Below are 55,983 nucleotides of genomic sequence, written 5' to 3'. Positions count from 1 at the left end.
TCCTCCTGATCGATCAGGACCGAATGGCGCTGCGAGAAGGTGCCGCGTTCCGAATCCTGTCCGGACAGGCGGACGTGGTGGTTCTCGTTGAGCAGTGAGCAGAACGCCAGCGCCTCGCCGGTCGCCCAGTCGATGCCGTTGCCGCTCTCGATCGCCTTGGCGCGGTTATCGAGGAAGCGCTGAATGGTGCGGTGGACGCGGAAACCGTCCGGCACCTTGGTGATCTTGCGGCCGATGTCCTTCAGAACAGGCAGATCGACGCCGGTGACGCCGCGACGCGCGTCCTCTTCCTGGTCGGCGATCTTGAAGCCCGCCCACTTGCCGTCGAGCCAGTCGGCCTTGTTCGGCTTGTAGGAGGTGCCGGCCTCGAATTCGGCATCGAGCCGGGCGCGCCAATCCGCCTTCAGCTTGTCGACCTCGCCCTCGGTGACCACGCCTTCGGCGATCAGGCGCTTGGAGTAGAGCGTCAGCGTCGAGGGATGGGCCGCGATCCGCTTGTACATCACCGGCTGGGTGAAGGCCGGCTCGTCGCCCTCATTGTGGCCGTAGCGGCGATAGCACCACATGTCGATGACGACGGGCTTGTGGAACTTCTGCCGGAATTCGGTCGCGACCTTGGCCGCGAACACGACGGCTTCCGGATCGTCGCCGTTGACGTGGAAGATCGGCGCATCGATCATCTTCGCCACGTCCGACGGGTACGGCGAGGAGCGCGAGTAGCGCGGATAGGTGGTGAAGCCGATCTGGTTGTTGACGATGAAGTGCACGGAGCCGCCGGTGCGGTAGCCCTTCAGATCGGACAGGCCGAAGCACTCGGCGACCACGCCCTGGCCGGCGAATGCCGCGTCGCCGTGCATCAGGAGCGGCATCACGGAGATGCGCATATCCGGGGGATCGCCGTGCTGATCCTGCTTGGCGCGCACCTTGCCGAGCACGACGGGATCGACGATCTCGAGATGCGAGGGGTTGGCGGTCAGCGACAGATGGATGCGGTTGCCGTCGAACTCACGGTCCGAGGAGGCGCCGAGGTGATACTTCACGTCGCCGGAGCCTTCGACTGCGTCGGGATTGGCCGAGCCGCCCTTGAACTCGTGGAACAGGGCGCGGTGCGCCTTGCCCATCACCTGGGTCAGCACGTTGAGGCGGCCGCGATGCGGCATGCCCAGCACGATTTCCTTTACGCCGAGATTGCCGCCACGCTTGATGATTTGCTCGAGCGCGGGGATCAGGGCTTCGCCGCCGTCGAGGCCGAAGCGCTTGGTGCCGGTGAACTTGGTGTCGCAGAACTTTTCGAAGCCTTCCGCCTCGACCAGCTTCTGCAGGATCGCTCTGCGGCCTTCGCGGGTGAACGAGATCTCCTTGTCGGGTCCCTCGATGCGCTCCTGGATCCAGGCCTTCTGCGCGGCGTTGCTGATATGCATGAACTCGACGCCGAGCGTCTGGCAGTAGGTGCGCTCGCAGATCGCGGTGATCTCGCGGATCGTGCCGTATTCGAGACCGAGCACGTGATCGAGGAAGATCTTGCGGTCGAAATCGGCCTCGCTGAAGCCGTAGGTGCGCGGGTCGAGCTCTTCGCGGTTGCGCTGGGCCTCGATGCCGAGCGGATCGAGCTTGGCGTGGAAGTGGCCGCGCATGCGGTAGGAGCGGATCAGCATCAGGGCGCGGACCGAGTCGCGCGTGGCCTGGAGCAGGTCGGCGGAGGAGATGTCGGCGCCCTTGGCTTGCGCCTTGGCGGCGATCTTGCTGCCGACCGTCTTCTCGACTTCGGCCCAATTGCCGTCGAGCGCGGAGGTCAGATCGTCCTTGGGGGTCAGCGGCCAGTTGTCGCGCTCCCAGGAGGGGCCTTCCGCGTTCTTGCTGATGTCAGCGGGCGCGTCGTTCAGGCTCTTGAAGAACTCCTGCCACTCGGCGTCGACCGAGGACGGGTCCTTCTGGTAGCGGGCGTAGATTTCGTCGATGTAGGTGGCGTTGGTGCCCTGCAAAAAGGATGACAGGGCAAAGGCTGCGTTCGCGTCCTGGCGAGACATACTTGAGTTCCTGGCGATTTCGGTTCGCGCATAACAAACGGCGCTGGCGCCGAGCTCCCCCGACAGGGCTCGACGCGACAGGCACCCTTTACCCTATTTGCTGCGAAACTTCGCCCGGAAAAGCACGAAGAAGTGAATTAGCCTTTCAACTTTTCGGCAAGCGTATGGCCGAGGCGGGCGGGCGACGGGGACACTGTAATCCCTGCCGATTTCATCGCCTCGGTCTTGGAACCGGCGTCGCCCTTGCCGCCCGAGATGATGGCGCCGGCATGGCCCATGCGCCGGCCGGGAGGGGCGGTGACGCCGGCGATGAAGCCAACCATCGGCTTCTTGCGGCCGCGCTTGGCCTCGTCCTTGAGGAACTGGGCGGCGTCCTCCTCGGCGGAACCACCGATCTCACCGATCATGATGATCGATTCGGTCTTGGGGTCGGCGAGCAGCATCTCGAGAACGTCGATGAACTCGGTGCCCTTGACCGGGTCGCCGCCGATGCCGACCGCAGTGGTCTGGCCGAGGCCCTCCTGGGAGGTCTGGAACACGGCTTCATAGGTCAGCGTGCCCGAGCGGGAGACGATGCCGACCGAGCCGGTCTTGAAGATGTTGGCGGGCATGATGCCGATCTTGCACTCGCCGGCGGTCATGACGCCCGGGCAGTTCGGCCCGATCAGGCGCGACTTGGAGCCGATCAGCGAGCGCTTGACGCGGACCATGTCGATAACGGGAATGCCCTCGGTGATACAGACGATCAGCGGGATCTCGGCGTCGATCGCTTCGCAGATCGCGTCCGCCGCGCCCGGCGGCGGCACGTAGATCACCGACGCATCGGCCCCGGTCTTCTCACGCGCCTCGCGCACGGTGTCGAACACCGGCAGGCCCAGATGCGTCGAGCCGCCCTTGCCCGGCGAGGTGCCGCCGACCATCTTGGTGCCGTAGGCGATCGCGGCCTCGGAATGGAAGGTGCCGTTCTTGCCGGTGAAGCCCTGGCAGATGACCTTGGTGTTCTTGTCGATCAGGATGGACATGAGGTCTGCTTTCGCGAAACTAACAGAGTGAGAGGGTCAGTGGATGCGGCGGTAGACGCCGGTGAGCACGTCGGCCCAGCCTTCCGCGTCCGGCGAGAACTGGATCTTCAACGAGTAGGAGTCCTCGTTGATGATCTCGTAGACGTGGCGCGCATTGCCGCGGAGCGAGCCGCGCACCAGCGTCAGGGTCTGGCCGACCCACCCGCCTGAGGCGGGCGAGGGCGGCGTGTAGCCGAGCGAGTCGTACCAGAACAATTTGTAGGTCCGGTCGTCGCGGTCGAAGGTGAAGATGCCGTGAGTGGCGAAGACTTGCTTTCCGTCGCGCATCTGGACCGAGTCCTGGATCAAATAGAACCCGTTCAGATCCATGCGCGCGACGGTGCGCGAGGTCGCCGGCCCGCCCGCCGTCCAGCGCGACGGGAAGACCATCTCCTCACCATCCCATTCGCCGGCGAACGCGGCGAGGCGCGCGTGCTCGGGGAGCGGAGATGATGCGGCGAGATGGTCCTGGGCCATGGCGTCAGCCTCCCTTGACGGCCTTCACGATCTTCTGCGCGGCGTCGTCGAGATTGTCGGCCGGCACCACGTTCAGTCCGGATTCACGGATGATCTTCTTGCCGAGCTCGACATTGGTGCCTTCGAGGCGAACCACCAGCGGCACGCTGAGGCCGACTTCACGAACCGCAGCCGTGACGCCCTCGGCGATCACGTCGCACTTCATGATGCCGCCGAAGATGTTGACCAGGATGCCTTTCACGTTGGGATCGGCGGTGATGATCTTGAAGGCGGCCGCGACCTTCTCCTTGCTGGCGCTGCCGCCGACGTCGAGGAAGTTGGCCGGCGCCATGCCGTAGAGCTTGATGATGTCCATCGTCGCCATGGCAAGGCCCGCGCCGTTGACCATGCAGCCGATGTTGCCGTCGAGGGTGACGTAGTTGAGGTCGTATTTGGACGCCTCGATTTCCTTGGCGTCCTCCTCGGTCTCGTCGCGCAGCGCGAGCACCTCGGGGTGACGGAACAGTGCGTTGTCGTCGAACGACACCTTGGCGTCGAGCACGCGGAGCTGACCCTGCTTGGTCACCACCAGCGGGTTGATCTCCAGCATCGACATGTCCTTGGCGACGAAGGCCGCGTAGAGCTGCGCGGTGAGCTTCTCGGCCTGCTTGGCGAGATCACCGGAGAGCTTCAGCGCGTTCGCAACCGTGCGGCCGTGATGGCCCATGATGCCGGTGGCGGGATCGACCGAGAAGGTGACGATCTTCTCGGGCGTGTTGTGCGCGACGTCCTCGATGTTGACGCCGCCTTCGGTCGAGACGACGAAGGAGACGCGCGAGGTCTCGCGGTCGACCAGGATCGAGAGATAGAACTCCTTGTCGATGTCGGAGCCGTCCTCGATGTAGAGGCGGTTGACCTGCTTGCCGGCGGGGCCGGTCTGCACGGTCACCAGCGTCGCACCCAGCATCTGCTTGGCGAATTCGGAGACTTCTGCGGCCGACTTGGCGATGCGGACGCCGCCCTTGTCGCCGGCCGAGGCTTCCTTGAACTTGCCCTTGCCGCGGCCGCCGGCATGGATCTGGCTCTTCACCACATAGACCGGGCCCGGCAGCGCCTTGGCGGCGGCTTCCGCGTCGCTCGCTTTTAGGACCGGCACGCCCTTGGAGATCGGGACGCCGAACTCACCCAGCAGCGCTTTGGCCTGATATTCATGGATATTCATATGGTCGCTCCCTGAACCCGCGGGCGGTGACCTCTAGGGGCCCACCTCAGTCTTGTGGCTGGCATACCATATACCACAGGAACTGCAACCCGGATTCTTTGACATCGATCTCTGGACTGCCGAACCCGAAGCCCATCCCGACACTGGGCTCCGGAAATGAAACCGCCGAAGACCGGGTTTCGATCTTCGGCGGGATAGGTTGCGCCTTAGCGGCCGAGAAGATCGGGGGCGATCTTCTTGCAGGCATCGACCAGGCCCTGCACCGCGCCGACCGACTTGTCGAAGGCCTCGCGGTCCTTGCCGGCAAGCTCGATCTCGACGACGCGCTCGACGCCCTTGGAGCCGATCACGACGGGCACGCCGACATACATGTCCTTCACGCTGTACTCGCCGTTGAGGTAGGCGGCGCAGGGCAGCACGCGCTTCTTGTCCTTCAGATAGCTCTCGGCCATCGCGATCGCGGAGGCGGCCGGGGCATAGAAGGCGGAGCCGGTCTTGAGCAGGTTGACGATCTCGGCGCCGCCGTTGCGGGTGCGGTCGACGATCTCGTCGAGGCGCGCCTGCGAGGTCCAGCCCATCTTGACGAGGTCGGGCAGCGGGATGCCGGCGACGGTGGAGTACTTCACCAGCGGCACCATGGTGTCGCCATGGCCGCCGAGCACGAAGGCGGTGACGTCTTCAACAGAGACGTTGAACTCGTCGGCCAGGAAGTAGCGGAAGCGGGCCGAATCCAGCACGCCGGCCATGCCGACGACCTTCTTGTGCGGCAGGCCGGAGGCCTTCTGCAGCGCCCAGACCATGGCGTCGAGCGGGTTGGTGATGCAGATGACGAAGGCGTCGGGCGCGTACTTCTTGATGCCGGCACCGACCTGCTCCATGACCTTGAGGTTGATGGAGAGCAGGTCGTCGCGGCTCATGCCGGGCTTGCGCGGCACGCCGGCGGTGACGATGCAGACCTTGGCGTTGTCGAGCGCCTCGTAGGAATTGGCGCCGGAGTAGTGCGCATCGAAGCCGTCGACCGGCGAGGACTGCGCGATGTCGAGCGCCTTGCCCTGCGGCACGCCTTCGGCGATGTCGAACATCACGACGTCGCCCAGTTCTTTCAGGCCGATGAGGTGAGCCAGCGTTCCGCCGATCTGACCGGAGCCAATCAAAGCAATCTTGTCGCGCGCCATGTGAACCTGTCCTTTAGACACGTAAGGAGGGGAAAACTGAGACGGGTGGTTATCCCTTTCGCCTCCCCCGTTCAAGTCGCCCAATGCCCAATTGTCGGGCTTGGCGCGGCCTCGGGCACGCAGCCCTGTCATTCCGGAGCGTGCGGAGCACGAACCCGGAATCCATCGAGCGACAGAGCGCTGAGATGAATGGATTCCGGGCTCGTCGCTTCGCGACGCCCCGGAATGACGGCGGGGAATAGGACTTAAGTCTCCACCAGGCCCTTGGTGGAGCCGCTCGCGGTGGAATCCTTGCGGCCGTGGGCCAGCGCCAGATAGGATTCCGAGCTCATTTCGATCAGGCGCGAGGCGGTCCGCTTGAACTCGTTGGCCTCGTTGCCCTCGGTGGCGAGGTAGAGCGAAATCGGGTTGGCGTCGGCCGAGGCCATCAGTTTCACGGCATTGTCGTAGAGCGCATCGATCAGCGTGATGAAGCGCTTGGCGGCGTTGCGCTGGGAGAGATCCATCACTGGAATATGGTCGACCAGGATGGTGTGATAGTCGTGCGCCAGCCTGAGGTAGTCCGATGCCCCCAGCGGCTTCTCGCAGAGATCGGCGAACGAGAACCGCGCCACGCCATGGGCCGAGCACGGCACGTGCAGGATGCGGCCCTTGATCGAGATGTCGCGCGAGCGGCATTTGGCGCTGCCCGACATCCGATTCCAGGCGCGGTCGAGCGCGGCATCCGCATCGGCGTCCGCCGGCGTCAGCCACATCGGCACCCCCTGCAGCTTCTCCAGGCGGAAGTCGGTGCGCGCATCGAGCCGCGCGACGTCCATGTGGTCGGTGATCTGCTTGATGAAGGGCAGGAACAGCGACCGGTTCAGGCCGCCCTTGTAGAGATCGTCGGGCGCGACGTTGGAGGTCGCGACCACGACAGTGCCGAGCTCGAACAACTTTGCGAACAGGCGTCCGAGGATCATCGCATCGGCGATGTCGGTGACGTGGAATTCGTCGAAGCAGAGCAGCCAACTCTCCTCGAAGATCGCGTTCGCCGTCAGCGCGATGACGTCGCTGTCGGCGATCTCGCCGCGCGCGATGCCCTGGCGATAGTCGTAGATGCGCTCGTGCACGTCGGCCATGAATTCGTGGAAATGCGCGCGCCGCTTGTGCTCCACCGACGTGTGCTGGAAGAACAGGTCCATCAGCATGGTCTTGCCGCGGCCGACCTCGCCATGGATGTAGAGCCCGCGCGGCGTCTCGTCCTTGTCGCCGCTGCCGAACAGGCGGCTGAGCAGGCCCTGCTTGCGCTGCGGGTTGTAGTTCGCAAGCCGCAGGTCCAGCGCCGCATAGGCCTCGGCGACCTCGGCCTGCGCGGCATCGGGCTCGATCGCTCCGGCGGCGATCTGAGCCTGATAGGCTTCGCTGAAGGGGGAACGGGGGGTCGAGAGCATGGCCCTTTACCGCCAGAGACGGACGGAAATTGCAAGCCGTCAATTGGTGCGGGGCGCTATGCGTTCCGCGTCCCGGACGCGCTGCGGCAGCGATAGCGTGTCTTCGCCGCGCTATGGCTGCTGCGCAGGGTCGGGACCCACTATTTCGTTCATCGCCAAATTCTGGAGCGCTGGGCCCCGGCTCTGCGGCCGGGACAACAGAGCGGCGCTACGCACACAGCTCGTAGGCGTCCTCGACGATATACGGGCCGCCGCCGGTGGAGGCGCGCGAGGAGAACAGCACGAAGCGCTCGGCCATGAACGCCTTGCTCGGGAAGTAGCCGCGCAGCGACAGATAGTCGGCGACGTCGCGGTCGGAGGCGTCGTGCAGCCGGGCCAGCGTCACGTGCGGGATGTATTTGCGTCCCTCGGGGTTGAGACCGATCCGCTGCATCATGCGCTCGAGCTCGGCCTGCAATTCCATCAGCGGCTTGCTCGGCGCGATGGTGGCGACCACCGCCCGCGGCTTGCGGCCGCCGAAGCTCGTCAGTCCCTGCACCTTGACCTCGAACGGCTTGCGATCGACGCGAAACAGCATCGAGGCGATCTCGTTGGCGGAGACGCCGTCGATATCGCCGATGAAGCGCAAGGTGACGTGATAATTTTCGGGATCGATCCAGCGGGCGCCGGGAAGGCCACCCCTCAAGTTGGAAAGCGTCTGGCCGATCTCGGCCGGAATTTCCAGACCCGTGAACAAACGCGGCATCGTTCAGCACTCCCGATGCTTGGGTACAGCCCTCGAACAGCGAGGACGATATCCAAATTAGAGCCGGCGACGAATCACCGGTACCCTGATTCCTATCGCAGTTGTGTGACTCTGCGAAGCTTAGGCAGCCTTACCCCGTTAAAACCCTGGGAATTGCGGTGAGCGCTGCCCGCTTTTCAACGCCGATGCTCAGCGATCGTGCCAATGAATGCCTCCACCGTGGGCATGATGTTGCCGACGATGACGTCGACGCCGGCCGCAGTCGGATGAATGCCGTCGCCCTGGTTGAGCTTGGCGTCGGCCGCAACGCCCTCGAGGAAGAAGGGATAGAGCGGCACGTTGAATTTCTTCGCCACATCAGGATAAATCGAATTGAAGCGCGCGTCGTACTCGGCGCCATAGTTCGGCGGCGCCAGCATGCCGCACAGCATCACCGCGATCTTGCGCGCCCTGAGCCGCTGGATGATGTCCGCGAGCGCGGCGCGCGTCACGGCGGGGGCGATGCCGCGCAGGGCGTCGTTGGCGCCGAGCTCGACGATGACGCCATCTGTTCCTTCCGGCCCCGACCAGTCGAGCCGGTCGCGGCCGCCGGAGACGGTATCGCCGGACACCCCGGCATTGATCATCTCGATCGCTATGCCTTTGGACTGCAAGGATTTTTGAAGCTTTTGGGGAAACGCTTCCCGGGCCCCCAGGCCATAACCGGCGCTCAGGGAATCGCCGAGCACGACGAGCTTGACCGGTTTTGTCGCATCCGCCCAAGCCGGCTTCGCCATTGTCATGAAGGCGAGCATCAACACGGCTATGTGCATGAACAATCCGTAACGCCTCTCGACCGCGCTATCGGAGTTGCCATATGACCGGACCATGGACACTCGCATCGACACCTCTTCGCTCGCCGCCAACTCAGCGGACACCATCGCCATCTCCAACGTCAATCTCTCATTGGGCACGGGCGCGGCACGCGTTCACATCCTCAAGGATATCAGCTTGCGGGTCGGCCGTAGCGAGACGATCGGCCTGATCGGCCCGTCAGGCTCGGGCAAATCCACGCTGCTGATGGTGATGGCGGGGCTGGAACGTCCTGATAGCGGAGAGGTGGTGGTATCGGGCACGCCTTTCAATGCCCTCGACGAGGATGCGCTGGCCCGCTTCCGCGGCCGCCAGGTCGGTATCGTCTTCCAGTCCTTTCACCTGATCCCGACCATGACCGCGCTGGAGAACGTCGCGGTGCCGCTCGAGCTTGCCGGCAATCCCGATGCCGCCAGGCGTGCCGCGCACGAGCTGCAATCCGTCGGACTCGGCGACCGCCTGCATCACTATCCGACGCAGCTCTCCGGCGGCGAGCAGCAGCGCGTGGCGCTGGCCCGCGCGCTGGCGCCCGATCCGGCCATCCTCGTGGCGGACGAGCCGACCGGCAATCTCGACGAGGCGACCGGAAAGCAGATCGTCGATCTCCTGTTCAGCAAGCATGCCGAGCGCGGCATGACCCTGGTGCTGGTCACGCATGATGCCTCGCTCGCACATCGCTGCGACCGCGTGATCCGCCTGCGTTCGGGCCGCATCGAAACGCAGTCCGCGCCGGCATGAGCACAGCGGCCGAACCCTTCGCGAAGCCCGGCGGCGTCGCGCTGTCGTTGCGTTATGCGCTGCGCGAATTGCGCGGGGGCCTGCGCGGCTTCTACGTCTTCATCGCCTGCATCGCGCTCGGCGTGATGGCCATCGCCGGCGTCGGCTCGGTGTCGGGGAGCCTCTCCGACGGTCTGGCGCGCGAGGGCCGCACGCTGCTCGGCGGCGACGTCTCGTTCGTGCTGTTCCAGCGCGAGGCCAAGCCCGACGAGGTCGCCTTCCTGCGTTCGCGCGGTGCCGTCTCGACCGCCGCGACCCTGCGCGGCATGGCGCGCGCGGGCGACGGCAAGCTGGCGCTGGTCGAGATGAAGGCGGTCGACGACACCTATCCGATGCTGGGCCAGCTGACGCTGGCACCGCCACTGCCGATGCCCGACCTGCTCGCGGAGCGCGACGGCGCGTTCGGCGCCGCCGCCGATCCGACGCTGCTGGCACGGCTGTCGCTGAAGACCGGCGACCGCGTCACCATCGGCACGGCAACCTTCCAGATCCGCTCGACGGTCGAGGCCGAGCCGGACAAGCTCGCCGGCGGCATCGGCTTCGGTCCGCGCTTCTTGATCAGCGAGGCGGGCTTGCGCGCCACCGGCCTGATCCAGCCCGGCAGCCTGGTGCGCTGGGTCTACCGGGTCAAGCTGCCCGACACGGCCAACAACGAGCGCGCCACCGAGGCCTTCATCGCAGACGCGCGCAGCGCCGCGCCGCAGGCCGGCTGGGAGATCCGCAGCCGCTCCAACGCTTCGCCGCAGCTCGAACGCAACATCAACCGCTTCACGCAGTTCCTGACCCTGGTCGGCCTTGCCGCGCTGCTGGTCGGCGGGGTCGGCGTGGCCAACGCCGTGAAGAGCCATATCGACCGCCGGCTCGAAGTGATCGCGGCCCTCAAGGCCGTCGGCGCCACCGGGCGCGACGTGTTCGGCATCTATCTCGCGCAGGTGCTGCTGCTCGCTTGCATCGGCTCGATGATCGGCCTTGCGCTCGGCGCCGCCATGCCGTTCGCCATCGTCGGCCTGTTCGGCAAGCTGCTGCCGCTGCCGGTGGTGCCGGCCGTGCATGCCGACGAGCTCGCGCTGTCCTTCGTCTATGGTCTCTTGACCGCGCTCGCCTTCGGCCTGTGGCCGCTCGGACGCGTCCACGACGTGCCGGTGGCCGCGCTGTTCCGCGACACCATCAGCTCGGAATGGCACCGGCCGCGCGCGGGCTATCTCGCATTCATGGGCGTCGTGATCGCGCTGCTGATCGCGGTCGTGATCGGACTGGCGTTCGACAAGCGTATCGCGGCGGTGTTCGTGGCCTCCTCGATCGTGGTGTTCGCCCTGCTGCGCGGCATCGCCGCCCTGCTGATGGCGATCGCGCGGCGACTGCCACGGACGCGGCTGCCGATGCTGCGGCTTGCGATCGCCAACATCCACCGGCCGGGCGCGCTGACGCCCTCGGTCGTGCTGTCGCTGGGGCTCGGGCTCGCCGTGCTCGTCACCATCACCCAAATCGACGGCAATCTGCGACGGCAGTTCCTCGCAGCCCTTCCCGACCAGGCCCCATCGTTCTTCTTCATCGACATTCCGAGCGCACAGGCCGAGCAGTTCGACCTCTATCTGCGCCGGATCGCGCCCGGCGCGAAGGTCGAGGACGTGCCGATGCTGCGCGGACGCATCGTCGCCGCGCGCGGGGTGCGTGCCGAGGAGCTCAAGCCGACCACCGATTCCGAATGGGTGCTGCAGAGCGACCGCGGCCTGACCTATACCAGCGAGCTGCCGAAGGGCTCCAAGGTGGTCGAGGGCGAGTGGTGGAGCGCCGATTATTCCGGCCCGACGCTGGTCTCGATGGAGAAGAAGATCGCCGACGGATTAGGCCTCAAGCTCGGCGACGAGATCGTGGTCAACGTGCTCGGCCGCGACATCCCAGCCAGAATCGGCAATCTGCGCACCATCGACTGGCAGGGCCTCGGCATCAACTTCGTTCTCGTGTTCTCGCCGAACGCCTTCAAGGGCGCGCCCCACACCCACATCGCCACGCTGACGGAAGCGGGCGGAAATGCGGCAGGCGACGGCAAGATCATCAGGGAGGTCGCCGACGCCTATCCGATGGTGACGAGCGTGCGCGTGCGCGAGGTGATGGAGACGGTCGGCTCGGTGGTGACCAATCTGGCGCTGGCGATCCGCGGCGCCAGCGCCGTCACCCTGATCTCGGCCATCCTGGTGCTCGGCGGGGCGCTCGCCGCCGGCCATCGCCACCGGGTCTACGACGCGGTGATCCTGAAGACGCTGGGCGCGACACGGCTGCGGCTGCTCGGCGCCTATGCGCTCGAATACCTCCTGATCGGGCTCGCCACGGCGGTGTTCGGCGTGATCGCTGGCAGCTTGGCTGCCTGGATGATCGTGACGCGGCTGATGACGCTGAGCTTCGTCTGGCAGGCAGCCAGCGCGGCCGGCGTGGTAGCGGCCGCCCTGGTTGTCACGGTCGGGCTCGGCCTCGCCGGCACGCTGCTGGCGTTGAACAAAAAGCCCGCCACGGTGTTGCGGAATTTGTGACAAATGGTAGCGGCCCGCCGCGCGGGTACGAAATCGCACGATTCTTGCGATTAACCACGCTGCCTGTCAGGTTCGCGTCAGGATTGCCGCCGAGGGCGACATTCAGCCGCGCGTGGAAGGTTGCGGCGAATGTGTTAGTTTCCCACATATCGAGTGGGTTCGGAGCCCCGATTGTTAGCCAAAATTTAGTCGGTTGGCAGCGGTATCCGAGATAGAGTTTGACGAACCGGCGGCATGGCGACCCTCATGCCGGACCGGACCAACCAACGGGAATTCGACCATGTCGGACCTAGACCGTAACTACGCTTCTCCTTTCGGCAGGGCCGCCGGGCGTGTTGACGCCGCGACGGTCGATGCCGGCCTGCGCGCCTACATGCTGCGCATCTACAATTACATGAGCATCGGCCTCGCCATCACCGGCCTGGCCGCGCTCGGCGTCTACATGGCTGCCGTGACCGACGTTCCGACCCCGGAAGCCGTCCGGGTCGGCAAGCTGTTCCTGACCCCGTTCGGCTACGCGATGTTCGTCAGCCCCCTGAAATGGCTGTTCATGCTCGCGCCGCTGGCGATGGTGTTCGTGATCTCGGCGGGCATCAACCGTCTCGCCCCCTCGACCGCCCAGATCCTGTTCTGGGTGTTCTCGGCGCTGATGGGCATCTCGCTGTCGTCGATCTTCCTGGTGTTCACGCACACCTCGATCGTGCGGGTGTTCTTCATCACCGCGGCGACCTTCGGTGCGCTGAGCCTCTACGGCTACACCACCAAGCGTGACCTGACCGGGATGGGCTCGTTCCTGTTCATGGGCCTGATCGGCATCATCATCGCGAGCCTGGTGAACCTGTTCCTGGCCAGCTCGATGCTGCAGTTCATCGTGTCGGTGGTCGGCGTGCTGGTGTTCGCGGGCCTCACCGCCTGGGATACCCAGCGGCTGAAGAACGACTACATCTACGGCTACGCTTCGGCCGGCGGTGACATCGCAGAGCGTGCGGCCATCACCGGCGCGCTGTCGCTGTACCTGAACTTCATCAACCTGTTCACGCTGCTGCTGCAGCTCCTCGGCCAGCGCGACTAAGCGCAACGACGAGAGAACGGAAACGAACCCCGGCCGAAAGGCCGGGGTTTTTGCTTTGGGGCCGTGGCCTCTCCTCGTCATTGCGAGGAGCGCTTGCGACGAAGTAATCCAGGGTCCCTCCGCGGATGCATTTCTGGATTGCTTCGCTGCGCTCGCAATGACGGGGGTGGATGCGGCGGACCCCCTTCCGGCAGCCGCGGGAAGGCTCTAATCTTTCCTCATGTCCGCACCTGAAATCAGGCCCACGCTTGAGGCCGACCTCCCCGCCATCACCGCCATCTACCAGCAAGCCGTGCGCGAAGGCACGGCGACGTTCGAGCTGGAGCCGCCCGACCTCTCGGAGATGACACGCCGCTATCGCGCGCTGATCGACGGCGGCTATCCCTATTTCGTCGCCATCCTCGACGGCCGCGTGGCCGGCTATGCCTATGCCGGTGCCTATCGCCCGCGCCCGGCCTACCGCTTCACGGTCGAGAACTCGATCTATCTCGATCCAAGCTTCCATCGCCGCGGCATCGGCGCGTTGCTGCTGGAACGGCTGGGCAAGGAATGCGAGGCGCGCGGCTTCCGCCAGATGATCGCGGTGATCGGCGATTCCGCCAATGCCGGCTCGATCGGCGTGCACACCAAGGGTGGCTTCAAGATGATCGGCACGCATCCCAATGTCGGGCTGAAATTCGGCCGCTGGTTGGACACGGTGATGATGCAGCGCGACCTCGGCGAGGGCGCGAAGACGGTGCCAGGGAGTTAGATTTATTCGTCATTCCGGGGCGATGCGCAGCATCGAACCCGGAATCCAGAAGTTGTTTGCGAGCGCGGATCGAGATTCTCAGGCGCGCAACTGCGCGCCGGAGCTCGCGACTTTGTCGCGCCCCGGAATGACGACCGAAGGTCGTCACACCACCGCCAGCTTGCGGTCGATCACCAGCAGCACGCGCTCGAGCTCGTGGCCACGGCGCAGGATCAGGCCCGTCGCCGAGATCACGCTGTACATGCCCTGCTTGCGGGCCAGGCGCGGGTCCTTCTCGATGCGATAGATCGGCACTTCCGAGGCGCGGCGATAGACCGAGAACACCGCGCGATCCCTGAGGAAGTCGATGGCATAATCGCGCCACTCGCCGTCGGCGACCATGCGGCCGTAGAGATTAAGGATACGGTGCAGCTCGAGCCGGTTGAACGTCACCCGGTTCAGTTGGGCACTCGCAGCGGCGGGGCGCGCCGCCGCGCGCTGCTCGCTCGGATCGGCATCCTCCGACGTCAGACTCATGGGAAGCGCCTCCTCATCGCAACAGCACGATCCGCGTCCGCGAAGACCGTCCCCGGAACCTCGGAACATGACAATTGCATGATTGCGCCAACCGGCCACCGCCGCAAGACCCCCGATGGAACTCGGTGAACTCAACCGGTGGAATCGGCTGCGAATCAGGCCACACGCAGGGGTGGAACTCTGTCGCGACGAACCGTCACGGGATCGTGCTCAAGAATCTTAGTCTCGCCGCTTTTCCGCCTAGCGACTGCCGCCCTGCACTGCGAAAAGGCTTGAGTGCGTTGACCCGGTCCTTTCGGTTCCGGATTCCTCAGCCCCCAGCCCCCCGGGGTCGAACAGGATCGGGTCTGTACGCGCGACAAGGAGGGCCAACGCGAGTTGGTCCTTTTTTGTTTGTGTCGGGCTGTGTCCGGCGCGTCTCTTCTTCGAGAAGCGCGAAGACTGTCTCTCCTCATCCTGAGGGCCGCGCCCTTGCGCGGCGTCTCGAAGGATGAATGGCCAAAGCCGTATCAGCGGGGGCCTTTCATGGTTCTCGCGGCGATGCGAAGCATCGTCCGCTACGCGCACAAGAGCGCGCTCCTCACCATGAGGGTTGAGAGCAAGCGCAACGCTCGAAAAATCAATGCAGCGACGTGTACGCCGCGCCCAGCATCGGGCCCGGCCGCTCGCGGCTGCCGTCCTGAACATAGACCACCGCGCCGTCGACACCCTCGCGCGTGAGGTTCTCGATCGGCACCGTCCAGCTTTCCGGACGCCCGGTCCAGTCGCCGACCTTGAGCAGGTTGCGAACGACGTTGTGGTAGGTGACCTGCTGCCCGCGATTCTCGCCGCGGGTGATTGCGATCGGGACCGACTTGGCGATCGAGCAGATCCAGACCTCGCCATGCGAGACGGCCGGCTCGTTGCTCGCGGCCACCGACACGTTGATCTGCTTGCCCGCGAGCGACATTGTCACCGGCACGCTCATCACGCCCACACCCTTATCGGACTTGCCGATCGCGTTCTCGATGCCGGCACGGTCGCTGCCGATGACATGCGCGGAGCCGTTGACCACGACCTGCGGCGTGTAGACCTCGCGGTCGCCGCGCATGCGCGAATAGGCGCGCTGCCGTGCCGAGAAACGCGAATCCGCCAGCGTGTCCTTCCAGCCGAGATAGTCCCAATAATCGATCGGCATGCTCAGCGCGATGATGGACGGGTCTTTCGAGAGATCGCCGATGATCTGGTCGGCGGGTGGGCAGGACGAGCAACCTTGCGAGGTGAACAGTTCGACCACCGCACGAGGATCGGCTGCAGCGGGACGGATGACGGCGACGATCGCACAGATACCGAGGGCGCCCGACCAGAAGGCACCGGACCAACGTGAAACCAGATGAGAAGCCGTCATTGTTGTCATGTCGAACGCCGCACACCATTGCTCGTGGGAAGGGGATCTTATCGCCGGATAGTCACCGTAGTCTTACGAGGCGCGGCACGCTCGACCGTCCGGGCAAATCGTCCAAAGGGAGATTTTCCGCCGGGCGGGCCCATCTAGAACATGCCGCAAACGCACGAAGGCGGCCTTGTGATAGGCCGCCTTCGTTTAAGCTTCTACTCACTTCGCAGTGAGCCATCGTTCACAAATTCGCGCGCCAAAGCGCCATAGGCGCGCTTTGGGCTGTTGTTTGAGCATGATCTTTCCGGAAAACCGCTGCGCACTTTGCGCTAATGCGGCCCGACGGGTCCGGATCATGCTTTAGGCCGCGAGCTTGCGCAGCACGTAGTGCAGGATACCGCCGTTGCGGTAGTAGTCGAGCTCGTCCAGCGTATCGATGCGGCAGAGCAGCGAAACACGCTGCAACGAACCGTCGCCGGAGACGATCTCCGCGGTCAGCTTCTGGCGCGGCTTGAGGTCGCCGACGAGGCCCCGCAGCGTGACCTTCTCGTCGCCCTTCAGGCCGAGCGACGACCAGGAGGTGCCTTCCTCGAAGGTCAGCGGCAGCACGCCCATGCCGACCAGGTTGGAGCGATGGATGCGCTCAAAGCTCTGGCAGATCACCGCGCGCACGCCGAGCAGGCGCGTGCCCTTGGCAGCCCAGTCGCGCGAAGAGCCGTTGCCGTATTCGGCGCCGGCGAACACCACCAGCGGCACCTGCTCCTGCTGGTACTTCATCGCGGCGTCGTAGATCGACATCTGCTCGCCGTCGGGCCAGTGCTTCGTCAAACCGCCCTCGGGGATGTTTCCATCCGCGCCCTTGAGCATGAAGTTCTTGATGCGGATGTTGGCGAAGGTGCCGCGCATCATCACTTCGTGGTTGCCGCGGCGCGTGCCGTACTGGTTGAAGTCGGCGGGACGCACCTGGTGCTCGCTGAGATACTTGCCCGCGGGCGAGGTGAGCTTGATCGAGCCGGCCGGCGAGATGTGGTCGGTGGTGATCTTGTCGCCGAACATGGCGAGGATCCGCGCCTCGACGATGTCGGTGACCGGCTCGGGCTCCTTCTTCATGCCTTCGAAATAGGGCGGGGTCTGCACGTAGGTCGAAGACATGTTCCAGCGATAAGTCTCGCTCTCGACCGTCTTGATCTTGCGCCAGTTGGTGTCGCCCTTGAACACGTCGGCATACTTCTTCTTGAAGATCGACGCGGTCACGAACTTCTTCATGAAGGCGTTGATCTCCTTGGTCGTCGGCCAGATGTCCTTCAGATAGACCGGCTTGCCGTCCTTGCCCTCGCCGAGCGGCTCGGGGGCGAGGGTCTTGGTGACGCTGCCGGCGAGCGCGTAGGCGACGACCAGCGGCGGCGAGGCGAGGTAGTTCGCCTGCACGTCCGGCGAGACGCGGCCTTCGAAGTTGCGGTTGCCGGAGAGCACGGCGGCCGCGACCACGCCATTGTCGTTGATCGACTTCGAGATCTCCTCAGGCAGCGGGCCCGAATTGCCGATGCAGGTGGTGCAGCCGAAGCCGACCAGATTGAAGCCGACCTTGTCGAGATGGGGCTGCAGACCGGAATTGGCGAGATATTCCGCCACCACCTGGCTGCCCGGGGCGAGCGAGGTCTTCACCCACGGCTTGGCCTTGAGGCCCTTCGCCGCAGCGTTACGCGCCAGGAGGCCGGCGCCGATCAAGACGCTCGGATTCGAGGTGTTGGTGCAGGAGGTGATCGCGGCGATCACGACATCGCCATGGCCGATGTCGAAGTTCTTGCCTTCGACGGGGAAGCGCTTCGCCGGCTCCTCGGCCTTCTTGTATTCGCTGCCGAGCGCAAGCGAGAAGCCGTCCGCCACGGTCGGCAGCGCAATGCGGCCTTCGGGGCGCTTCGGGCCGGCCATCGACGGCACGACGTCGCCGAGGTCGAGGGTCAGTGTTTCCGTAAACACCGGATCGGGCGACTTGGCGGTGCGGAACAGGCCCTGCGCCTTGGCGTAGGCCTGCACCAGCGCGACGCGTGCCGAGGCGCGGCCGGAGGTCTTGAGGTAATCGAGCGCGGCGGCATCGACCGGGAAGAAGCCGCAGGTCGCGCCGTATTCGGGGGCCATGTTGGCGATCGTCGCCTTGTCGGCGACCGAGAGATGGTCGAGGCCGGGGCCGAAGAACTCGACGAACTTGCCGACCACGCCGAGCTTGCGCAACATCTGCGTGACCGTGAGCACGAGATCGGTCGCGGTGACGCCTTCCTTCAGCGCGCCCTTCAGCTTGAAGCCGACGACGTTGGGCAGCAGCATCGACAGCGGCTGGCCGAGCATGCAGGCTTCCGCCTCGATGCCGCCGACGCCCCAGCCGAGCACGGCGAGACCGTTGACCATGGTGGTGTGGGAATCGGTGCCGACCAGCGAATCGGGATAGGCGACCTCGAAGGTGCCGGTCTTCTTGCCGATCGTCATCTTCTCCTTCTTGGTCCAGACCGTCTGGGCAAGATATTCGAGATTGACCTGGTGGCAGATGCCGGTGCCGGGCGGCACGACGGAGAAGTTCGAGAACGCCTTCTGGCCCCACTTCAGGAACTCGTAGCGCTCCTGGTTCTGCTTGTACTCCTCGGTGACGTTCTTGCCGAAGGCCTTGTTGTCGCCGAAGAAGTTCACGATCACGGAGTGGTCGATGACGAGGTCGACCGGCACCAGCGGATTGATCTTTTCGGCGTCGCCGCCGAGCTTCTGCATCGCGTTGCGCATCGCGGCGAGATCGACCACCGCCGGCACGCCGGTGAAGTCCTGCATCAGCACGCGCGCCGGGCGGAACGCGATCTCATGCTCCAGCGACTTCTTGCGCAGCCATTTCGAGACGGCGACGATGTCCTCTTTCTTGACCGAGCGGCCGTCCTCGTTGCGCAGCAGGTTCTCGAGCAGGACCTTCATCGAATAGGGAAGCTTGGAGATTCCCTTCAGACCATTCTTCTCGGCCGTGGGCAGGCTGTAATAGACATAGGTCTTGGCGCCGACCTTGAGGGTCTTTTTGCATTTGAAGCTGTCGAGCGAGGTCATGTAGGAAATCCCAATTGTTAGTTATACCCGGCAGGGTATCTTAACACCGTCAGCGATCAGGCTGGGCCGCTTGCAGGGGCGGGTTGAGTTGCTGCATCAAGTAGTTCCGGGCTTATAGAAGCTTTCTAACCGCGCCGCCACAGCCACAATCGTGCCGCAGCAATCACCAGCCAAAAATTCCCATGCGCTACCCCAAGTTTTCCTGAGGCCCGGCTTTGAGTGACGCGAAACCAGGCGAGATGCGGCTCTCCGGACAGGGGGTCACCTGCGTGCGGGGCGGCCGCCAGGTGTTTGCCGGGCTGGATTTCGCGGCCGTCTCGGGCGAGGCCGTGGCGGTGGTCGGCCGCAACGGCTCGGGCAAGACCTCGCTGCTGCGGCTGATCGCCGGCCTGCTCGTGCCGGCAGGGGGCAAGATCGCGCTCGTGGGCGGCGATGCCGAGCTGACGCTGTCCGAGCAGTGCCACTATCTCGGCCATCGCGATGCCCTGAAGCCGGCCCTCACCGTGGCTGAAAACCTGTGGTTCTGGGCCGATTTCCTGGGCGGCGAGCGCGGTGACGCCGCCGAGACCCTCGCCACCGTGGGCCTCGACCACGCCACCCATCTGCCTGCCGGATTCCTGTCCGCGGGACAGCGCCGCCGGCTCTCGCTGGCCCGGCTGCTGGCCGTCCGCCGCCCGGTCTGGCTGCTGGACGAGCCGACCAATGCGCTGGACGTCGCCGGCCAGGACATGTTCGGCGGCCTGATGCGCGAGCACCTGTCGCGCGGCGGCCTGATCGTCGCGGCCACCCACGCCCCGCTCGGGATCGAATCGCGGGAGCTGCGGATCGGGGGTGCGGTATGATTCCGACCGACCCTCAGCTTTCCGAGCGGCTCGCCCCAGCTCTCACCGTTCCCTCCCCCCTTGTGGGGGAGGGTCAGGGAGGGGGGTGCCACACGGCGCGGCCTATCGACTGTGGCGCTGGGAAAGCGAGCGCTCGATTGCAGGCGCCTTGCCGCAAACGCGCATCTCGCCCGGGGCTCCCCCCCGCCCCTGCCCTCCCCCACAAGGGGGGAGGGAGCGCAGTGTGCCAGGTGCTGTCGGATGCCTTCCCAGCCGCTGGAAGCCCGCCATGACGGCCCTGTCCGCCCTCATCCGCCGGGACATCCGGATCGCGCTCCGCGTCGGCGGCGGGGCGCTGATTGGCGTACTGTTCTTCCTCACCGTGGTGGTGCTGATGCCGTTCGCGGTGGGGCCGGATCTGGCGTTGCTGTCGCGGCTGGGGCCGGCCATCCTCTGGCTCGGCGCGCTGCTGGCGAGCCTGCTCACCCTCGACCGGCTGTTCATGGCCGACCATGAGGACGGCTCGCTCGACCTGATCACGATGAGCCGAACGCCGCTGGAACTGGCCTGCGCCGCCAAGGCGCTGGCACATTGGCTGGCCGCCGGCCTGCCGCTGATTGTCGCAACCCCCGTGCTGGGCCTCCTGCTCAACCTCGACATGGTCGCCACGGCTGCGGTGGCGCTGACATTGCTGGCGGGCACGCCGGCGCTGACCTTCACCGGCATGATCGGCGCGGCGCTGGCCGTGACGCTGCATCGCGGCGGGCTGCTGATGGCGGTCCTGGTGCTGCCGCTGTCGATTCCCGTCCTGATTTTCGGGGTCGCGGCCTCGCAGGCCGTGATCGTCGGCCCCATGACGTTCGGCGCGCCGTTCTCGATCCTGTGCGCGCTGTCGCTGGTCAGCTTCGTGATCGGCCCCTTCGCAGCCGCAGCGAGCCTGCGGCATGGTCTTGACTGACCTTGACCCCGATCAACTTTCGCGACGGACTTTCGTGCTGATTGCCTCAGCGGCCACCGATGATTATCAGGGTACCATGACACTGATCGACCTCGCCAACCCCACGCGGTTCCTCGCGCTGACAGCGCGGGTCCTGCCGTGGCTTGCGGCCGCGACCGTGCTCCTGCTTGCGATCGGCCTCTATCAGGCTGCGCTGGCGCCCGACGACTACCAGCAGGGCGCGACCGTGAAGATCATGTTCATCCACGTGCCCAATGCCTGGCTGTCGATGTTCGTCTGGGGCGTCATGAGCATCGCCTCGCTGGGCACGCTGGTGTGGCGTCATCCGCTCGCCGACGTCGCCGCCAAGGCCGCCGCGCCGATCGGCGCCGCCTTCACCTTCCTCGCGCTGCTCACGGGCTCGCTGTGGGGCCGGCCGATGTGGGGTACCTATTGGGAATGGGATGCGCGGCTGACCTCGGTGCTGATTCTCTTCCTGATGTATCTCGGCCTGATGGCGCTGTGGCGCGCGGTCGACGATCCCTCGCGCGCGGCACGCGCCGCCGCGGTGCTGACCCTGGTCGGGGCGCTCAACCTTCCGATCATCAAATTCTCGGTCGACTGGTGGAACACGCTGCACCAGCCGGCGTCGGTGATGCGCATAGGCGGATCGGCGCTCGACAAATCGTTCCTGATTCCGCTCCTGGTGATGGCGGTCGCGTTCACGCTGCTGTTCGTCACGCTGCATCTGGCTGCGATGCGCAACGAGATCCTGCGCCGCCGCGTCCGCTCGCTGCAAATGATGCAGGCGAGCCGCGTCGCGTTCTCGAGCGAGATGGGCGCCGGCCCGCGCGGACAAAACGCGTCGAACGAAGTCGGGGCCGCATGATGACATCGCTCGGTCCTTATGCATCCTTCATCGTGACCTCCTATGCCGCGGCGGCCCTCGTGGTCGCGATCCTGATCGGCTGGATCGGGCACGACTATCGCAACCAGACGCAGCGCCTGCGCGAGCTGGAAGAGCGCGGCATCACGCGCCGGTCCGGCCGCAGCGCGACGGACATGCGATGAGCGATCAACCTGCCTCCGCAGCGCCGCAGCGCCGCACGTTCCTGATGGTGCTGCCGCTGATCGCCTTCATCGGGCTTGCGCTGCTGTTCTGGTTCCGGCTCGGCAGCGGCGATCCCTCGCGGATTCCCTCCGCGCTGATCGGCCGTCCCGCGCCGCAGACCGCGCTGCCGCCGCTCGAGGGATTGCAGGCTGACAATGCGCAGGTGCCGGGCCTCGACCCCGCCGCGTTCAAGGGCAAGGTGAGCCTGGTCAACGTCTGGGCCTCCTGGTGCGTGCCGTGCCACGACGAGGCGCCGCTCCTGACCGAGCTCGCCAAGGACAAGCGCTTCCAGCTGGTCGGCATCAATTACAAGGACGCGACCGAGAATGCGCGGCGCTTCCTGGGGCGCTACGGCAACCCGTTCGGCCGCGTCGGCGTGGATGCCAACGGCCGCGCCTCGATCGAATGGGGCGTCTACGGCGTGCCTGAAACCTTCATCGTCGGCCGCGAGGGCACCATCGTCTACAAGCTGGTCGGCCCTATCACGCCGAGCAATCTGCAGAATGTACTGTTGCCGCAGATGGAGAAGGCGCTGAAGGCAGAGTCTTAGCCAAGACCGTCAGCGCGAGGAGCTCTTGCGACGAAGCAATCCAGAGTCCCTCCGCAGAGGCATTCTGGATTGCTTCGCTTCGCTCGCAATGACGGCGGAGAGGCCCTCACCCCTTCCGCACATCCCCCGCCTCGGCCTCGCTGGCTTCCAGCGAGACCGGCTCGAGGTGATAGCGCTTGATCAGGGGCATCTGGATCATGCCGAAGATGGCCGTCAGCGGCAGCACGCCGAACACCTTGAAGTTCACCCAGAAGTCCGTGCTCTGGGTCCGCCAGATGATCTCGTTCAGCACCGCCATGCCGGCGAAGAACAGCGCCCAGCGCAGCGTGAGGATGCGCCAGCCCTGCGAGGTCAGATTGAACACCTGGTCGAACATCACGGCGATGAAGGAGCGGCCGAACAACAGGCCGCCGCCGAGGATCGCGGCGAACAGGCCGTAGATGATGGTCGGCTTGACCTTGATGAAGGTCTCGTCGTGCAGCACCAGCGTCAACGTGCCGAACACCAGCACGATCACGCCCGTGACGATTGCCATGATCGGGACGTGGCGCGTCACCACATAGGAGGCGGCCATCGCAGCGACGATCGCCACCATGAAGGCGCCGGTCGCGGCGAACAGATTGAACTTCGCGTTCACGAAGAAGAACACGAGCAGCGGCCCGAGCTCGGTCGCCAGCTTGAACAGCGGATGCGGCTGGGTCTTGTCCATTCTCTCTTCCGTCTCTCCCATCCTTCGAGACGACCGCTTCGCGGTCTCCTTGGGATGAGGACCTCTTATGTGGCACGACCTCATCCTGAGGAGCCGCGCAAGCGGCGTCTCGAAGGATGAAGCTACTCAATTCCGGCGATGGCGCGGGCGAAGTCGCGCGCGGTGAACGGCGCGAGATCGTCGACGCCTTCGCCGACGCCGATGAAATGCACCGGCAGTTTAAATTTCTCCGCGAGCGCCACCAGGATGCCGCCGCGCGCGGTGCCGTCGAGCTTGGTCATCACGAGGCCGGTGACCCCGGCGGTGCGGTGGAACGCCTCGACCTGCGACAGCGCGTTCTGGCCGACAGTAGCATCCAGCACCAGCAACACGGCATGCGGCGCAGTGTCATCCACCTTGCGGATGACGCGCACGACCTTTTCGAGCTCATTCATCAGCTCGGCCTTGTTCTGCAGACGCCCGGCGGTGTCGATCAGCAGCACGTCGATGGCCTGCTCCTTCGCCGCGGTGAGCGCGTTGAAGGCGAGGCTTGCGGAGTCCGAGCCCTGCGCGCCGGCGATGACAGGCGTTTTCGTGCGTTCGCCCCACACCTTCAACTGCTCGATCGCTGCCGCACGAAACGTGTCGCCGGCGGCCAGCATCACCTTGCGGCCTTCGGATGCGAATTTCTGCGAGAGCTTGCCGATCGTGGTGGTCTTGCCGGAGCCATTGACGCCGACCACGAGGATGACGAACGGCTTTTTGGCCGCATCGATCACAAGCGGCTTTGCCACCGGCGACAGCACCTTCTCGACCTCGGTCGCAACGACGTCCTTGACCTCGTCCGCCGAGATCGCCTTGTCGTAGCGGCCGGTGCCGACGGCGTCCGCAATCCGCACCGCAACGGAGGTGCCGAGGTCGGCGCGCAGGAGCACGTCCTCGATGTCGTCGAGCATGGCGCGGTCGAGCTTGCGCTTGGTGACGAGGTCGGCGACCGCGGTCCCGAGCGAGGACGAGGTGCGCTTCAGCCCGTTGGACAGGCGACGCCACCAGCTCAGCTTGGGGGTCTCGGAGGTGGTATCGTTCATGGGGGCGTGTTAGCCGTTCCGGCTCGCAAACGAAAGCCTTGACCGAAAGTCTTGCAATTGCTCGATGTTCCCCAATTGACCGCCGACGAGATCCTGGCCCGCGTGCTCCACCGCGACGGGCTGATGCTGATCATCGACAAGCCGGCCGGCCTGCCGGTGCATCGCGGCCCCAAGGGCGGCCCCAATCTGGAGGACTCCTTCCACGCCCTGCGGTTCGGCCTGCCGCGGCCGCCGGTGCTGGCCCACCGGCTGGACAAGGACACCTCCGGCTGCCTCGTGCTCGGCCGCCATCGCAAGGCGACCGCCTCGCTCGGCCTCCTCTTCAAGCATGGCAAGATCGGCAAGACCTACTGGACCGTGGTCGAGGGCGGGCCTGCCGAGGACGAAGGCACCATCGACATGCCGCTCGGCCGGCTCAATGCCGAGCGGGGCTGGTGGCAGAAGCCCGATCCGGACGGCCAGAAGGCGGTCACCAACTGGAAAGTGATGGGCCGGGGCGACGGCCTGACCTGGCTGGCCATGGAACCGGTAACCGGGCGGACCCATCAATTGCGGGTGCACGCGGCCGCGACCGGCTGGCCGATTTTCGGCGATAACATTTACGGCAACGGCCCGCGCTTCGGCGAGCCGCGCCTGCATCTGCATTCCCGCGAGATCGTGGTGCCGATCTCCCGGAATAAGGAGCCGATCCGCGTCGTGGCACCGGCCCCGCCGCATATGCACGAAAAACTCCGCGCCTGCGGGTGGAATGGGGGGTAGGCCGATTGCCAGCCCTCATGGTGAGGAGGCGCGTCGGCATCTCGAACCATGAATGACCCCGCCTCGATCCTTCGAGACGCCCGCTTCGCGGGCTCCTCGGGATGAGGGTCGTGATGAGGGGCATGGAGCCATGGTTTACCAAACCTTCAGTGCTCGCCGCTAAGGATGACGGTTGCTTAGAACAAGCTTCTGTAACCGCTCAGGACGAGCAGGGCGTGATGTCCAAGGCCAAGCTATCGATCATCGACGAGGTCGAATCCGCGATTCGAGCGGGCTCGGCGGAAAAGGGCCTCGAGACCGCCCGGCGCGTCACCGATTTATTCCTCTCTTCCGCCGGCAGCTTCGACGACGAGCAGATCGCGCTGTTCGACGAGGTGCTCGAGCGTCTGATCCGCACCATCGAGCTGCGCGCGCTTGCCGACATGGGCGCACGAATCGCACTCGCCGAGATCAGCGCGCAACTGGCGCCGGTCGCGCAGGCGCCGCCCTCCGTCATGCGCCGCCTTGCCAGCAATGACGAGATCCGGATCGCCGGTCCCGTGCTGCAGGAATCCGCCCGCCTCGACGACGGCGAGCTGGTGAAGATCGCATCAAGCAGGGGCGAGCCGCATCTGCTCGCGATCGCCGGCCGCTGGTGGCTGAAGGAGATCGTCACCGACGCGTTGCTGGCGCGCCGCTATCCCAGCGTCAGCCGGCGGCTCGCCGCCAATCCCGGCGCGCGCGTCTCCGGACAAGGCTTCGCCCTCATGGTCGGCCAGGCCGAGGCCGATCCCGAACTCGCCGTCAGCGTCGGCATCCGCGTCGACCTGCCGTCGGAGCTGCGCCGCAGATTGCTGCGCTCGGCGACCGATGCCGTCCGCGCCCGCCTGTTGTCGCGCGCGCCGCCGCACCTGTTCGAGGAGATCCAGAGCGCGATCGCGGCCATCGCCGTCGGCGTCGAGCGCGAGATGTCGGCGGTGCGCGATTTCGAGGGCGCCAAGCGCGCCATCGCAGGCCTCAAGGCCACCGGCCAACTCAACGAGGCGACGTTGCTCGGCTTCGCCAAGCAGCGGCGCTATGAGGAGACCACCGCCGCCCTGGCGGCGTTAGCCGGATCGACCGTCGAAGTCATTCGTCCGCTGATGCAGAGCCTGCGCGACGACGGCTTGCTGGTGCCGTGCAAGGCGGCGCAGCTCAGCTGGGAAACCACCACCGCAGTGCTCGAAAGCCGCTTTGCCACCGGCGCGATGAAGCCGGCGGACCTCGCGCGGGCGCAGAATCATTTTGCGCGGATGACGCCGGAGAATGCAAAGCGGACGCTGCGGTTCTGGCAGGTGCGGGCGTCGTAACTTCTTCCCCCTCCCCTTGCGGGAGAGGTGGCTCGCCGCGATAGCGGCGAGACGGGTGAGGGGTTCTCTCTCAGCACATTCGATAGAAACTCATTCGCGGAGAGAACCCTCATCCGGCGCCATAGCCGAAGCTTCGCTTCGGCGTTCTTAAGAACGGCGGCCGAAGGCCGCCTACGCCACCTTCTCCCACAAGGGAAGAAGGTCAACCGACTACGCGATCAGCCGCTCGCCATCGCTGCCGGCAATTCTCAGCGGCACCACGCTGCCGACACGCTCGCCCGCAATTGCCACCGGCAGATAGTGCTCCGTGCGGCCCTGCCCCTCGCTCTCGATCAGCACGCCGCGTGTCGCGCCGATCTCGGCCTGCAGCCGCTTGCGCAGTGCGGTTTCGCCAGCTGCACGCAGCCGTCGCGCACGCTCCTTGATCGCACCGCCCGCAACCTGCGGCATCCGCGCCGCCGGCGTGCCGGGGCGGGGCGAATAGGGGAAGACGTGGAGGAATGTCAGGCCGCATTCCTCAACGAGATCGAGCGAGCGCGAGAACATCTCGGCGGTCTCGGTGGGGAAGCCCGCGATGATGTCGGCGCCGAAGACGACGTCGGGACGCAGGCGGCGCACCTGCTCGCAGAAGCGAAGCGCATCCTGCCGCGAATGCCGCCGCTTCATGCGCTTCAGGATCATGTCGTCGCCGGATTGCAGCGACAGATGCAGATGCGGCATCAGCCGCGCATCGTCGGAGATGGCATCGAGCAGGTCGTTGTCGGCCTCGATCGAATCGATCGAGGAGATGCGCAGGCGCTGCAGCTCCGGCACGTGGCGCAGGATCTGCTTCGTCAGCAGGCCGAGCTTCGGCGCGCCCGGCAGATCAGTGCCGTAGCTGGTGAGGTCGACGCCGGTCAGCACGATCTCGGCATGGCCGCGCTGGGCCAGGTTGCGCACCTGCTCGACCACCGCGCCCATCGGCACCGAGCGAGAGTTGCCGCGGCCATAGGGGATGATGCAGAAGGTGCAGCGATGATCGCAGCCGTTCTGCACCTGCACGAACACGCGCGGCAGGCCGCTCGCAAAACCGTCGATGAGATGCGGCGCCATCTCCTTCACCGCCATGATGTCGCTGACGGCGATCTTCTCGCTGGCGCCGAGATCGAACGCATCGCGCGTCTCGCGCCAGGCTTCGCGGCGCATCTTGTCGTCATTGCCGACGACGCGATCGACCTCGGCCATGTCGGCGAACATCGCAGCCTGCGTCTGCGCCGCGCAGCCGGTGACGACGATACGCGCCCCGGGCCGTTCGCGCTTCAATTTGCGGATCGATTGCCGCGCCTGCGCCACCGCCTCGTTGGTGACCGCGCAACTGTTGATGACGATGGTGTCGTTGAGGCCTGCGCCTTCGGCTTCGCGGCGCATCACCTCGGCCTCGAAGGCGTTGAGGCGGCAGCCGAAGGTGACGATTTCGACGGCCATCAGGCGACCGGCGCGAACAGCGCCGGATCGAATCTGCCCTCATATTCGAAGGTCGCGGTGCCCGTCATCAGCACGTGGTCGTCGCGCTCGCGCCACTCGATGCCGAGCTTGCCGCCGGGCAGCGTGATCTCGACCTTGCGCTCGGCCCGCTTCAGCCGCGCTGCCGCAACCGCGGTCGCGCAGGCCGCCGAGCCGCAGGCTCTGGTCAAGCCGGCACCGCGCTCCCAGGTGCGGATCGTGATGTGCTCGCGATCGACGATATGGGCGAGCGTGATGTTGGCGCGTTCCGGGAAGATCGGATGGTTTTCGAGCAGCGGACCGAAGCGGCCGAGATCGTAAGCGTTGACGTCCTCGACCCAGAAGATCGCATGCGGATTGCCCATGCTCACCACGGAGGGCGAATGCAGGATCGGATTATCGATCGGCCCGATCTGCAATTCGATGTAGCGGGTGTCGCGAAACTCTTCCGCCAGCGGAATGTCCTGCCAGCCAAACTTCGGCGCGCCCATGTCGACGGTGTAGAGATCCGGCGACGGGCCCTGCCAAGCGTTGAGCAGGCCAGCAGCGGTCTCGAACGTCGCATTGGTCTGGCCGGTCTTCTCGAAGATGCGGCGGACCACGCAGCGCATGCCGTTGCCGCAGGCGCCGGCCTCCGAGCCGTCATTGTTGTAGATGCTAATGAAGGCCTCGGTGCCGTCGAGCCGCGGCCTCGAGAGCACCATGAGCTGGTCATAGGCCCCCCCGCCGTTCGCGGACGCCACCGCGCGGGCGTCGTCCGGCGTGACCCGGCCTGCGGAATCGCGCATGTCGACAACGACGATCTCGTTGCCGATGCCGTTCATCTTGGCAAATGCGTGATTGGCCAGCGCGCTCATGAAAATTCCCGAATTTCGCCCGTCTTATATGGCGATCCTTGCCGGCTTGGCCAGTGATTTGCGATCGCCGATCAAGGGGTCTGCCAAGGGATCTGCCATGACGCATCTGTCATGGGACGAATTCCGCGCTTGCGTGTTAAAACGGCGCGGCTCGCCGCGAACCGGGATACGCGGCTGGCCACAGCCGACATTGAAGCCTTGGTGGGCAAGGCGTGATGATTAAGGCCTTGGTGATCAAGGCCTTGGGGAGAATAAAATGATCAGGTTTCGTCGTCTCGCTCTGGCCGCGCTGATCCCGGCAGCGGCCTTGTCGCTTGGCCTGCCTGAGGTTCTGGCGCAAACCCCAAGCCCCGCAACGCCAAGCCCGGCACCGGCAGCCTCGGCAAGTCCCTCGCCGGCCCCATCGGCTTCCCCCTCCCCGGCGGCGAGCGCCTCGCCTGCCGCCAGCGCCTCGCCTGCGCCGACGACGTCGCCCTCGCCCGCAGCCAGTGCCTCACCCAGCCCGGCAGCACCGCCCCCTGCCGCCGCCGCAACGCCTGCCCCGGTGCAGACCGCCGATCCGTTCGGCCTGGAGACCACGCTCGAAGCCAAGAAGGTCGTGATGGTGAAAGGCACCGCAAACTGGGACTCGGCCTTCGACACGCTGATTGACGCCTTCAAGGCGCTGAACACGCTCCTGGACAAGCAGGGCATCAAGCACGCCGGCAATCCGATGATCGTCTACACCTCGACCGACGACACCGGCTTCACCTTCCTTGCCGAGATCCCGGTCGAGCAGGATCCCAAGAACTTGCCTAAGGACATGAGCATCGGCAAGTCGCCGGAGGGCAAGGTGCTGAAATTCGTCCATCGCGGCTCCTACGACAACATGGACAACACCTACGAGGCGATCACCAATCACCTCGACGACAAGAGGCTGGAAGCCAAGGACACTTTCATCGAGGAATACCTCACTGATCCGCTCAAGACCGCCGAGGACAAGCTCGTGATCAATGTTTTCGTACCGCTGAAATGAGAGAGATGAAGAAGCCTGCCGTACTTGCGACGTCCCTTGCCGCCGTTTTCGCCACGCTGCTGGCGACGCCCGCGCTTGCCGATGACTTTCCGTCCGCCATTTCGGTGAGCGGCGAAGCCAATGTCTCCGTGGCGCCGGATCTCGCCCAGATCGACGCCGGGGTCGCCAATGACGCCAAGACGGCGAAGGAGGCTTCCGACGCCAACAACGCCGCCATGGGCAAGGTGCTGCTGGCGTTGAAGGGCGCCGGGATCGACGAGAAGGATTACCAGACCTCGCGTCTGTCGCTGCAGCCGCAATACGGCCAGAACAAATCCACCGGCGCATCTCCGGTGGTCGGCTTCCGCGCCTCCAACCGCGTCACCGTGAAGATTCGCGACGTGACCAAGGTCGCCGGCATCATCGACGCGCTGGTCGGCGCCGGTGCCAACGACGTCGGCAACATCTCCTTCGAGGTGACGCAGGCCTCGAAGCTGCTCGACGAGGCGCGCGAGCGCGCCGTCGCGGATGCCCGCCGCAAAGCCGAGATCTATGCCAAGGCCACCGGCGTGACGCTGGGCGCGCCGCTCAGCATTACCGAGGGTGGCGCCCCGGTACCGCTGTTCAAGGCGCGGATGGCAACAGCACCGATGGCTGCGCCGGCCGCCGTTGCACCGGGCGAGGAGACGCTGTCGGTGACGGTGAATGTGAGCTGGGCGATCAAGCAGGGGCAGTAGCCCCGCTCATAAGAGGCGCGTTGCCGCAACACCCATGGTGCCGTCCTTGCGAACACGTCCGCAGGGACTCATCATGCGTGCCCGTTAATAGGGGCTGAGCCAACTGGCTGTGCTCGCGTCGAGCCTTTCCGTTGATGAGTCGGGCCTATCGCCCAGATTGCTGCATCCGGCATGTCGCTGAGCGAGGCGACCGATCATGCGTCCGGCGGCGGGGGACAGCATTATTGCCTGATCAATCATTCGCGCTGATATCAGTAAAAAGGACCCCCGCCGGCGTCTTGGTAAAGACGAAGATCAGCTCGCCGCAGAAGACGAAGTAACTGTCGTTCTTATATTCATCGCGGTCGTAAACGGCCTTGCCGCGCTGGATACACGCGCGGTTTTTCGCCGTGAACGAGGCCCGATAGGTTTTGGCGCCAAATTGCGCGGCATCGCGAATTGCGTTGTCGTTCATGAACGGCAAGCGTGTCATACCGGCAACGGCGGTGGGATCGTTTGCCTTCAGCGCCGCGCGAAACTTCTCGATGAAGCCATCGAATTCCTTCTGCAAGGCAGGAGAAGCGACAGCATTCTTCGCCTGGGCGACTGCTGGAGCAAGGTTCACGAGAGCGGTTGCAAGCACAATTCTCAGCAAAAATCCCACAGGCCGGCTCCATCCATCGATCAATCAAGGTCTTCCGACCGAAAGAAATCCATGGTGTTTTGTTGCGTCATGGGCTTTCTGGTTCAACGGCGCAGAGCCGCACGAACTTGTCGCAATGGGAGCAAAGCGAACATTGCTTTCGTCGCATCACGCCGCCGAGTTTAGGGGTACACGCGCTAAATCTCCACCACCTGCCCGGGCTGCATCGCCACGAACCGCTCCTGCGGAATCTTTGCCGCATCCAGCGCTTCGACCAGCGCCTTCGCCGGCGCGTCGATTGCCTCGTCGGTGAGCTGGAACGTGCCGTGATGATGTCCGAGCGCGGCCTCGGCGCCGCAATCGCGCAGCGCCTTCACCGCATCTTCCGGATTCATGTGCTGGTCGCGCATGAACCAGCGCGGCTCGTAGGCACCGATGGGAAGGATGGCGAGGCGCAGCGGCCCGTGCTTGTCGGCGACGCGACGGAAATGCCGGCCGTCGCCATAACCGGAATCGCAGACCACATAGATTTTCCCGGCCGGCGTCTCCAGCACGAAGCTCGCCCACAGCGCCTTGTTGCGGTCGAACATGCCGCGTGCGGTCCAGTGCCGTGTCGGCACCAGGTGCACGGCGATGCCGCCACCGAGCTCGACGCGATCGTGCCAGTCGAACGCTTCCACCTTGATCGTGTGATCCCAGCTGCGCATCGTGACATCATTGCCGAGCGGGGTGACCACGCGCGGCGCAAAATTCTTCGCGAGCCGCGACAGCGTCGCGATGTCGAGATGATCGTAATGGCCGTGCGAGACCAGCACGACGTCGACCTTCGGCAGCTTCTCGAACGCGATGCCGGGATCGTTGTGCCGTTTCGGCCCGGCGAAGGCGACCGGTGAGACCCGCGTCGACCAGACCGGATCGACCAGGATGTTGAGGCCGCCGGTCTGGATCAGCCAGCTGGCATGACCGACGAAGGAGAGCCGCACCTTGCCGCCATCGACCCGCTCCGGCGGGGTGTCGGCATGAGGGCTGGGAGCCCAGTCCGGCCATTTCGCGCGCTGCCGCTTGCCGTTGAACTGCCAGCGCAGCACCTCACGCAGCGATTTTGGCGGCGCCCCGTCCGGATCGAAGAAGCTCAGACCGTCGAAATGGTCGGAGGCGGGACCGTCATAGGTTTTCATGTGGGACATCCAAAGGGACGGGAGACCGACCAGCGCGCCGGCCCCGGCAAGCAGCCTGAAAAACGCGCGACGGGTGACGGGCACGGGCGGGCTTCGAGGAACGGTGGCGGAGGTAAGTCATCACCTCCTATATGGGCGGGGCCCGGGGAAAAGGAACTGGCGGCCAAAAGAGGCCTAGTTTCAGGACCTTACCCTGGCAAAGCCGCCCCGGCACCCTAACTTTCCTTGACTTTTGCGCGGGAGGGGCGTTTAACCCCGCCACTTTCTCGGAAAGGCTTTCTTTTCGACCCGCCGACCGGCCCTCGAGACCGGAGGTCAACGCCCGACAGCGCTGTGCGCCCTCGGGCGCAAAGGTGTTTGGAAGATCGCAATTCTGGCGAGCAGGACAAGGGACAACGGCATTGTTCGACAATCTGTCGGAACGGCTTGGTGGCATTCTCGATCGTCTGACGGGGCGCGGTGCGCTGACCGAAAAGGACGTCGACGCCGCGATGCGCGAGGTGCGCCGCGCGCTGCTGGAAGCCGACGTCGCGCTCGAAGTGGTGCGCAGCTTCACCGAGCGCGTCCGCGAGCAGGCGATCGGCGCCACCGTGGTCAAGTCGGTCACCCCCGGCCAGATGGTGGTCAAGATCGTCCATGACGAGCTGGTCAACACGCTCGGCAGCGAAGGCCAGACCATCGACGTCAATTCCGTGCCGCCGGTGCCGATCATGATGGTCGGTCTGCAGGGCTCCGGTAAGACCACCACCACCGCCAAGCTCGCCCGCCGCCTGGTCCAGCGCGACAAGCGCAAGGTGCTGATGGCCTCGCTCGACGTCTACCGTCCGGCGGCGATGGAGCAGCTGGCCGTGCTCGGCCGCGACCTCGACATTCCCACTTTGCCAATCGTGGCCGGCCAGCAGCCGCCGCAAATTGCAAAACGTGCGCTGGAAGCCGGCAAGCTCGGCGGCTACGACATCGTGCTGCTCGACACCGCCGGCCGTACCACGCTCGACGAAGAGATGATGGCGGAGGCGGCGGCGATCAAAGCGGCGGCCAACCCGCATGAAGTGCTGCTGGTTGCGGACTCGCTCACCGGCCAAGACGCCGTGAACCTCGCGCGCTCGTTCGACCAGCGTGTCGGCCTCACCGGCATCGTGCTGACGCGCGTGGACGGCGACGGCCGCGGCGGTGCGGCGCTGTCGATGCGCGCCGTTCCCGGCAAGCCGATCAAGCTGATCGGCACCGGTGAAAAGACCGACGCGCTGGAAGACTTCCACCCTGATCGTATCGCCGGCCGCATCCTCGGCATGGGCGACGTGGTCTCGCTGGTCGAGCGCGCCGCCGCCAATATCGATGCCGAGAAGGCCGCGCGCACCGCCGAGCGCATGCGCAAGGGTCAGTTCGACCTCAACGACATGCGCGAGCAGCTGTTGCAGATGGCCAACATGGGCGGCATCAGCGGGCTGATGGGCATGATGCCCGGCATCTCCAAGATGAAGAACCAGATCGCCGCCGCCGGCATCGACGACAAGATTTTGAAGCGCCAGGTCGCGATCATCGATTCGATGACGCGCGACGAGCGCCGTCATCCGGATCTGCTCAAGGCGAGCCGCAAGAAGCGCATCGCCGCAGGTTCCGGCCAGAGCGTCGAGCACGTCAACAAGCTGCTGAAGATGCACCGGAACATGGCCGACGTGATGAAGGCCATGGGCTCGGGCAAGCGCGGCCCGCTCGCCGGCATCGCGCAGGCGATGGGCTTTGGCGGCGGCATGAAGATGCCTTCGCCCGAAGAGATGAAGGCGCTGCAGGAGAAGATGGGCAGCGGCGGCGGACAGGGCCTGCCGAATTTGCCGAAGGATCTGCCGGCTGGCTTGCGCCAGGGTCTGCCGAACCTTCCGGGGCTGACCGGGCTGAGCGGCAAGCCGACGCTGCCGGGCCTCGGCGGTTTTCCTGGCAAGAAGAAATGAGGAATTCGTCGCGAGGGCCGTAACTGGCCGCGCGACGCGAAATACCAATCAACCGAACAAAACGTATTTGAAGGAGAACTGAATGTCCGTCGTTATCCGCCTCGCCCGCGCAGGCACCAAGAAGCGTCCCGTCTATCACGTCGTCGTCGCCGATTCGCGCTTCCCCCGCGATGGCCGCTTCATCGAGCGTCTCGGCTATTTCAACCCGCTGCTGCCGAAGGACAACGAGGCGCGCCTCAAGCTCGACATGGAGAAGGTGAAGGCCTGGGTCGCCAAGGGCGCGCAGCCGTCGGACCGCGTGATGCGTTTCCTCGACGCTGCCGGCGTCAAGAAGCGCGAAGCGCGCAACAACCCCGAGAAGGCCGTGCCGCGCAAGGAGCGCAAGGCACAGGCCGAAGCCGCCGCGAAGGGCTAAGGCTAGACCATGTCGGCGCTGGTCTGCGTCGCGCGGATCGGCGCCGCGCATGGTGTGCGCGGTGCGGTCAAGCTGTGGACTTTTACGGAGGATCCGTTTGCCGTCCGCCGCTACGGTCCGCTGTCAACCAAGGACGGCAGGCGCCAGTTCGAAATCGCGCAGGTGCGCGAGGCCAAAGATCATCTGGTCGCGACATTCAAGGGCGTCGCGACTCGCGATGAGGCCGAGCGCCTCAACGGCATCGAACTCTACGTCGCGCGCGAAAAACTGCCCGCGACCGATGAGGATGAATATTACCACACCGATCTGATCGGGCTTGCTGCGGTCACCACGGACGGCGACGTGCTCGGCCGCGTGCTCGCGGTCCACAATTTCGGCGCCGGCGACATCATCGAGATCGCACCCCTCAAGGGCCCGACGATGTTGCTGCCGTTCTCGAACGCGGTGGTGCCGGAGGTCGACATTGCGGGCGGCCGCGTCGTGATCGCGCTGCCGCAGGAGATCGCGGGGGAGGATGCGCCCTCGGTGAGTCGTCCCCGCGAAAGCGGGGACCCATAACCACAGGCCGTGGTTTTGGCTAAGCTGACTGCAATGACCAACCCCTCACCCTGGCGCGCGACGGTGCTGACGCTGTTTCCGGAGATGTTTCCGGGGCCGCTCGGCGTGAGCCTGGCCGGGCGGGCGCTGGCATCCGGACTCTGGGAGATCGAGGCCCGCGACATCCGGGCTTCCGCCACCGACCGCCATCGTAGCGTTGACGACACCCCGGCCGGTGGGGGCCCGGGAATGGTGCTGCGGGCGGATGTTCTGGCGGCGGCGATCGATGCCGCCGGGATCGGTCCGGACCGGCCGCGCCTCCTCATGAGCCCAAGGGGGCGGCCATTGACCCAGGCCCGCGTCGCCGAACTTGCCCAGGGCCCTGGACCCCTGATCGTCTGCGGGCGGTTCGAGGGGGTGGACCAGCGGGTGATCGACGGGCGGGGCCTGGAGGAGGTCTCGATCGGCGATTACGTGCTGTCCGGGGGCGAAATCGCAGCTTTAGCCCTGATCGACGCCTGCGTCCGGCTGCTGCCAGGGGTGATGGGCAAGGAAGCCTCGGGAACCGAGGAAAGCTTCTCCGAAGGCCTTTTGGAATACCCCCAATACACCCGCCCGCAGCTGTTCGAGGGGGCTCCGATCCCTGAGATCCTGACCTCGGGCGACCATGCCAAGGTGGCGGCCTGGCGGCGGGCGCAATCCGAGGCCCTGACGGCGGCCCGGCGGCCGGATTTATGGGCCCAAATCCCGCCCAAACCGGCGAATCGGGCCGGGCGCCAAAAAACGCCAAAAAACAAGACAGACGGGTGACAAACGCTCCGGCTTGCCTTATAGGAGCGGCCAAATCCGCAATGGCTGGATAGACGAATTTTGCGCAGCCCCCCGTTTCCAGGGCTGGGCGCGCCGATGGAGATTTACCCATGAACCTGATCAAGCAGCTCGAGCAAGAGCAATTCGACAAGCTGTCCGCCGGCAAGGACATTCCGGAATTCGGTCCCGGCGACACCGTGATCGTCAACGTGAAGGTCGTCGAAGGCGACCGCACCCGCGTGCAGGCCTATGAAGGCGTCTGCATCGGCCGTTCCGGCGGTGGCCTCAACGAGAGCTTCACCGTCCGCAAGATCTCCTACGGCGAGGGCGTGGAGCGCGTGTTCCCGGTGATGTCGCCGATGATCGACTCGATCAAGGTGGTGCGCCGCGGCAAGGTTCGTCGCGCCAAGCTCTATTACCTGCGCAACCTTCGCGGCAAGTCGGCCCGCATCGTCGAGAAGCAGGACCGCCAGGCTGCCGTCGGCGAGTAAGCTTCGCCCCACCAGGCAAGTTTTTCGAAAGCGCGGGCTCGGCTCCGCGCTTTTTTGTTGCGTCAGTGCGGCGCGCACGGTGACTGCCCCTCACCCTGAGGAGCGCGGAACGCGCGTCTCGAAGGGCGAGGCCACCGGCCGGGCCTTTGCATCCTTCGAGACGCGCGCCAAGAGCGCGCTCCTCAGGATGAGGGTCATGCATGGTGTGCGTGGCAGTCAGTTGAAACCACTCGCGCTTCCAATTCGGCCTGCTATATATTCTTGGAATGTTTCCAGATCCGACCAGCCTCGCCCCCGTCAAGCGCATCGTCATCGACGATCGCTCGCGGCTGCCTGGCCGGTTCTTCGGACGCTTCGCGACCTCGGCAACGTCAGAGCTTATTCGCGCAGCCTGAAAGGCTGCGCCGACGATTTTGTTGCCCGCGCGCTACCTGCGCATATCCGCTGACACAACGTTCTTTCGGAGCTTAAGCTCATGTCCAAGCCGACCACATTGTACGACAAGATCTGGAACGACCATCTGGTGCACGAAGCCGAGGACGGCACCTGCCTGCTCTATATCGACCGTCACCTGGTGCACGAGGTGACCTCGCCGCAGGCGTTCGAAGGCCTGCGCGCCACGGGGCGCAAGGTCCACGCGCCCGAGAAGACGCTCGCCGTCGTCGACCACAACGTGCCGACCACCGATCGCACCAAGCCCAATCCCGATCCTGAAAGCATCGAGCAGATCAAGGCGCTGGCCGAGAACGCCAAGGAATTCGGCATCGAATATTACAACGAGTTCGACAAGCGTCAGGGCATCGTCCACGTCATCGGCCCCGAGCAGGGCTTTACGCTGCCCGGCACCACCATCGTCTGCGGTGACAGCCACACCTCGACGCATGGCGCCTTCGGCGCGCTCGCACACGGCATCGGCACGAGCGAGGTCGAGCACGTGCTGGCGACGCAGACGCTGATCCAGAAGAAAGCGAAGAACATGCGCGTCACCGTCGATGGCAAATTGCCCGACGGCGTGACCGGCAAGGACATCATCCTGGCCATCATCGGCGAGATCGGCACCGCTGGCGGCACCGGCTACGTGCTGGAATATGCCGGCGACGCAATCCGTGCGCTCTCGATGGAAGGGCGCATGACGGTCTGCAACATGTCGATCGAAGGCGGCGCCCGCGCCGGCCTCGTTGCGCCCGACCAGAAAGCCTACGACTTCCTGCGTGATCGTCCGAAGGCCCCGAAGGGCGCGGCCTGGGATGCGGCGATGCGCTATTGGGAGAAGCTGCGCTCCGATGAAGGCGCGCATTTCGACCACGAGCTGCGCCTCGACGCCGCAAAGCTGCCGCCGATCGTGACCTGGGGCACGAGCCCAGAGGACGTCATCTCGGTCACCGGTATCGTGCCCGATCCCGACAAGATCGCGGACGAGGCCAAGCGCATCTCCAAGCATCGCGCCTTGAAGTATATGGGCCTGACCGCGGGGACGAAGATCACCGACATCAAGCTCGACCGCGTCTTCATCGGCTCCTGCACCAACGGCCGCATCGAGGATTTGCGCGCGGCGGCGAAGATTGCGGAAGGCAAGACCGTTTCGGCGAACGTCAACGCCATGGTCGTGCCGGGCTCCGGCATCGTGAAGGAGCAGGCCGAGGCCGAGGGTCTGGACAAGATCTTCATCAAGGCCGGCTTCGAATGGCGCGAGCCGGGCTGCTCGATGTGCCTTGCCATGAACCCGGACAAGCTGAAGCCGGAAGAGCGCTGCGCCTCGACCTCGAACCGCAATTTCGAGGGCCGCCAGGGCTTCAAGGGCCGCACCCATCTGGTGTCGCCGGCGATGGCGGCGGCCGCGGCGATCGCGGGCCACTTCGTCGACGTCAGGGACTGGCGCTAAGCCACTCCCTGCAATTGTAGCGATCGCGGCAAACCGCCGTTAATCGATCGGCTGACACTCTCGTCCTCGCGATGATTTCGCGAGGACACGCCTCATGGCCAACAAGCCGGAATATGTCGACCTGATCGGCGAAGCCACGCGCCAGCACCGCCGGCGCGCCGCGCCCTTGCGCATCGTCGCCAAACCGGAGGTCGCGGAGACCTCCAAGCTCAGCCGCTGGCCGCCGGCGATGTTCAAGCAGTGGAAGCTGGACAATCTGATGCGGTGGAAGGCTTCGTCGTGGAGGCTGAAGGATTGGCTGTGAACTCTGGTGCGCACTCGGGCACCTGAGAATCTCGAGATTCCGGGTCTGGCGCTGACGCGCCATCCCGGAATGACGGCTCTAGCTCACGTCACCAATAGTAGCGGTACGGATAGTGCCAGCGATGCCAGCGGCAGACGCGGCGCGGGCCGTAATACGTCGAGATGATCCGGCAGCGGCGCGGATAGTGATAGTAGGGATAGTAGCCGCCGTAATAGTAGCGCCGATGGAAGTGGCGATGGCCGTAATACGGGCGATAGATCCCGTAGCGATGATAGCCGCCGTAATGGCGAAATCCGCCGTAGCGATAGCCGCTGCCGTGGAACCCCGGCGCGGCGCGGAAGCCACCGACATGGCCGCCGTGAAATCCGCCGCCGCGGAAACCACCGCCGCCGTGAAAATGTCCTCCACCGCCATGTCCGCCGCCGCCGTGGCGAACCGGCGTGACGAGGTCCTCGGTTGCAGTCTTCGCCGCGGGTGACGTCGCCGGATTGATCAAGCTCAGCGCTTCAGCGCGACGCGTGGTGCCGGCCGACAGCATCAACGTCGCCGCCGCTGCAATCCCGAGGAGACGCATCGGGCTTGCCCTGAGACCCATTATCCTCAGCATGGAATTCTCCCTGACTCTGGACAGCGGAGTTGCGATGCGCGTTTCCGGCTCGCGTCATCCCTGTTCAATTGCAGTCGCTCCCGGGATTAAAATTGAGGACAGCGATGTGAACGCGCCATGAATGAACGAAGCAGGGCTCCGTGCTGCGGCGCTGTGCCGCGATGGGAAGGAATTCGAGAGATGACTGTCTATGCGATCGCACAATTGAAGATGACGGACCGCGCGGCCTATGACCGCTATCAGGCGCGGTTCTTCGACGTGTTCAGGAAGTACAATGGGCGCCTGCTCGCCGCCGACGAGCGTCCGCGCGTGCTCGAGGGAACATGGCCGCACGACAAGCTGGTCATGATGTCGTTTCCGGACGAGGCCGCCTTCCTCGCCTTCTCGAACTCGCCCGACTACGAGGAGATCTCGCGTGACCGCAAGGCCGGCGCAAAGGCGACCGTGCTGCTGGTCAAGGGATTTGCGCCCGCGGGCTAAAGCGCGATGAGATTTGGACGAATCGTCCTCGCGCTTTAGATTGTCGTTTGCGCATGATCTTTCCGGAAAACCGCTTCGCACTTTTCCGGATCATGCTTTAGCGGTTCACCAGAACGGCCCGTAGCCGAACACGAAGGGTGCGGGCACGCCGTAGGGATAGGGACGGTAATAGACCGGCCGCGCGTAGTAGCGCGGATCACGGCGCACCGCAGGCCGTACGATCTCATGCGTCCGCGCCGGGCGCCGTGCATCGAAAACCGCCATTCCCGCTGAGGCCTCCGGCATCGTCGCCCTGTGCGCGGCGGAAACGCTGGGCAGACCGGTCGCAAGCGCGACGGCAACGGCCCATGCAATCCATCTCGCCATGATGACCCCGTGAGGCTTCCGCGCTGCGCGCTGGTGTTGAACCGGCGTTAGCCCGGGCGCCAATGGCAGCTCACACGCGGCACGATCACGGTGCCGCTCGGCCGGTATTCCTGCACATAGGTCGCGTTGCATTCGCGGACCGCATTAGGACCGGGATTGTAGCGCGGATAGACGCCGTCAGGGCTGTAATAGGGCGTGACCCGCAGGCGCGGGGGCGGGCGCTTGCGCGGCGGCGGGATGTCGTCCGGCAAGCCCGCCTGGGCCAGCTTGATCCGGGGGGCCGCTGTCTGGGCCTCTGCGCCAACGGAAAACTGCGAAAACAACCCCATGCACAGTAGCGTCAGCGCTGTTTTTGCTCGCATTTTTTCGCCCACCTGAAACGTCCCATTTGGGGCCCACGCTCCCCGTTTTGGCGTCGGCCGTCAACCTCGCCGCGCTTATAAAGCGGGATGCATCGCCAAGGAACCCGCGCTAAGAGAGCTGCATGTGGACGGAATTGAAAGCGCCCTCTCTGGCAGAGATGGAAGCGACGGCGCACGAGATCTTCGAGGGCCTGCCGGCGGAATTTCGCGGCCTGTGCGAGGGCGTCATCATCCGCGTCGACGACTTCCCGACCGAGGAGGTCCTCGACGAGATGGAATGCGAGAGCGAGTTCGACCTGCTCGGCCTGTTCCAGGGCGTCGGCCTGCCCCAGCAGAGCCTTGGCGACGTGGCGCGGCTGCCCAACATGGTCTGGCTCTACCGCCGCCCGATCCTGGATTACTGGGCCGAGCACGACGAAAGCCTCGGCCATATCGTTCGCCACGTCCTGATCCATGAGATCGGCCACCATTTCGGTCTCTCGGACGACGATATGGCCGCGATCGAGGCGCAGGTGGCGTGACGGCGTCGCCACGCGGCAGGTGTGCGCCCTCTCCCGCAGGCGGGAAAGGGAAGGCAGATCTGCCGAATTCGGCCTAGGATTCAGGCCCCGGACACGATAAATACGCCTTCCCTGAACCACCCGGGAAACGCAACCATGGACAAGTTCACCACGCTGGAAGGCGTCGCGGCGCCGCTGAAGATCATCAATGTCGACACCGACATGATTATTCCGAAGCAGTACCTCAAGACCATCAAGCGGACCGGCCTTGGCAAGGGGCTCTTCTCCGAGCAGCGCTACAAGGACGACGGCAGCGAGAATCCGGATTTCGTCCTCAACCAGCCCGCCTATCGCAATGCGAAGGTGCTGGTTGCCGGCGACAATTTCGGCTGCGGCTCGAGCCGCGAGCACGCACCCTGGGCGCTGCTGGACTTCGGCATCCGCTGCGTGATCTCGACCTCGTTCGGCGACATCTTCTACAACAACTGCTTCAAGAACGGCATTCTGCCGATCCGCGTCTCCCAGGAAGACCTCGACAAGCTGTTCGACGACGCCGAGCGCGGCGCCAACGCGACGCTGACGATCGACCTGCCGAACCAGGAGATCCGCGGTCCCGATGGCGGCAAGGTCAAGTTCGAGATCGACCCGTTCCGCAAGCACTGCCTGATCAACGGCCTCGACGACATCGGCCTCACCATGGAGAAGAAGGCCTCGATCGACACCTACGAGGACAAGCTCAAGCGCGAACGCGCCTGGGCGTGATCTCCGATCCCGTTTGCAGCCCCGGTGCGACGCGCGCCGGGGCTTTTTCTTTGTTCTGATTACCCCGTATAGCTGCACCCATGCTGCCCGAGATCGTCACCTTCTGGCATGGCCCGATGGATGCGCTGCGCCAGACCTGTCTGCGCTCGCAATTGGCTGCCGGCCACAAGGTCACAGTCTACAGCTTCGACACCATTCCCGGCCTGCCCGCAGGCGTCGCGAACGCCGAGGCCGAAGCAATCCTGCCGCACGTGTTCTCCGAACGCTTGCGGCCGCCGCAGCCGGACGGCAGCTGGCGCGACTGGACCATTCTGCAGTTCAGCGACTTCTTCCGCATGAAGCTGATGGCGAAGGGCCTTGGCCTCTGGCTCGACGCCGACGTGCTGCTCCTGAAGCCGGTCGAGGTCGATCCGGCAAAGCCCTATTTCGCCTGGGAACGGCCGCGCCAGCTCGGCAATTCGGTGATCTATCTGCCGGCGGAGCACGGCATCGTGCGCGCGTTCGAAGAGCTGATGGAGCAGGAGGAACTGACGCCGAACTGGCTGTCGCTGCGCCACCGCATCACCTTCATGATGCAGCGCCTGCGCGGCGGCTCCAACCGTCTGTCGGACATTCGCGTCGCGATCTATGGACCCGCAGCACTGACCGCGCTCGCACGCCGCACCGGCGAATTGCACAATGCGCTGCCGAAGCAGTCATTCTACGCCGTGCACGCCGAGCCAAAGCTGTTCTTCGATCCCTCGAGCTATCTCGGTCTCGTCACCAACCCCGAGATCATCGGCCTGCACATCTCGCCCAAGGGCCGCGGCGGCGAAAAGCCTATACCGGGCAGCCTGTACGCCTGGGCGACGGAGCGATTCGGCTAGCTGCTGCGCGGGAAGTGCGCGACCCCTCCCGCAAGCGGGAGAGGTCGGCAGAGCCCCGCTCATTCCAGTTTGATCCAGCGCAACGCGCCTCTGCAACATCGTGCTTAATTGGCTTCAGTTCCGCCGTCCGAAGGGAGCTTTCCATGAGCACCGCAAGCAGGCCTTATCCCATCGTCCAGGACCTCATCGACTCCTTTGCGAGCTGGCTGAAGCATCGCCGCGAGATGAACGAGATCCGGCAGCTCGACCGCGCCGATTTCGACCGGATCGCGAGCGATTTGAGGATCGCGCCCGACGATCTGGAAGAGCTGGTCCGTCACGGCAAGCATTCCGCCGACGAGCTGCCAATGATGCTGCAGCAGCTCGGTATCAGCGCCGAAGGCCTCGGCCGCGCGCAGCCGCTGCTGCTGCGCGACATGGAGCGGGTCTGCTCGCTGTGCGGTCACAAGCCAGAATGCGACCGCGATCTCGCCGACGGCACCGCCGCGGAGAATTACCACGGCTATTGCGCCAACGCCTCGACCTTGGAGTCGCTCAATCGCGCCGACCTCGCGCCGCGGTGAGCGGCGCCTCGTGAAGTCCTGCCGTCCGGAGACTGAGCCGTAGCTGAACGGCTTCTGTCTGTTGCGTCAAAGGCGGCATGCACTCCGGAGGTTGATTTGAAGTGGCCGGCTGATCAAGCGCGGTTCACCATCGCGGCCGCCTCGGCGGCGGCGCGCTGCATGCTGGTCGACATCTCGTTCGTCACCGTGCTCTGCTCCTCGATCGCCGCGGCCGTCGACGTCACGTACTCGCTGACATTGTTGATGGCCTGCTTGATCGCAACGAGGGCACCGACGACGTCCCCCGATATCTGATTGAGGCTGCCGATCTCCTGAGCGATCTTATCGGTGGCCTGCTTGGCTTGGTTGGCAAGCCCCTTCACCTCGGATGCGACCACGGCAAAGCCGCGGCCGGCTTCCCCGGCACGGGCCGATTCGATCGTTGCGTTGAGGGCCAGCAGATTGATCTGACCGGTGATGTTGTTGATCATTTCCACGATGCCGCTCATCGACTGCGCGGCATCAGTGAGGCGCTGGGCCTGGGCATCGGCAGAGGAGACCTGCTCAACGGCGCCGATCGCGGTTTCGCGCGATTTGGTCATGGCCTCTGAGATCTCTCGCACCGATGCGTTGAGTTCCTCGGAGCCCGCAGCAACCGATTCCATCATGGCGCGGACGCGCTCGTTGCCCATCCGGACCAGCACCTGCCTGGTGGTGTCGGTCGCGTATTTCACCACTTTGAACGGATTGCCGTTGAGATCGAAGATCGGATTATAGGAGGCCTGGATGTAGATCTCCTTGCCGCCCTTGCCGATGCGCTTGTATTCGGCCGCCTGGTATTCGCCGCGATTGAGCGCCGCCCAGAACTCGCGATAGGCGGCGCCGTCTCGCTCCGAGGGCTCGACGAACATACTGTGGTGGTGACCCTTGATCTCGGCCAGCGAGTAGCCGACCGCGCTCAGGAAGTTGACGTTCGCCGTGATGATCGTGCCGTCCATGTTGAACTCGATCACCGCCTGCGCCTTGTCGATCGCCGCGATCTGGCCGGCCAGATCGGCGTTCTTCAGCTTGTCAGCAGTAATGTCGTTTGCGAATTTGACGACACCGAAGGGCTTCCCCGTATCGTCCAGCACGGGATTATAGCTCGCCAGGATCCACACTTCCTTGCCGCCCTTGCCGATGCGCTTGAACTCACCGGCCTGGTACTCCCCGCGGTTGAGCTTCTCCCAGAATTCGCGATAGGCCGCACTATCCCGCTCAGCGGCGGGCACGAACAGGCTGTGGTGCTTGCCCTCGATCTCGGCCAGCGGATAGCCGAGCGTCTTGCAGAAATTCTCGTTGGCGGTGACGATGGTGCCGTCGAGCTTGAACTCGATCACGGCCTGAGCGCGATTGATGGCGGCAAGCTTCGACGCATCAGACATGCTGCGCAGCTTCTTCGCAGTAATGTCGGTCGCAATCTTGATCACCTTGACCGGCTTGCCATCATTGCCGAGCACCGGATTGTATGACGCTTCGATCCAAATCGGGCGGCCGCCATTCGCGATGCGCTTGAACTCGCCTGCCTGAAACTCGCCGCGACGCAGTGCTGCCCAGAACGCCTGGTAATCCGTGCCGTCACGCTGATCGGCCGGCACGAACATGGAGTGGTGCTTGCCCTGGATCTGGTCAAGACTGTAGCCGAGCGCATCCAGGAAGTTCTTGTTGGCCTTGACGATCGTGCCGTCCATGTTGAACTCGATCATGGCCTGCGAGCGGCTAACCGCATCAATTTGCGCCTGCGCATCGCCCAGAAACTTGCGACCAAACATTCGTCTTGCTCCGAAATTGACGCTCAGTCCGCAGCACAGCGAACCGGCCTTAACCATTCATCCTGTCGCGGCGGAGCATTTTCGCTCGACCGCCGTTCTTGCGAATGAAGCAGATATCTGAATCGAATTATCAGAATATTTGTCCGATCGCAGACACAATGGCCGCTTTTTGCCAGGGCGATTAACCCGACAGCGACACACGGCCACCTTGACCGCGCCATCGGCGACGAACTGCGAAGGTCTCGCTAAATTCGCTATCGGTATTCGGCAAAACCTCGACTCTGCGAATGAAACGAAATGATCTTGCATCGAACGTCCCGACAATTTGTCGCAGGACGAGCAAGCGACGGCCCTCTCGCTGGCAACGGATCAATCTCGCCCATTGGCTATTCCGTGCAATCTCCAATTGGTAGCGCTGCGATTCCGATTCAGTAGCTTGAGCGTTTTGAGGATCCTGATTTGGGCGCCGTTTCATACCTTGACCGCTATCCTTTGCTACGGTCGCGCGACAGCGAGTTTGCGCGCGACCGCCTGTTCTCGGCCTATGGTGCCGATCGGTTTGGCAAGCGCGGCCACGAATTCGGCATCCAGGCCAATTTTGCTCGCCTGAATTCCATCGGCCTCGCGTTCTGCGCCTATGATGGCGCGGCATCGCTGTCCTTCCCTGAATCGCAGATTCTCCGCCAGTTCTTCTCCATCCAGGGCACGGCGGGCTTCAAGACCCAGGGGAACAGCCGGCCTCTCGAGGCCTGGCGTCCGATCATCTCCGGAGACGCCAGGCTGGATCTCGACTTCGCGCCGGGCTACCGCCAATTGGTGTTGAGGATAGATGTCCCGGCCATCACGCGCTTGTTGAACAACCTGCTCGGCGACGATTGCGGCGTGACCTTGCGCTTCGCCTCGGACGAAGCCGACCCCTTGGTGATGAAGCAGGTCCGGCATGACGTTTTCAGATTTGCCGAGGAGCTGGAAAGATTCGGGCAGGATTACTCGCCCATCGCCATCGCCGAACTCGAGCGGGCGCTGATGGTCCGGATTCTTTTGGCGCATCGGCACAACTTCTCTGACCGGCTGCAGCGCTCCGCGCCGCGCGCCCACCGGGCCGTGGTCGACATCGTGGAATCCTATATCGAGGCCCATTGGGACGAACCGCTCGACCTCGAAAGGATCGCGGAGGTCGCCAATGTGAGCGTGCGGACGGTATTCCGGGAGTTCTCCGAGTCCGGACGGGGATCACCGGGCCAGTTCGCGCGGCGCGTCCGGCTCTATCGCGCGGCAGAGCTGTTGCGACGGCCTGATGCGCAAACCAGCGTGCTTGCTGTGGCGTTCAAATGCGGCTTTCGAAATCTCGGACGTTTCGCATCCGAATATCGTCTCGCCATCGGCGAGCTGCCCTCCGAGACTTTGAAGAATGCGAGACGAAGGCAGTAAGGCGGCCACGCAACTCCCATCGTATTCCCCGCGCCGACGCACCGTGGACCGAACCTAGCCGGGGATCATCGACAGAACCGCGCGCGCGAGATCAATGGGCTGTTCGACCAACTGATCTGCGCCTGCCGTCTCCAGCTCATCCCGGCTGCCATAGCCCCAGAGCACGCCGAGGCTGCGCATCTCGACGGCGTGAGCACCGACGATGTCGTGACGCCGATCGCCGACCATGAGGCTGTGCGCGGCGGAGATGTCCTGATCGGACAGGATATGGGCGAGCAGCTCCGGCTTGTGATCCAGGCTGCCGCCCGGCCTTGAGCCGTAGATGCCATCGAAAAACTCGGCCAGATTCAGGTTCTGCAAAATTCGTTGCGCGAAAACCTGGCGCTTCGAGGTGGCGAGATAGATCCGCAATCCGGCGCGCCGCATGTCCTCGATCGCTGCGCCGATTCCGGGATAAAGCTCGCTTCCGAGCAGGCCGGCCTGGCCGTAGTGCTCGCGATAGGCCACGGCGGCTTGATCGATTCGATCGTCGCCATACGCCGCCAGCAAGATCTGCAAGATGTCTTCGAGCGGTGGCCCGACTGGTATCTCGGGCGCATCGTCGGGATCATGTCCGAGCGCCCGCAATGCGGCCGAGCAGCTCGCGACGATGCCCGGCCGGGAATCCACCAGCGTTCCGTCGAGATCGAGCAGGACGGAACGGGAGCGCACGCCTCAGCCCTTCCCCATCGCAGCGATCGCATCCGCGATGGCGATCGTGCGCCGGGCCATGTCGGCATGCAGGCGCTCGACCATCGCACCATCGAGGCGGATCGCGCCGCGCGAGGCGTTCTCCGGCAGCTCGAACGCTGCGATGATCTTTCGTGCGCGCGCGACGTCCTCTTCCGGCGGCGTGAAGATCGCGTTGCAGGCTTCGATCTGCGAGGGATGGATCAGCGTCTTGCCGTCGAAGCCGAGGTCGCGGCCTTGCGCGCATTCGGTGGCGAAGCCGTCGGAATTGGCGATGTCGCTATAGGGACCGTCGAGGATTTCGAGGCCATGGGCGCGCGCCGCCAGGATGCAATGGGTGATCATCGGGATCATGGCGGCGCGCCCCGGCAACATCCGGATCCGCGTCTCACGCGAGATGTCGTTCGGGCCGAACACGAAACCGGACAGGCGCGTCCCGGGATCGCGGCCCGCCGCAGCCAGCTCCTCGGCATGCAGCACGGCGCGCGCGGTCTCGATCATGGCCCAGACCTTCACCGTCGGCGCTGCGCCGAGCTCGGCGAGGCGGCGGCCGATCGCGTCGAGATCTTCGATGCTTGAAACTTTTGGAACCAGGATGCCATCGGGCGAAGCCTTGGCCGCCATGGCGACGTCATCCGCCCACCAGGGCGTGTCGAGACCATTGGTGCGGATCAAGATCTCGCGCCTGCCAAAGCCCTTGGCGGCAATCGCCGCGGCAATTCCGTCACGCGCCAGCGCCTTGGCCTCGGGCGCAACGGAATCCTCCAGGTCCAGGATCAGGCCGTCGGCGGGGAGATTGCGCGCTTTCTCCAGCGCACGAGGGTTGGAGCCGGGCATGAACAGATGGCTGCGGCGCGGACGGGTCATGCGGGCGTTCCTTCCGGTTTCCTCGTCTCTCTCTTCTGACCGAAGCCGATAGCACTTGGCCTGCCCGTTCGAAAGGCTTGTTCGACCCTGCGGTATATGGTTAGGCATAGGCATGATGACATTCCCGAAGCATTTGCTGGAAGGCTACAAGGCCTTCGCCACCCAGCGGCTGCCGACCGAGCAGAACCGCTATCGCGAGCTGTCGGTGAAGGGACAGTCGCCGGAAGTGATGGTGATCGGCTGTTGCGACAGCCGCGTCTCGCCCGAGGTGATCTTCGACGTCGGCCCGGGCGAACTGTTCGTGGTCCGCAACATCGCCAATCTGGTACCGACCTATCAGCCCGACGAGAACGCCCATGGCGTGTCGGCGGCGCTGGAATATGCGGTGACGGTGTTGAAGGTGAAGCACATCGTCGTGCTCGGCCACGCCCAATGCGGCGGCATCCGCGCCTTCGTCGACAAGATCGAGCCACTCACGCCCGGCGACTTCATCGGCAAATGGATGCAGATGTTCATCAAGCCGGGCGAAGTGGTCGAGCAGCGCGACCACGAGACCATGGCGCAATTCGTCGAGCGCATCGAGAAGGCCGCGGTGTTCCGCAGCCTGGAGAACCTGATGACGTTCCCGTTCGTGCGCAAGGCCGTGGAGAGCGGCCAGATGCAGACCCACGGCGCCTATTTCGGCGTCGCGGAGGGATCGCTGTTCGTGCTGGACAAGGTCGCGAAGGAATTCAAGAACGCGCAAAGCGTGGCGTAGGCGATTTCGCAAACTCTCTCGTCAAACGAGATCGTCGTCCCGGACAAGCGCAAGCGCAGATCCGGGACCCATACGCCGCAGCAGTCGTTTTGCGAAGACTCGGAGTTGCCGGCCTGGCGCCAAACCACGTCCTGTGGTTATGGGTCCCGGATCGGCGCGCGCTTTTTGCGCGCTTGTCCGGGACGACGAGGGAGTGGACGGAGCTTAGGCCGCCTGCTTCTTCGCGCTGATCAGCTTGCGGTTGATCAGCACTTCCGCGATCTGGATCGCGTTCAGCGCGGCGCCCTTGCGCAGATTGTCGGACACGCACCACAGCACGAGACCGTTCTCCACCGTCGCGTCCTCGCGGATGCGGCTGATGTAAGTCGCGTCCTCGCCGGCCGCCTCGTACGGCGTGGCGTAGCCGCCGGGCTCCTGCTTGTCGATGACGAGGCAGCCGGGCGCCTTGCGCAGGATCTCGCGCGCTTCATCGGCGGTGATCGGATTCTCGAACTCGATGTTGACGGCCTCGGAGTGGCCGACGAACACGGGCACGCGCACGCAGGTGGCGGTGAGCTTGATCTTGGGATCAAGAATCTTCTTGGTCTCCGCCATCATCTTCCACTCTTCCTTGGTGAAGCCGTCTTCCATGAAGACGTCGATGTGGGGGATGACGTTGAAGGCGATGCGCTTGGGGAATTTCTTCGCGACCAGCTCGTCATTGGTGTAGACGGCCTTGGTCTGCGAGAACAATTCGTCCATAGCGTCCTTGCCGGCGCCCGACACCGATTGATAGGTCGAGACCACGACGCGCTTGATCGTCGCCTTGTCGTGCAAGGGCTTCAGCGCGACCACGAGCTGCGCGGTCGAGCAGTTCGGGTTGGCGATGATGTTCTTCTTCTTGAAGCCTTCGGTCGCAGCCGCATTCACCTCCGGCACGATCAGCGGCACGTCCGGATCCATGCGCCAAGCCGAGGAGTTGTCGATCACCACAGCGCCGGCGGCGCCGATCTTCGGCGACCATTCCTTCGACACCGACCCGCCCGCCGACATCAGGCAGATGTCGACGTCGGAGAAATCGTAATGCTCGAGCGCTTTGACCTTCAGGGTCCGGTCGCCATAGGAGACCTCGACGCCGACGCTGCGGCGTGAGGCCAGCGCCACGACCTCGTCCGCGGGGAATTTGCGCTCATCGAGGATGTTGAGCATTTCCCGTCCGACATTGCCGGTCGCGCCGACGACTGCGACTTTGTAACCCATCGTTCACTCTCCGATGAAAAAGCCCGTTCCTGAAGCTGACGCTTAAACAGGAAGAGCAGCGCTTCTATGCGAGAACCGGCCTCAAGACAACGTTGGACCCCGCCTGAAGGCCGTGGATGCAGTCGCCTGAGGCCAGCACGGCCGCCATCTCGACCCGGACCCGTCTCCATCTGGCGCTTGCAGCCTTCGCCGACGAGGTCGTCGGCATGCTGGCGCGCCTGTTCGCCTATGTGGGGGCGCTCGCGCTGCTGTCCATCCTTGGCCTTGCGGCGCTGGGCCAGCTGCCCGATCTGCGCGACGATGAGCCGGCGCCGAAGCCGGGCTGGAGCGTGGCCGACCGCTCGCATCCGGCCTTCGCCCTCAGCCGCCTTGATTCGTCAGAAAAAACAGCCTCTTACACCATCCTTCGGCATCCCGAAGGCGGCCGCCGGGACGTCATGCGCTGGGCGAGCGAAGCGGAAAAGCCACTGGCGGAACTAGAGATTTACCGGGAGGGCGGCGAATTCGACGTGACCCGTCCGGCGGCCGCGGGCCTCGCCGCCCAGATGGGCCTGCGGACAGATACGCCGCTCGAGCAGGCCGGCCTGATCGACACGAAATTCGGCCCCGTGGCCCTGTTCCGGCCGATCGGCCTGACCGGGACGCCGTCCTGCCTCGGCTACCTCAAGCGCAACGAGGAGCCGGGCTTGCAGATCTCCGGCTTCTCCTGCCAGGGCGATACCCTGCCCGCCCAGCGCGCGGCGATTGCCTGCACGCTGAACCGGCTGACGCTGTTGACCTCGGGCAACGAGCCGAAGCTGGCCGACCTGTTCGCGCATGCCGAGCGGAAGCGCCGTGCTTGCGACCTTGCGGGCTCGCCGGACTGGCTGCTGGGCTCCGCGAACGCGCAATTGCGCGGGACGCTTTGACCTGCATCAAGGATTCTGCATCAAGCTCAAGTGGCTGGTATTGATGCAACTTTTGCCGGCGCGCCCGATTATTCCGAGCTGGTGTGACCCAATAGACCTAGTTGCGGCCGCCCCCGCCGGGCTAGTATGGGGTGAAATCGACTGGCGGTGCGCCGCCTGAAGGGGACGTGATGAGCTCGAAATTCTCTGTCAAATTGGCGACCTTGTTTGCAGCGGGCGCCGTGATTGCCATGTCCTCCGCCATTGGTTTGGCGACGCCGGCTGCGGCCGATACCAAGACCAAGCAGCGCTATGACGAGCGCGGCCGGCACTATTATGGCCCGAGCGGTCCCAACGCCGTCTACCAGCAGGGCCGCACCCGCATCTATGTCAGCAAGCGCTCCTGGCTCGACGGCGGCACCGAGGTCAATCCGGGCGACCGCAAGTTCAGCGATTACGCCTTCCCGCCGGCGGTGGGCTATCCGTCGTTCGCCCGCGAAAACCTCAACCGCCCGATCGATCGCCAGCCGCTCTCGCCGCCGCAGGACGTCGGCGGCTATCCGCAGAATTTCCCGCTCTACTGAGCGGACGGTTTTTTCCGAATCAAAAGGCCGGGCTCGCGCCCGGCCTTTTTTGTTTCGCCAGATGCATCCGCCTCACGCATTCGCCGCCGGATCGTAGCGCCGGCAAAACTCCTCGATCGCCTCGGAGCGGAAATCGCCGAGGCGCTCAAAGATCAGTTCATCCGGCCAATCCCACCAGGCGATGCGGCGCAGGCTCTCGGCGACGGCATCAGAGAAGCGCTTGCGGATGGGACGGGCGGGAACGCCGCCGACGATGGTGTAGGGTGCGACGTCGCGGCTGACGACAGCGCCGGCGGCAATCACCGCACCGTCGCCGACGTTCACGCCCGGGAGCAGGATGGCGGCGTGGCCGATCCAGACATCGTTGCCGACGACAACGCGGTCGCCGCGGCGGCCTGCGAAGAAATCGCGGTCGCGCGTCGCGCTGGCCTCGTAATATTCGGGGCAATAGGTGAAGCGATGCTGGGACGGCCGGCCCATCGGATGATTCGGCGCGCCGATCCGCACCGAATTGGCGATGGCCGTGAACTTGCCGATCACGGCGTCGGCCACATCGCAATTCTCGCCGAGATAGGAGTAGTCGCCGAGCGAGGCATATTCGATGCGCGTGCCCGCGAGGATCTCGCAGCGCCGCCCGATCTGCGCCTCGCGCCGGCGCACCGTTTCATGGATGATGGTTTCCGCGATCTTGGGGCGGGGTGCGGCATCCATGAGGGAGCTCCGATCGAAATCGCGGCGAAATTGGTCGCCTGTCATTCCGGGGGGCTCGAAGAGCCGAACCCCGGTGCGCAATTGCGCACCTGAGAATCTCGAGATTCCGGGTCTGGTCCTTCGGACCATCCCGGAATGACAACATGAGCCTTATGCGTGCAGCTTCTGCAATTCCTTCAGGATCGCTTCGCCCATCTGCGTGGTCGACGCCGATTTGGTGCCCTCCGACTTGATGTCGGCGGTGCGCAGGCCGCTGGCGAGCACCGCAGCGATCGCGGCGTCAACCTTGTCGGCGAGATCGCCCATGTCGAAGGAATAGCGCAGCGCCATGCCGAAGGACGAGATCATCGCGATGGGATTGGCGAGGCCCTTGCCGGCGATGTCAGGCGCCGAACCGTGCACGGGCTCGTACAGCGCCTTGCGCTTCCCGGTCTTGACGTCGCCCTCGCCGAGCGAGGCCGAGGGCAGCATGCCGAGCGAGCCGGTCAGCATCGCCGCGATGTCGGACAGCATGTCGCCGAACAGATTGTCGGTGACGATGACGTCGAACTGCTTCGGCCATTTCACCAGCATCATGCCGCCGGAATCGGCGAGCTGATGCTCGAGCGTGACGTCGGGGTATTCGCGCTTGTGGACCTCCGTCATGACCTCGTTCCAGAGCACGCCCGACTTCATGACGTTGCGCTTCTCCATCGACGTCACCTTGTTCTTGCGCTTCCTGGCAAGCTCGAAGGCGACGCGACCGATGCGCTCGATCTCATAGGTGTCGTAGACCTGGGTGTCGATGGCGCGCTTCTGGCCGTTACCGAGGTCGGTGATGGTCTTGGGCTCGCCGAAATAGACGCCGCCGGTGAGCTCGCGCACGATCATGATGTCGAGGCCTTCGACCGCCTCGCGCTTCAGGCTGGAGGCATCGGCCAGCGCCGGATAGCACACGGCGGGACGGAGGTTGGCGAACAGGGCGAGATCCTTGCGCAGGCGCAGCAGGCCGGCTTCGGGGCGCACCTCGTAAGGCACGGCATCCCACTTCGGGCCGCCGACCGCGCCGAAGATCACGGCGTCAGCGTCCTTGGCCTTGGCCATGTCTCCTTCCGAGATCGAGACCTTGTGGGCGTCATAGGCGGAGCCGCCGACGAGGCCGGTGTCCGTCTCGAACCTGGCGATCCCGGCCGAATTGAGCCAGTCGATCAGCCGCTTCACCTCGCCCATCACCTCGGGGCCGATACCGTCGCCGGGAAGCAGCAGCAGTTTGTGGGTCGCCATGGTCGTATCCTTTTCGATCCTCTCTCGTCATTCCGGGGCGCGAGCAAAGCGAGCGAGCCCGGAATCCATCGAGCCCCAGCGCAAGCGGAGAAATGGATTCCGGGTTCGCGCTGCGCGCGCCCCGGAATGACGGTCGGCCGGAGTGCTAGAGCGGCGTTGCGCGCTTGGCAAGACACCATTGCCGCCTCACGGCTGTGCAAGCCGGGCAGGGCCTGCCACATTGGGCGGGCCGGAGTACCCCCTTGCACGCCCCTGACCGCCCGCCCTACGCGCATCCCGCGCGGCTGATCCTGACGCTGTCGCTGGCCGCCACCGTCGGGCTCGGCATCGGCCGCTTCGCCTATGCGCTGGTGCTGCCCGACATGCGCGAGACCCTTGGCTGGTCCTACTCGGCGGCCGGATTCATGAACACCATCAACGCCGTCGGCTATCTCGTCGGCGCGCTGGTGGCCTCCCGCCTGATCCAGCGCATCGGCTGGGCGACCGCGATCCGCGGCGGAACCGTCGCCTGCGTCGCCGCGCTCGCCACTTGCGCTCTGACGGGAAATTTCGTCGCGCTGAGCCTGGCGCGCCTCGTGCTGGGTCTCGGCGCCGCAGCCGGCTTCGTCGCCGGCGGCGCGCTCGCCGCCACCATCGCCCAGTCGCGCCCCGAACGGGCCAATTTCCTGCTCAGCCTGTTCTATGCCGGACCGGGCATCGGCATTCTCTCCTCGGGGCTGATCGCCCCGTTCACGTTGCAATATTTCGGGCCGGGCTCGTGGTGGATCGTGTGGTGGGCACTGACGCTGCTGTCGGTCGCCATGACCGTGCCGCTGTTCCTGATCCGCATCGAAAGCGGCGCGCGTTTCTCGGAAAGTGGTCACGCCTCGTTCGCGATCCTGCCGGTGCTGATTTATCTGGCCGGCTATTTCCTGTTCGGCGCGGGCTACATCGCCTACATGACCTTCATGATCGCCTATGTGCGCGACGGCGGCGGCGGGGCGGCGGCGCAGGCGGCGTTCTGGAGCCTGATCGGCCTGTCCGCCTTCGTCACGCCCTGGGCCTGGCGCGGCGTGCTGGCGCTCGACCGCGGCGGGCTTGCCACCGCCATCATCCTCGGCACCAACGCAGCTGGAGCTGCCCTGCCGATGCTCGGACATTCGCCGGCATGGCTGGCGGTCTCGGCGGTCGTGTTCGGCGTCGCCTTCTTCGCCGTGGTCGGCTCGACCACCGCCTTCGTGCGCTTCAACTATCCGCCGCAGATATGGCCGACCGCGATCGCGGCGATGACGATCTCGTTCGGCGTGGGCCAGACGCTGGGGCCGATCGTGGTCGGCGCGATCACGGATGCGCTGGGGAGCTTGTCGTACGCACTGAATGTATCGGCGGCGCTGCTGGCGCTCGGGGCCGTGGCGGCGCTATGCCAGCGCAAGGTGGGGCCGGCTTAGTCGTCAGCTCCCGCTGAACGAATTATACCCCTGGTCTTCCCAATAGCCGCCCTTGTAGTCGTTGGTGACTTCCATCGAGACCACGTATTTCGGGTTCTTGAAGCCGAGCTTGGTCGGCACGCGGATCTTCATCGGGAAGCCGTAGGCGCGTGGCAGGATATCGTTTGCGTATTTGAACGTCATCTGGGTCTGCGGATGCAGCGCGCTACGCATGTCCAAAGGCGAATTGTAGCCGTCCTTGTCGGCGCACTGGAACCAGACATATTTCGCGCGCGTGTCGGCGCCGATCAGTTTCAGGAAATCGCGCAAGGGCGTGCCGGTCCAGCTGCCGATCGCGCTCCAGCCCTCGACGCAGATGTGACGCGTGATCTGGGTGACCTGCGGCAGTTTGTAGAGCTCGTCCAGCGTCCAGGACTTCTTGTTGTCGACGAGGCCGCGCACCTCGAGCTTCCAGTCTTTACCGTCCACGTCGGGCGCATCGTCGAGATCGTAATAGGCGTTGAACGGGAACGGCTTGGTGATCGCGCTTTCTGGGAAGGTCGGCGCCAGCGCGTCGGGATTGAAGATGAAGGCCTGCACGGCGTCGTTGAATTTCGAGACCTGTGCCAGCAGCGTATCGGCCGAGGACGAGTCCACGACATCGCAGCCGGTCAGCAGCGTCAGCGCGCCGAGGCTGGGGCCGCCCGCAATGAAGCGGCGGCGAGGAAAATCGGGCATCGTCTTGATGGCGTCCTTGATCAGGAGCCGCTTGTCGACGCCGGGGATCAGGAATGAACGCTTGGCCATGTTCTCCTCCTCAACGACCGATGATCATCGCGCGCAGGCTCTTCGGCACCAAGAGCGCGAGCAGGACATGAATGACGAGGAAGGCGCAGATCGCGGCCATGCAGAAGAAGTGGATGTAGCGCGCGGTCGGATAATCGCCAAACAGCGCGACGAGATAATAGAGCTGCACCGGCTTCCACATGCCGAGCCCGGTGAGCACGATCAGCACGCCGATCACGATGATGCCGGCATAGAGCAGGCGCTGCACGTAATTGTAGACGGTGAGGTCGTCATGGCCGAGCTTGAAGGTCAGGGCAGCCCTGACGTCGTGGAGCACGCCTGACGGGGTGATCGGCAGCAGCTTCCTGCGGAAGCGGCCGGTGGCAAAGCCGGTGACGAGATAGGCGAGACCGTTG

At 64.9% G+C, this 55,983-nt stretch carries 58 protein-coding genes (2 of these 58 cut by a window edge); 30 read left to right on the top strand and 28 right to left on the bottom strand.

The features are described from left to right. From X268_RS33760 to X268_RS33725, 8 genes are all read right to left on the bottom strand, one after another. Positions 1-2,027 carry the 5' portion of a 2-oxoglutarate dehydrogenase E1 component gene (locus X268_RS33760; protein WP_128928950.1) on the bottom strand. 931 nt of this gene lie to the left of the window's left edge, so only the first 2,027 of its 2,958 coding nucleotides appear in the window; its start codon is at positions 2,025-2,027; its stop codon lies off the left edge, out of view. Between the two features lie 137 nt (positions 2,028-2,164). After that, the gene (gene sucD, locus X268_RS33755) at positions 2,165-3,049 is read right to left on the bottom strand and encodes a succinate--CoA ligase subunit alpha (RefSeq protein ID WP_122400407.1); all 885 of its coding nucleotides are present in this window, start codon (positions 3,047-3,049) and stop codon (positions 2,165-2,167) included. A gap of 36 nt (positions 3,050-3,085) precedes the next feature. After that, positions 3,086-3,565 carry a DUF1579 family protein gene (locus X268_RS33750; RefSeq protein ID WP_128928949.1) on the bottom strand — a complete coding sequence of 160 codons (480 nt, stop codon included), beginning with the start codon at positions 3,563-3,565 and terminating at the stop codon, positions 3,086-3,088. A 4-nt stretch (positions 3,566-3,569) separates the two neighbouring features. Continuing rightward, the gene (gene sucC, locus X268_RS33745) at positions 3,570-4,766 is read right to left on the bottom strand and encodes an ADP-forming succinate--CoA ligase subunit beta (RefSeq protein ID WP_128928948.1); all 1,197 of its coding nucleotides are present in this window, start codon (positions 4,764-4,766) and stop codon (positions 3,570-3,572) included. A gap of 206 nt (positions 4,767-4,972) precedes the next feature. After that, entirely contained in the window at positions 4,973-5,941 is a 969-nt protein-coding gene (gene mdh / locus X268_RS33740; protein ID WP_028177733.1) for a malate dehydrogenase, read from the bottom strand. A gap of 245 nt (positions 5,942-6,186) precedes the next feature. Further along, complete coding sequence (gene zapE, locus X268_RS33735) at positions 6,187-7,374, bottom strand: cell division protein ZapE (protein WP_128928947.1); 1,188 nt, start codon at positions 7,372-7,374, stop codon at positions 6,187-6,189. A gap of 208 nt (positions 7,375-7,582) precedes the next feature. Next, positions 7,583-8,119, bottom strand: coding sequence for an RNA 2',3'-cyclic phosphodiesterase (thpR, locus tag X268_RS33730; protein WP_128928946.1), 537 nt, complete (start codon positions 8,117-8,119; stop codon positions 7,583-7,585). Positions 8,120-8,295: 176 nt separating this feature from the next. Then, on the bottom strand, positions 8,296-8,931 hold the full coding sequence (locus X268_RS33725; RefSeq protein WP_164938065.1) for an arylesterase: 636 nt from the start codon (positions 8,929-8,931) through the stop codon (positions 8,296-8,298). 55 nt (positions 8,932-8,986) lie between these two features. On the opposite strand from X268_RS33725, the gene X268_RS33720 reads away from it, so the two are divergent. From X268_RS33720 to X268_RS33705, 4 genes are all read left to right on the top strand, one after another. Continuing rightward, entirely contained in the window at positions 8,987-9,709 is a 723-nt protein-coding gene (locus X268_RS33720; protein WP_128928944.1) for an ABC transporter ATP-binding protein, read from the top strand. Then, complete coding sequence (locus tag X268_RS33715) at positions 9,706-12,276, top strand: ABC transporter permease (protein WP_128928943.1); 2,571 nt, start codon at positions 9,706-9,708, stop codon at positions 12,274-12,276. The genes X268_RS33720 and X268_RS33715 overlap by 4 nt, the downstream gene beginning before the upstream one ends. A 280-nt stretch (positions 12,277-12,556) precedes the next feature. Beyond that, entirely contained in the window at positions 12,557-13,348 is a 792-nt protein-coding gene (locus X268_RS33710) for a Bax inhibitor-1/YccA family protein (RefSeq protein WP_025575992.1), read from the top strand. Positions 13,349-13,568: 220 nt separating this feature from the next. Continuing rightward, positions 13,569-14,099: a GNAT family N-acetyltransferase gene (locus X268_RS33705; RefSeq protein ID WP_128928942.1), complete on the top strand. Its 531-nt coding sequence runs from the start codon at positions 13,569-13,571 to the stop codon at positions 14,097-14,099. A 144-nt stretch (positions 14,100-14,243) separates the two neighbouring features. Here the strand turns inward: X268_RS33705 and X268_RS33700 are convergent, their stop codons facing one another. The 3 genes from X268_RS33700 to acnA all read right to left on the bottom strand — a co-directional run bounded on the left by X268_RS33700 (position 14,244) and on the right by acnA (position 19,071). Further along, positions 14,244-14,615, bottom strand: a complete 372-nt coding sequence (locus tag X268_RS33700) for a DUF2794 domain-containing protein (RefSeq protein ID WP_128928941.1) — start codon at positions 14,613-14,615, stop codon at positions 14,244-14,246. 619 nt (positions 14,616-15,234) lie between these two features. Then, positions 15,235-16,011: a DUF1223 domain-containing protein gene (locus X268_RS33695; protein ID WP_128928940.1), complete on the bottom strand. Its 777-nt coding sequence runs from the start codon at positions 16,009-16,011 to the stop codon at positions 15,235-15,237. Between the two features lie 339 nt (positions 16,012-16,350). Beyond that, entirely contained in the window at positions 16,351-19,071 is a 2,721-nt protein-coding gene (acnA, locus tag X268_RS33690) for an aconitate hydratase AcnA (RefSeq protein WP_128928939.1), read from the bottom strand. 239 nt (positions 19,072-19,310) lie between these two features. Between acnA and ccmA the strand changes: the two genes are divergently transcribed. The 5 genes from ccmA to X268_RS33665 all read left to right on the top strand — a co-directional run bounded on the left by ccmA (position 19,311) and on the right by X268_RS33665 (position 22,490). Then, positions 19,311-19,913: a heme ABC exporter ATP-binding protein CcmA gene (ccmA, locus tag X268_RS33685; protein ID WP_128929468.1), complete on the top strand. Its 603-nt coding sequence runs from the start codon at positions 19,311-19,313 to the stop codon at positions 19,911-19,913. Between the two features lie 268 nt (positions 19,914-20,181). Then, positions 20,182-20,850, top strand: coding sequence for a heme exporter protein CcmB (gene ccmB / locus X268_RS33680; RefSeq protein ID WP_128928938.1), 669 nt, complete (start codon positions 20,182-20,184; stop codon positions 20,848-20,850). Between the two features lie 76 nt (positions 20,851-20,926). After that, a complete protein-coding gene (locus X268_RS33675; RefSeq protein WP_128929467.1) occupies positions 20,927-21,718 on the top strand; it encodes a heme ABC transporter permease in 792 nt (263 codons plus the stop codon). Next, complete coding sequence (gene ccmD / locus X268_RS33670; RefSeq protein WP_128928937.1) at positions 21,715-21,900, top strand: heme exporter protein CcmD; 186 nt, start codon at positions 21,715-21,717, stop codon at positions 21,898-21,900. Before X268_RS33675 ends, ccmD begins: the two co-directional genes overlap by 4 nt. Next, complete coding sequence (locus X268_RS33665) at positions 21,897-22,490, top strand: DsbE family thiol:disulfide interchange protein (protein ID WP_128928936.1); 594 nt, start codon at positions 21,897-21,899, stop codon at positions 22,488-22,490. Before ccmD ends, X268_RS33665 begins: the two co-directional genes overlap by 4 nt. Positions 22,491-22,596: 106 nt before the next feature. On the opposite strand, the gene X268_RS33660 is transcribed toward X268_RS33665, so the two are convergent. After that, positions 22,597-23,199, bottom strand: coding sequence for a septation protein A (locus tag X268_RS33660; RefSeq protein WP_128928935.1), 603 nt, complete (start codon positions 23,197-23,199; stop codon positions 22,597-22,599). A 122-nt stretch (positions 23,200-23,321) separates the two neighbouring features. Continuing rightward, positions 23,322-24,266 carry a signal recognition particle-docking protein FtsY gene (gene ftsY / locus X268_RS33655; RefSeq protein ID WP_128265185.1) on the bottom strand — a complete coding sequence of 315 codons (945 nt, stop codon included), beginning with the start codon at positions 24,264-24,266 and terminating at the stop codon, positions 23,322-23,324. A 57-nt stretch (positions 24,267-24,323) separates the two neighbouring features. Between ftsY and X268_RS33650 the strand changes: the two genes are divergently transcribed. Both X268_RS33650 and X268_RS33645 read left to right on the top strand, forming a co-directional pair. Next, complete coding sequence (locus X268_RS33650; RefSeq protein ID WP_164938064.1) at positions 24,324-25,025, top strand: RluA family pseudouridine synthase; 702 nt, start codon at positions 24,324-24,326, stop codon at positions 25,023-25,025. Between the two features lie 218 nt (positions 25,026-25,243). After that, positions 25,244-26,353, top strand: a complete 1,110-nt coding sequence (locus X268_RS33645; RefSeq protein ID WP_128928934.1) for a DUF2336 domain-containing protein — start codon at positions 25,244-25,246, stop codon at positions 26,351-26,353. A 210-nt stretch (positions 26,354-26,563) separates the two neighbouring features. Here the strand turns inward: X268_RS33645 and mtaB are convergent, their stop codons facing one another. Together mtaB and dapF are read right to left on the bottom strand one after the other, a co-directional pair. Beyond that, complete coding sequence (mtaB, locus tag X268_RS33640; protein WP_128928933.1) at positions 26,564-27,817, bottom strand: tRNA (N(6)-L-threonylcarbamoyladenosine(37)-C(2))-methylthiotransferase MtaB; 1,254 nt, start codon at positions 27,815-27,817, stop codon at positions 26,564-26,566. Continuing rightward, positions 27,817-28,692: a diaminopimelate epimerase gene (dapF, locus tag X268_RS33635; protein WP_128928932.1), complete on the bottom strand. Its 876-nt coding sequence runs from the start codon at positions 28,690-28,692 to the stop codon at positions 27,817-27,819. Before dapF ends, mtaB begins: the two co-directional genes overlap by 1 nt. A 256-nt stretch (positions 28,693-28,948) precedes the next feature. On the opposite strand from dapF, the gene X268_RS33630 reads away from it, so the two are divergent. Beyond that, positions 28,949-29,707, top strand: a complete 759-nt coding sequence (locus X268_RS33630; RefSeq protein ID WP_128928931.1) for a GyrI-like domain-containing protein — start codon at positions 28,949-28,951, stop codon at positions 29,705-29,707. 5 nt (positions 29,708-29,712) lie between these two features. Further along, the gene (locus tag X268_RS33625; protein WP_164938063.1) at positions 29,713-30,423 is read left to right on the top strand and encodes an SIMPL domain-containing protein; all 711 of its coding nucleotides are present in this window, start codon (positions 29,713-29,715) and stop codon (positions 30,421-30,423) included. 232 nt (positions 30,424-30,655) lie between these two features. Here the strand turns inward: X268_RS33625 and X268_RS33620 are convergent, their stop codons facing one another. Together X268_RS33620 and X268_RS33615 are read right to left on the bottom strand one after the other, a co-directional pair. After that, positions 30,656-31,066: a hypothetical protein gene (locus X268_RS33620; protein ID WP_245477726.1), complete on the bottom strand. Its 411-nt coding sequence runs from the start codon at positions 31,064-31,066 to the stop codon at positions 30,656-30,658. Between the two features lie 176 nt (positions 31,067-31,242). Further along, a complete protein-coding gene (locus X268_RS33615; RefSeq protein WP_164938062.1) occupies positions 31,243-32,307 on the bottom strand; it encodes an MBL fold metallo-hydrolase in 1,065 nt (354 codons plus the stop codon). A 317-nt stretch (positions 32,308-32,624) separates the two neighbouring features. On the opposite strand from X268_RS33615, the gene ffh reads away from it, so the two are divergent. The 7 genes from ffh (at position 32,625) to X268_RS33580 (ending at position 38,611) form a co-directional block, all read left to right on the top strand. Further along, positions 32,625-34,172 (top strand): signal recognition particle protein, encoded by a 1,548-nt coding sequence (ffh, locus tag X268_RS33610; RefSeq protein WP_128928928.1) that lies wholly within the window; start codon positions 32,625-32,627, stop codon positions 34,170-34,172. An 82-nt stretch (positions 34,173-34,254) separates the two neighbouring features. Next, on the top strand, positions 34,255-34,587 hold the full coding sequence (gene rpsP / locus X268_RS33605) for a 30S ribosomal protein S16 (protein WP_128928927.1): 333 nt from the start codon (positions 34,255-34,257) through the stop codon (positions 34,585-34,587). 9 nt (positions 34,588-34,596) lie between these two features. After that, complete coding sequence (gene rimM / locus X268_RS33600) at positions 34,597-35,145, top strand: ribosome maturation factor RimM (RefSeq protein ID WP_128928926.1); 549 nt, start codon at positions 34,597-34,599, stop codon at positions 35,143-35,145. A 33-nt stretch (positions 35,146-35,178) separates the two neighbouring features. Then, complete coding sequence (gene trmD / locus X268_RS33595; RefSeq protein ID WP_128928925.1) at positions 35,179-35,934, top strand: tRNA (guanosine(37)-N1)-methyltransferase TrmD; 756 nt, start codon at positions 35,179-35,181, stop codon at positions 35,932-35,934. 110 nt (positions 35,935-36,044) lie between these two features. Further along, on the top strand, positions 36,045-36,425 hold the full coding sequence (gene rplS / locus X268_RS33590) for a 50S ribosomal protein L19 (protein ID WP_011083318.1): 381 nt from the start codon (positions 36,045-36,047) through the stop codon (positions 36,423-36,425). 475 nt (positions 36,426-36,900) lie between these two features. After that, the gene (gene leuC / locus X268_RS33585) at positions 36,901-38,307 is read left to right on the top strand and encodes a 3-isopropylmalate dehydratase large subunit (RefSeq protein WP_128928924.1); all 1,407 of its coding nucleotides are present in this window, start codon (positions 36,901-36,903) and stop codon (positions 38,305-38,307) included. A 94-nt stretch (positions 38,308-38,401) separates the two neighbouring features. Beyond that, complete coding sequence (locus X268_RS33580; protein WP_128928923.1) at positions 38,402-38,611, top strand: hypothetical protein; 210 nt, start codon at positions 38,402-38,404, stop codon at positions 38,609-38,611. A gap of 88 nt (positions 38,612-38,699) precedes the next feature. Here X268_RS33580 and X268_RS33575 read toward each other — a convergent pair whose 3' ends face one another. Beyond that, complete coding sequence (locus X268_RS33575; RefSeq protein ID WP_128928922.1) at positions 38,700-39,218, bottom strand: hypothetical protein; 519 nt, start codon at positions 39,216-39,218, stop codon at positions 38,700-38,702. Positions 39,219-39,398: 180 nt separating this feature from the next. On the opposite strand from X268_RS33575, the gene X268_RS33570 reads away from it, so the two are divergent. Then, positions 39,399-39,698 carry a DUF1330 domain-containing protein gene (locus X268_RS33570; protein ID WP_128928921.1) on the top strand — a complete coding sequence of 100 codons (300 nt, stop codon included), beginning with the start codon at positions 39,399-39,401 and terminating at the stop codon, positions 39,696-39,698. 105 nt (positions 39,699-39,803) lie between these two features. Here the strand turns inward: X268_RS33570 and X268_RS40730 are convergent, their stop codons facing one another. Beyond that, complete coding sequence (locus tag X268_RS40730; protein WP_347341906.1) at positions 39,804-39,962, bottom strand: hypothetical protein; 159 nt, start codon at positions 39,960-39,962, stop codon at positions 39,804-39,806. Between the two features lie 149 nt (positions 39,963-40,111). Beyond that, positions 40,112-40,393, bottom strand: a complete 282-nt coding sequence (locus tag X268_RS33560) for a hypothetical protein (RefSeq protein ID WP_164938213.1) — start codon at positions 40,391-40,393, stop codon at positions 40,112-40,114. Between the two features lie 155 nt (positions 40,394-40,548). Here X268_RS33560 and X268_RS33555 point away from each other — a divergent pair, with 155 nt between their 5' ends. The 4 genes from X268_RS33555 (at position 40,549) to X268_RS33540 (ending at position 43,117) form a co-directional block, all read left to right on the top strand. Then, positions 40,549-40,947 carry a metallopeptidase family protein gene (locus X268_RS33555; protein WP_128928918.1) on the top strand — a complete coding sequence of 133 codons (399 nt, stop codon included), beginning with the start codon at positions 40,549-40,551 and terminating at the stop codon, positions 40,945-40,947. A gap of 135 nt (positions 40,948-41,082) precedes the next feature. Further along, positions 41,083-41,688, top strand: coding sequence for a 3-isopropylmalate dehydratase small subunit (gene leuD / locus X268_RS33550; RefSeq protein ID WP_008539074.1), 606 nt, complete (start codon positions 41,083-41,085; stop codon positions 41,686-41,688). An 80-nt stretch (positions 41,689-41,768) separates the two neighbouring features. Beyond that, positions 41,769-42,554, top strand: coding sequence for a glycosyltransferase family 32 protein (locus X268_RS33545; protein ID WP_128928917.1), 786 nt, complete (start codon positions 41,769-41,771; stop codon positions 42,552-42,554). Positions 42,555-42,697: 143 nt separating this feature from the next. Continuing rightward, positions 42,698-43,117 carry a hypothetical protein gene (locus X268_RS33540; protein ID WP_128928916.1) on the top strand — a complete coding sequence of 140 codons (420 nt, stop codon included), beginning with the start codon at positions 42,698-42,700 and terminating at the stop codon, positions 43,115-43,117. Between the two features lie 113 nt (positions 43,118-43,230). Here X268_RS33540 and X268_RS33535 read toward each other — a convergent pair whose 3' ends face one another. Further along, positions 43,231-44,907: a methyl-accepting chemotaxis protein gene (locus X268_RS33535; RefSeq protein ID WP_128928915.1), complete on the bottom strand. Its 1,677-nt coding sequence runs from the start codon at positions 44,905-44,907 to the stop codon at positions 43,231-43,233. Between the two features lie 459 nt (positions 44,908-45,366). On the opposite strand from X268_RS33535, the gene X268_RS33530 reads away from it, so the two are divergent. Next, a complete protein-coding gene (locus tag X268_RS33530) occupies positions 45,367-46,338 on the top strand; it encodes a helix-turn-helix transcriptional regulator (protein ID WP_128928914.1) in 972 nt (323 codons plus the stop codon). Positions 46,339-46,392: 54 nt separating this feature from the next. Here the strand turns inward: X268_RS33530 and X268_RS33525 are convergent, their stop codons facing one another. Further along, positions 46,393-47,049, bottom strand: coding sequence for an HAD hydrolase-like protein (locus X268_RS33525; protein ID WP_128928913.1), 657 nt, complete (start codon positions 47,047-47,049; stop codon positions 46,393-46,395). Between the two features lie 3 nt (positions 47,050-47,052). Further along, the gene (locus tag X268_RS33520) at positions 47,053-47,934 is read right to left on the bottom strand and encodes an HpcH/HpaI aldolase/citrate lyase family protein (protein ID WP_128928912.1); all 882 of its coding nucleotides are present in this window, start codon (positions 47,932-47,934) and stop codon (positions 47,053-47,055) included. A gap of 112 nt (positions 47,935-48,046) precedes the next feature. Between X268_RS33520 and X268_RS33515 the strand changes: the two genes are divergently transcribed. Continuing rightward, positions 48,047-48,691 carry a carbonic anhydrase gene (locus X268_RS33515; protein WP_128928911.1) on the top strand — a complete coding sequence of 215 codons (645 nt, stop codon included), beginning with the start codon at positions 48,047-48,049 and terminating at the stop codon, positions 48,689-48,691. A 204-nt stretch (positions 48,692-48,895) separates the two neighbouring features. Here X268_RS33515 and X268_RS33510 read toward each other — a convergent pair whose 3' ends face one another. Continuing rightward, positions 48,896-49,930 (bottom strand): aspartate-semialdehyde dehydrogenase, encoded by a 1,035-nt coding sequence (locus tag X268_RS33510; protein WP_128928910.1) that lies wholly within the window; start codon positions 49,928-49,930, stop codon positions 48,896-48,898. A 116-nt stretch (positions 49,931-50,046) separates the two neighbouring features. Here X268_RS33510 and X268_RS33505 point away from each other — a divergent pair, with 116 nt between their 5' ends. Then, positions 50,047-50,838 carry a hypothetical protein gene (locus X268_RS33505; RefSeq protein WP_128928909.1) on the top strand — a complete coding sequence of 264 codons (792 nt, stop codon included), beginning with the start codon at positions 50,047-50,049 and terminating at the stop codon, positions 50,836-50,838. A 170-nt stretch (positions 50,839-51,008) separates the two neighbouring features. Then, on the top strand, positions 51,009-51,401 hold the full coding sequence (locus X268_RS33500) for a hypothetical protein (protein ID WP_128928908.1): 393 nt from the start codon (positions 51,009-51,011) through the stop codon (positions 51,399-51,401). Between the two features lie 72 nt (positions 51,402-51,473). On the opposite strand, the gene X268_RS33495 is transcribed toward X268_RS33500, so the two are convergent. Then, positions 51,474-52,112: an LbetaH domain-containing protein gene (locus tag X268_RS33495; protein ID WP_128928907.1), complete on the bottom strand. Its 639-nt coding sequence runs from the start codon at positions 52,110-52,112 to the stop codon at positions 51,474-51,476. Between the two features lie 150 nt (positions 52,113-52,262). Then, entirely contained in the window at positions 52,263-53,375 is a 1,113-nt protein-coding gene (gene leuB / locus X268_RS33490) for a 3-isopropylmalate dehydrogenase (RefSeq protein ID WP_128928906.1), read from the bottom strand. A gap of 242 nt (positions 53,376-53,617) precedes the next feature. Between leuB and X268_RS33485 the strand changes: the two genes are divergently transcribed. Then, positions 53,618-54,802, top strand: coding sequence for a YbfB/YjiJ family MFS transporter (locus X268_RS33485; RefSeq protein WP_128928905.1), 1,185 nt, complete (start codon positions 53,618-53,620; stop codon positions 54,800-54,802). Between the two features lie 3 nt (positions 54,803-54,805). On the opposite strand, the gene X268_RS33480 is transcribed toward X268_RS33485, so the two are convergent. Together X268_RS33480 and X268_RS33475 are read right to left on the bottom strand one after the other, a co-directional pair. Next, positions 54,806-55,588, bottom strand: coding sequence for a molybdopterin-binding protein (locus X268_RS33480; protein ID WP_128928904.1), 783 nt, complete (start codon positions 55,586-55,588; stop codon positions 54,806-54,808). A 10-nt stretch (positions 55,589-55,598) separates the two neighbouring features. Further along, a protein-coding gene (locus X268_RS33475; protein WP_128928903.1) for a cytochrome b/b6 domain-containing protein crosses the window boundary here: on the bottom strand, positions 55,599-55,983 show its 3' portion. The gene runs 245 nt beyond the window's last position; 385 of the gene's 630 nt are visible here — the last part of the coding sequence; its start codon lies beyond the right edge, outside the window; its stop codon occupies positions 55,599-55,601.

It is taken from the genome of Bradyrhizobium guangxiense (assembly GCF_004114915.1).
GTDB lineage: Bacteria > Pseudomonadota > Alphaproteobacteria > Rhizobiales > Xanthobacteraceae > Bradyrhizobium > Bradyrhizobium guangxiense.
The sequence above is the reverse complement of the archived record's forward strand: the minus strand, read 5'-3'. Positions and strand labels throughout refer to the sequence as shown.

Coding starts and splice junctions, on each gene's coding strand:
- mdh (WP_028177733.1), bottom strand. CDS start 5,941: ATGGCGCGCGACAAGATTGCTTTGATTGGCTCCGGTCAGATCGGCGGA.
- sucC (WP_128928948.1), bottom strand. CDS start 4,766: ATGAATATCCATGAATATCAGGCCAAAGCGCTGCTGGGTGAGTTCGGC.
- leuC (WP_128928924.1), top strand. CDS start 36,901: ATGTCCAAGCCGACCACATTGTACGACAAGATCTGGAACGACCATCTG.
- X268_RS33570 (WP_128928921.1), top strand. CDS start 39,399: ATGACTGTCTATGCGATCGCACAATTGAAGATGACGGACCGCGCGGCC.
- X268_RS33625 (WP_164938063.1), top strand. CDS start 29,713: ATGAAGAAGCCTGCCGTACTTGCGACGTCCCTTGCCGCCGTTTTCGCC.
- rimM (WP_128928926.1), top strand. CDS start 34,597: ATGTCGGCGCTGGTCTGCGTCGCGCGGATCGGCGCCGCGCATGGTGTG.
- X268_RS33750 (WP_128928949.1), bottom strand. CDS start 3,565: ATGGCCCAGGACCATCTCGCCGCATCATCTCCGCTCCCCGAGCACGCG.
- X268_RS33665 (WP_128928936.1), top strand. CDS start 21,897: ATGAGCGATCAACCTGCCTCCGCAGCGCCGCAGCGCCGCACGTTCCTG.
- X268_RS33725 (WP_164938065.1), bottom strand. CDS start 8,931: ATGCACATAGCCGTGTTGATGCTCGCCTTCATGACAATGGCGAAGCCG.
- X268_RS33710 (WP_025575992.1), top strand. CDS start 12,557: ATGTCGGACCTAGACCGTAACTACGCTTCTCCTTTCGGCAGGGCCGCC.
- ftsY (WP_128265185.1), bottom strand. CDS start 24,266: ATGAACGATACCACCTCCGAGACCCCCAAGCTGAGCTGGTGGCGTCGC.
- X268_RS33520 (WP_128928912.1), bottom strand. CDS start 47,934: ATGACCCGTCCGCGCCGCAGCCATCTGTTCATGCCCGGCTCCAACCCT.
- thpR (WP_128928946.1), bottom strand. CDS start 8,119: ATGCCGCGTTTGTTCACGGGTCTGGAAATTCCGGCCGAGATCGGCCAG.
- X268_RS33495 (WP_128928907.1), bottom strand. CDS start 52,112: ATGGATGCCGCACCCCGCCCCAAGATCGCGGAAACCATCATCCATGAA.
- X268_RS33510 (WP_128928910.1), bottom strand. CDS start 49,930: ATGGGTTACAAAGTCGCAGTCGTCGGCGCGACCGGCAATGTCGGACGG.
- X268_RS40730 (WP_347341906.1), bottom strand. CDS start 39,962: ATGGCGGTTTTCGATGCACGGCGCCCGGCGCGGACGCATGAGATCGTA.
- X268_RS33515 (WP_128928911.1), top strand. CDS start 48,047: ATGATGACATTCCCGAAGCATTTGCTGGAAGGCTACAAGGCCTTCGCC.
- sucD (WP_122400407.1), bottom strand. CDS start 3,049: ATGTCCATCCTGATCGACAAGAACACCAAGGTCATCTGCCAGGGCTTC.
- X268_RS33580 (WP_128928923.1), top strand. CDS start 38,402: ATGGCCAACAAGCCGGAATATGTCGACCTGATCGGCGAAGCCACGCGC.
- leuB (WP_128928906.1), bottom strand. CDS start 53,375: ATGGCGACCCACAAACTGCTGCTGCTTCCCGGCGACGGTATCGGCCCC.
- X268_RS33645 (WP_128928934.1), top strand. CDS start 25,244: ATGTCCAAGGCCAAGCTATCGATCATCGACGAGGTCGAATCCGCGATT.
- zapE (WP_128928947.1), bottom strand. CDS start 7,374: ATGCTCTCGACCCCCCGTTCCCCCTTCAGCGAAGCCTATCAGGCTCAG.
- X268_RS33715 (WP_128928943.1), top strand. CDS start 9,706: ATGAGCACAGCGGCCGAACCCTTCGCGAAGCCCGGCGGCGTCGCGCTG.
- X268_RS33575 (WP_128928922.1), bottom strand. CDS start 39,218: ATGCTGAGGATAATGGGTCTCAGGGCAAGCCCGATGCGTCTCCTCGGG.
- X268_RS33630 (WP_128928931.1), top strand. CDS start 28,949: ATGATCAGGTTTCGTCGTCTCGCTCTGGCCGCGCTGATCCCGGCAGCG.
- X268_RS33505 (WP_128928909.1), top strand. CDS start 50,047: ATGCAGTCGCCTGAGGCCAGCACGGCCGCCATCTCGACCCGGACCCGT.
- X268_RS33480 (WP_128928904.1), bottom strand. CDS start 55,588: ATGGCCAAGCGTTCATTCCTGATCCCCGGCGTCGACAAGCGGCTCCTG.
- mtaB (WP_128928933.1), bottom strand. CDS start 27,817: ATGGCCGTCGAAATCGTCACCTTCGGCTGCCGCCTCAACGCCTTCGAG.
- X268_RS33695 (WP_128928940.1), bottom strand. CDS start 16,011: ATGACAACAATGACGGCTTCTCATCTGGTTTCACGTTGGTCCGGTGCC.
- X268_RS33660 (WP_128928935.1), bottom strand. CDS start 23,199: ATGGACAAGACCCAGCCGCATCCGCTGTTCAAGCTGGCGACCGAGCTC.
- acnA (WP_128928939.1), bottom strand. CDS start 19,071: ATGACCTCGCTCGACAGCTTCAAATGCAAAAAGACCCTCAAGGTCGGC.
- X268_RS33675 (WP_128929467.1), top strand. CDS start 20,927: ATGACACTGATCGACCTCGCCAACCCCACGCGGTTCCTCGCGCTGACA.
- X268_RS33500 (WP_128928908.1), top strand. CDS start 51,009: ATGAGCTCGAAATTCTCTGTCAAATTGGCGACCTTGTTTGCAGCGGGC.
- ccmD (WP_128928937.1), top strand. CDS start 21,715: ATGATGACATCGCTCGGTCCTTATGCATCCTTCATCGTGACCTCCTAT.
- X268_RS33535 (WP_128928915.1), bottom strand. CDS start 44,907: ATGTTTGGTCGCAAGTTTCTGGGCGATGCGCAGGCGCAAATTGATGCG.
- dapF (WP_128928932.1), bottom strand. CDS start 28,692: ATGAGCGCGCTGGCCAATCACGCATTTGCCAAGATGAACGGCATCGGC.
- X268_RS33700 (WP_128928941.1), bottom strand. CDS start 14,615: ATGAGTCTGACGTCGGAGGATGCCGATCCGAGCGAGCAGCGCGCGGCG.
- X268_RS33545 (WP_128928917.1), top strand. CDS start 41,769: ATGCTGCCCGAGATCGTCACCTTCTGGCATGGCCCGATGGATGCGCTG.
- ccmB (WP_128928938.1), top strand. CDS start 20,182: ATGACGGCCCTGTCCGCCCTCATCCGCCGGGACATCCGGATCGCGCTC.
- X268_RS33705 (WP_128928942.1), top strand. CDS start 13,569: ATGTCCGCACCTGAAATCAGGCCCACGCTTGAGGCCGACCTCCCCGCC.
- X268_RS33560 (WP_164938213.1), bottom strand. CDS start 40,393: ATGGGGTTGTTTTCGCAGTTTTCCGTTGGCGCAGAGGCCCAGACAGCG.
- X268_RS33555 (WP_128928918.1), top strand. CDS start 40,549: ATGTGGACGGAATTGAAAGCGCCCTCTCTGGCAGAGATGGAAGCGACG.
- leuD (WP_008539074.1), top strand. CDS start 41,083: ATGGACAAGTTCACCACGCTGGAAGGCGTCGCGGCGCCGCTGAAGATC.
- ccmA (WP_128929468.1), top strand. CDS start 19,311: ATGCGGCTCTCCGGACAGGGGGTCACCTGCGTGCGGGGCGGCCGCCAG.
- X268_RS33540 (WP_128928916.1), top strand. CDS start 42,698: ATGAGCACCGCAAGCAGGCCTTATCCCATCGTCCAGGACCTCATCGAC.
- rpsP (WP_128928927.1), top strand. CDS start 34,255: ATGTCCGTCGTTATCCGCCTCGCCCGCGCAGGCACCAAGAAGCGTCCC.
- rplS (WP_011083318.1), top strand. CDS start 36,045: ATGAACCTGATCAAGCAGCTCGAGCAAGAGCAATTCGACAAGCTGTCC.
- X268_RS33720 (WP_128928944.1), top strand. CDS start 8,987: ATGGACACTCGCATCGACACCTCTTCGCTCGCCGCCAACTCAGCGGAC.
- trmD (WP_128928925.1), top strand. CDS start 35,179: ATGACCAACCCCTCACCCTGGCGCGCGACGGTGCTGACGCTGTTTCCG.